Source organism: Shewanella atlantica (assembly GCF_003966265.1).
In the GTDB taxonomy this organism is placed as follows: Bacteria; Pseudomonadota; Gammaproteobacteria; order Enterobacterales; family Shewanellaceae; genus Shewanella; species Shewanella atlantica.
The window spans coordinates 1-57,671 of the sequence record NZ_RXNV01000009.1; the positions used below are offsets into that span (position 1 = coordinate 1).

General features: G+C 46.2%; 48 protein-coding genes, 1 tRNA gene and 1 riboswitch (1 of these 50 running past the window's edge). Of the genes, 26 read left to right on the top strand and 23 right to left on the bottom strand.

Annotated elements, in window-relative coordinates; all coding sequences use genetic code 11:
• Positions 1-959: 959 nt before the first annotated feature.
• On the bottom strand, positions 960-1,736 hold the full coding sequence (gene pssA, locus EKG39_RS16460) for a CDP-diacylglycerol--serine O-phosphatidyltransferase (RefSeq protein WP_126507077.1): 777 nt from the start codon (positions 1,734-1,736) through the stop codon (positions 960-962).
• A 128-nt stretch (positions 1,737-1,864) separates the two neighbouring features.
• Here pssA and EKG39_RS16465 point away from each other — a divergent pair, with 128 nt between their 5' ends.
• A complete protein-coding gene (locus EKG39_RS16465; RefSeq protein ID WP_126507078.1) occupies positions 1,865-2,299 on the top strand; it encodes a DUF4124 domain-containing protein in 435 nt (144 codons plus the stop codon).
• A 192-nt stretch (positions 2,300-2,491) separates the two neighbouring features.
• Here EKG39_RS16465 and clpB read toward each other — a convergent pair whose 3' ends face one another.
• From clpB to rluD, 3 genes are all read right to left on the bottom strand, one after another.
• Positions 2,492-5,065: an ATP-dependent chaperone ClpB gene (gene clpB, locus EKG39_RS16470; protein ID WP_126507079.1), complete on the bottom strand. Its 2,574-nt coding sequence runs from the start codon at positions 5,063-5,065 to the stop codon at positions 2,492-2,494.
• Positions 5,066-5,172: 107 nt separating this feature from the next.
• Positions 5,173-5,964: a peptidoglycan editing factor PgeF gene (gene pgeF / locus EKG39_RS16475; RefSeq protein ID WP_126507080.1), complete on the bottom strand. Its 792-nt coding sequence runs from the start codon at positions 5,962-5,964 to the stop codon at positions 5,173-5,175.
• Between the two features lie 3 nt (positions 5,965-5,967).
• Positions 5,968-6,939, bottom strand: coding sequence for a 23S rRNA pseudouridine(1911/1915/1917) synthase RluD (gene rluD, locus EKG39_RS16480; RefSeq protein WP_126507081.1), 972 nt, complete (start codon positions 6,937-6,939; stop codon positions 5,968-5,970).
• A gap of 122 nt (positions 6,940-7,061) precedes the next feature.
• Here rluD and EKG39_RS16485 point away from each other — a divergent pair, with 122 nt between their 5' ends.
• Both EKG39_RS16485 and EKG39_RS16490 read left to right on the top strand, forming a co-directional pair.
• Entirely contained in the window at positions 7,062-7,823 is a 762-nt protein-coding gene (locus EKG39_RS16485; RefSeq protein ID WP_126507082.1) for an outer membrane protein assembly factor BamD, read from the top strand.
• A gap of 221 nt (positions 7,824-8,044) precedes the next feature.
• A tRNA-Phe gene (locus tag EKG39_RS16490) sits at positions 8,045-8,120 on the top strand.
• 103 nt (positions 8,121-8,223) lie between these two features.
• Here the strand turns inward: EKG39_RS16490 and EKG39_RS16495 are convergent.
• Positions 8,224-9,804, bottom strand: coding sequence for a sensor domain-containing diguanylate cyclase (locus EKG39_RS16495; RefSeq protein WP_126507083.1), 1,581 nt, complete (start codon positions 9,802-9,804; stop codon positions 8,224-8,226).
• 53 nt (positions 9,805-9,857) lie between these two features.
• On the bottom strand, positions 9,858-11,720 hold the full coding sequence (locus tag EKG39_RS16500) for a methyl-accepting chemotaxis protein (protein ID WP_126507084.1): 1,863 nt from the start codon (positions 11,718-11,720) through the stop codon (positions 9,858-9,860).
• Positions 11,721-12,000: 280 nt separating this feature from the next.
• Here EKG39_RS16500 and lhpI point away from each other — a divergent pair, with 280 nt between their 5' ends.
• The 4 genes from lhpI to EKG39_RS16520 all read left to right on the top strand — a co-directional run bounded on the left by lhpI (position 12,001) and on the right by EKG39_RS16520 (position 15,198).
• Positions 12,001-12,954 carry a bifunctional Delta(1)-pyrroline-2-carboxylate/Delta(1)-piperideine-2-carboxylate reductase gene (lhpI, locus tag EKG39_RS16505; protein WP_126507085.1) on the top strand — a complete coding sequence of 318 codons (954 nt, stop codon included), beginning with the start codon at positions 12,001-12,003 and terminating at the stop codon, positions 12,952-12,954.
• A gap of 233 nt (positions 12,955-13,187) precedes the next feature.
• Positions 13,188-13,724, top strand: coding sequence for an RNA polymerase sigma factor (locus EKG39_RS16510; RefSeq protein ID WP_126507086.1), 537 nt, complete (start codon positions 13,188-13,190; stop codon positions 13,722-13,724).
• A complete protein-coding gene (locus EKG39_RS16515) occupies positions 13,724-14,257 on the top strand; it encodes a hypothetical protein (RefSeq protein ID WP_126507087.1) in 534 nt (177 codons plus the stop codon). Before EKG39_RS16510 ends, EKG39_RS16515 begins: the two co-directional genes overlap by 1 nt.
• On the top strand, positions 14,254-15,198 hold the full coding sequence (locus tag EKG39_RS16520) for a DUF4097 family beta strand repeat-containing protein (RefSeq protein ID WP_126507088.1): 945 nt from the start codon (positions 14,254-14,256) through the stop codon (positions 15,196-15,198). Before EKG39_RS16515 ends, EKG39_RS16520 begins: the two co-directional genes overlap by 4 nt.
• An 81-nt stretch (positions 15,199-15,279) precedes the next feature.
• Here EKG39_RS16520 and rsuA read toward each other — a convergent pair whose 3' ends face one another.
• Positions 15,280-16,008, bottom strand: coding sequence for a 16S rRNA pseudouridine(516) synthase RsuA (rsuA, locus tag EKG39_RS16525; RefSeq protein WP_246028534.1), 729 nt, complete (start codon positions 16,006-16,008; stop codon positions 15,280-15,282).
• 93 nt (positions 16,009-16,101) lie between these two features.
• Here rsuA and EKG39_RS16530 point away from each other — a divergent pair, with 93 nt between their 5' ends.
• From EKG39_RS16530 to EKG39_RS16555, 5 genes are all read left to right on the top strand, one after another.
• Positions 16,102-16,647: a sugar O-acetyltransferase gene (locus EKG39_RS16530; protein ID WP_126507090.1), complete on the top strand. Its 546-nt coding sequence runs from the start codon at positions 16,102-16,104 to the stop codon at positions 16,645-16,647.
• Positions 16,648-17,300: 653 nt separating this feature from the next.
• Positions 17,301-19,385, top strand: a complete 2,085-nt coding sequence (locus EKG39_RS16540) for a M13 family metallopeptidase (RefSeq protein WP_126507091.1) — start codon at positions 17,301-17,303, stop codon at positions 19,383-19,385.
• Between the two features lie 190 nt (positions 19,386-19,575).
• A complete protein-coding gene (locus EKG39_RS16545; RefSeq protein ID WP_185817638.1) occupies positions 19,576-20,364 on the top strand; it encodes a nucleotidyltransferase family protein in 789 nt (262 codons plus the stop codon).
• 192 nt (positions 20,365-20,556) lie between these two features.
• Complete coding sequence (locus tag EKG39_RS16550; protein WP_126507093.1) at positions 20,557-20,958, top strand: SMI1/KNR4 family protein; 402 nt, start codon at positions 20,557-20,559, stop codon at positions 20,956-20,958.
• Between the two features lie 77 nt (positions 20,959-21,035).
• Positions 21,036-21,536 carry a DUF4447 family protein gene (locus tag EKG39_RS16555; protein WP_126507094.1) on the top strand — a complete coding sequence of 167 codons (501 nt, stop codon included), beginning with the start codon at positions 21,036-21,038 and terminating at the stop codon, positions 21,534-21,536.
• 109 nt (positions 21,537-21,645) lie between these two features.
• On the opposite strand, the gene EKG39_RS16560 is transcribed toward EKG39_RS16555, so the two are convergent.
• Entirely contained in the window at positions 21,646-22,269 is a 624-nt protein-coding gene (locus EKG39_RS16560; protein WP_126507095.1) for a glutathione S-transferase family protein, read from the bottom strand.
• A 254-nt stretch (positions 22,270-22,523) separates the two neighbouring features.
• Here EKG39_RS16560 and EKG39_RS16565 point away from each other — a divergent pair, with 254 nt between their 5' ends.
• The 5 genes from EKG39_RS16565 to EKG39_RS16585 all read left to right on the top strand — a co-directional run bounded on the left by EKG39_RS16565 (position 22,524) and on the right by EKG39_RS16585 (position 28,172).
• Positions 22,524-22,898, top strand: a complete 375-nt coding sequence (locus tag EKG39_RS16565) for a response regulator (RefSeq protein ID WP_126507096.1) — start codon at positions 22,524-22,526, stop codon at positions 22,896-22,898.
• A 146-nt stretch (positions 22,899-23,044) separates the two neighbouring features.
• Positions 23,045-24,271 carry an NRAMP family divalent metal transporter gene (locus EKG39_RS16570; RefSeq protein WP_126507203.1) on the top strand — a complete coding sequence of 409 codons (1,227 nt, stop codon included), beginning with the start codon at positions 23,045-23,047 and terminating at the stop codon, positions 24,269-24,271.
• A gap of 11 nt (positions 24,272-24,282) precedes the next feature.
• The gene (locus tag EKG39_RS16575) at positions 24,283-25,722 is read left to right on the top strand and encodes a serine hydrolase domain-containing protein (RefSeq protein ID WP_126507097.1); all 1,440 of its coding nucleotides are present in this window, start codon (positions 24,283-24,285) and stop codon (positions 25,720-25,722) included.
• 87 nt (positions 25,723-25,809) lie between these two features.
• Complete coding sequence (locus EKG39_RS16580) at positions 25,810-26,274, top strand: YehS family protein (protein WP_126507098.1); 465 nt, start codon at positions 25,810-25,812, stop codon at positions 26,272-26,274.
• Positions 26,275-26,483: 209 nt separating this feature from the next.
• Entirely contained in the window at positions 26,484-28,172 is a 1,689-nt protein-coding gene (locus EKG39_RS16585; protein WP_126507099.1) for an NAD-dependent malic enzyme, read from the top strand.
• 1,298 nt (positions 28,173-29,470) lie between these two features.
• Here the strand turns inward: EKG39_RS16585 and EKG39_RS16590 are convergent.
• Both EKG39_RS16590 and EKG39_RS16595 read right to left on the bottom strand, forming a co-directional pair.
• Positions 29,471-29,908, bottom strand: coding sequence for a DUF3069 domain-containing protein (locus EKG39_RS16590; RefSeq protein ID WP_126507100.1), 438 nt, complete (start codon positions 29,906-29,908; stop codon positions 29,471-29,473).
• 81 nt (positions 29,909-29,989) lie between these two features.
• Positions 29,990-30,466: a phosphatase PAP2 family protein gene (locus EKG39_RS16595; protein ID WP_246028535.1), complete on the bottom strand. Its 477-nt coding sequence runs from the start codon at positions 30,464-30,466 to the stop codon at positions 29,990-29,992.
• Positions 30,467-30,742: 276 nt separating this feature from the next.
• On the opposite strand from EKG39_RS16595, the gene EKG39_RS16600 reads away from it, so the two are divergent.
• Positions 30,743-32,653, top strand: coding sequence for a tetratricopeptide repeat-containing diguanylate cyclase (locus EKG39_RS16600; protein WP_126507102.1), 1,911 nt, complete (start codon positions 30,743-30,745; stop codon positions 32,651-32,653).
• On the opposite strand, the gene EKG39_RS16605 is transcribed toward EKG39_RS16600, so the two are convergent.
• Positions 32,654-33,460 (bottom strand): substrate-binding periplasmic protein, encoded by an 807-nt coding sequence (locus EKG39_RS16605; RefSeq protein WP_126507103.1) that lies wholly within the window; start codon positions 33,458-33,460, stop codon positions 32,654-32,656. It lies immediately after the preceding gene.
• 444 nt (positions 33,461-33,904) lie between these two features.
• Positions 33,905-34,004, top strand: a riboswitch (purine riboswitch).
• A gap of 98 nt (positions 34,005-34,102) precedes the next feature.
• Between EKG39_RS16605 and add the strand changes: the two genes are divergently transcribed.
• Positions 34,103-35,098, top strand: a complete 996-nt coding sequence (add, locus tag EKG39_RS16610; RefSeq protein WP_126507104.1) for an adenosine deaminase — start codon at positions 34,103-34,105, stop codon at positions 35,096-35,098.
• Between the two features lie 102 nt (positions 35,099-35,200).
• Here the strand turns inward: add and EKG39_RS16615 are convergent, their stop codons facing one another.
• Complete coding sequence (locus tag EKG39_RS16615) at positions 35,201-36,583, bottom strand: MFS transporter (RefSeq protein ID WP_126507105.1); 1,383 nt, start codon at positions 36,581-36,583, stop codon at positions 35,201-35,203.
• A 229-nt stretch (positions 36,584-36,812) separates the two neighbouring features.
• Between EKG39_RS16615 and queG the strand changes: the two genes are divergently transcribed.
• On the top strand, positions 36,813-38,009 hold the full coding sequence (gene queG, locus EKG39_RS16620; protein WP_126507106.1) for a tRNA epoxyqueuosine(34) reductase QueG: 1,197 nt from the start codon (positions 36,813-36,815) through the stop codon (positions 38,007-38,009).
• A gap of 155 nt (positions 38,010-38,164) precedes the next feature.
• On the opposite strand, the gene EKG39_RS16625 is transcribed toward queG, so the two are convergent.
• The 4 genes from EKG39_RS16625 to EKG39_RS16640 form a co-directional block, all read right to left on the bottom strand.
• Positions 38,165-38,377, bottom strand: a complete 213-nt coding sequence (locus EKG39_RS16625; RefSeq protein ID WP_126507107.1) for a dodecin — start codon at positions 38,375-38,377, stop codon at positions 38,165-38,167.
• Positions 38,378-38,636: 259 nt separating this feature from the next.
• Positions 38,637-40,322, bottom strand: a complete 1,686-nt coding sequence (locus tag EKG39_RS16630; RefSeq protein WP_126507108.1) for a GMC family oxidoreductase — start codon at positions 40,320-40,322, stop codon at positions 38,637-38,639.
• 38 nt (positions 40,323-40,360) lie between these two features.
• Positions 40,361-41,095, bottom strand: coding sequence for a gluconate 2-dehydrogenase subunit 3 family protein (locus EKG39_RS16635; RefSeq protein ID WP_126507109.1), 735 nt, complete (start codon positions 41,093-41,095; stop codon positions 40,361-40,363).
• Positions 41,089-41,619 (bottom strand): peroxiredoxin family protein, encoded by a 531-nt coding sequence (locus tag EKG39_RS16640; RefSeq protein WP_246028536.1) that lies wholly within the window; start codon positions 41,617-41,619, stop codon positions 41,089-41,091. The genes EKG39_RS16635 and EKG39_RS16640 overlap by 7 nt, the downstream gene beginning before the upstream one ends.
• Positions 41,620-41,948: 329 nt before the next feature.
• Between EKG39_RS16640 and EKG39_RS16645 the strand changes: the two genes are divergently transcribed.
• Positions 41,949-43,328: an NAD(P)/FAD-dependent oxidoreductase gene (locus EKG39_RS16645; protein WP_246028537.1), complete on the top strand. Its 1,380-nt coding sequence runs from the start codon at positions 41,949-41,951 to the stop codon at positions 43,326-43,328.
• Positions 43,329-43,373: 45 nt separating this feature from the next.
• The gene (locus tag EKG39_RS16650) at positions 43,374-43,739 is read left to right on the top strand and encodes a hypothetical protein (protein WP_246028538.1); all 366 of its coding nucleotides are present in this window, start codon (positions 43,374-43,376) and stop codon (positions 43,737-43,739) included.
• A 60-nt stretch (positions 43,740-43,799) separates the two neighbouring features.
• Here EKG39_RS16650 and EKG39_RS16655 read toward each other — a convergent pair whose 3' ends face one another.
• The 4 genes from EKG39_RS16655 to EKG39_RS16670 all read right to left on the bottom strand — a co-directional run bounded on the left by EKG39_RS16655 (position 43,800) and on the right by EKG39_RS16670 (position 47,988).
• On the bottom strand, positions 43,800-44,348 hold the full coding sequence (locus EKG39_RS16655) for a protein disulfide oxidoreductase (RefSeq protein WP_126507112.1): 549 nt from the start codon (positions 44,346-44,348) through the stop codon (positions 43,800-43,802).
• Between the two features lie 26 nt (positions 44,349-44,374).
• On the bottom strand, positions 44,375-45,193 hold the full coding sequence (locus tag EKG39_RS16660; protein ID WP_126507113.1) for a DsbA family protein: 819 nt from the start codon (positions 45,191-45,193) through the stop codon (positions 44,375-44,377).
• Between the two features lie 107 nt (positions 45,194-45,300).
• Positions 45,301-47,442, bottom strand: a complete 2,142-nt coding sequence (locus tag EKG39_RS16665) for a protein-disulfide reductase DsbD family protein (RefSeq protein ID WP_126507114.1) — start codon at positions 47,440-47,442, stop codon at positions 45,301-45,303.
• Positions 47,443-47,556: 114 nt separating this feature from the next.
• On the bottom strand, positions 47,557-47,988 hold the full coding sequence (locus tag EKG39_RS16670; protein ID WP_126507115.1) for a hypothetical protein: 432 nt from the start codon (positions 47,986-47,988) through the stop codon (positions 47,557-47,559).
• 376 nt (positions 47,989-48,364) lie between these two features.
• Between EKG39_RS16670 and EKG39_RS16675 the strand changes: the two genes are divergently transcribed.
• The 3 genes from EKG39_RS16675 to EKG39_RS16685 all read left to right on the top strand — a co-directional run bounded on the left by EKG39_RS16675 (position 48,365) and on the right by EKG39_RS16685 (position 52,115).
• Positions 48,365-49,915, top strand: a complete 1,551-nt coding sequence (locus tag EKG39_RS16675; RefSeq protein WP_126507116.1) for a glutamate synthase-related protein — start codon at positions 48,365-48,367, stop codon at positions 49,913-49,915.
• A 359-nt stretch (positions 49,916-50,274) separates the two neighbouring features.
• Positions 50,275-50,916 (top strand): recombinase family protein, encoded by a 642-nt coding sequence (locus EKG39_RS16680; protein ID WP_126507117.1) that lies wholly within the window; start codon positions 50,275-50,277, stop codon positions 50,914-50,916.
• Positions 50,916-52,115, top strand: coding sequence for a multidrug effflux MFS transporter (locus EKG39_RS16685; protein WP_126507118.1), 1,200 nt, complete (start codon positions 50,916-50,918; stop codon positions 52,113-52,115). Before EKG39_RS16680 ends, EKG39_RS16685 begins: the two co-directional genes overlap by 1 nt.
• Before the next feature lie 300 nt (positions 52,116-52,415).
• Here EKG39_RS16685 and metE read toward each other — a convergent pair whose 3' ends face one another.
• Positions 52,416-54,707 (bottom strand): 5-methyltetrahydropteroyltriglutamate--homocysteine S-methyltransferase, encoded by a 2,292-nt coding sequence (gene metE, locus EKG39_RS16690; RefSeq protein WP_126507205.1) that lies wholly within the window; start codon positions 54,705-54,707, stop codon positions 52,416-52,418.
• 230 nt (positions 54,708-54,937) lie between these two features.
• On the opposite strand from metE, the gene EKG39_RS16695 reads away from it, so the two are divergent.
• The gene (locus EKG39_RS16695; RefSeq protein WP_126507119.1) at positions 54,938-55,843 is read left to right on the top strand and encodes a LysR family transcriptional regulator; all 906 of its coding nucleotides are present in this window, start codon (positions 54,938-54,940) and stop codon (positions 55,841-55,843) included.
• Positions 55,844-56,054: 211 nt separating this feature from the next.
• Here EKG39_RS16695 and EKG39_RS16700 read toward each other — a convergent pair whose 3' ends face one another.
• Both EKG39_RS16700 and EKG39_RS16705 read right to left on the bottom strand, forming a co-directional pair.
• A complete protein-coding gene (locus EKG39_RS16700; RefSeq protein ID WP_126507120.1) occupies positions 56,055-56,783 on the bottom strand; it encodes an HDOD domain-containing protein in 729 nt (242 codons plus the stop codon).
• A gap of 372 nt (positions 56,784-57,155) precedes the next feature.
• Positions 57,156-57,671, bottom strand: partial view of an arylesterase gene (locus EKG39_RS16705; RefSeq protein ID WP_126507121.1) — the 3' portion only. 90 nt of this gene lie beyond the right edge of the window; the window shows 516 of its 606 coding nt (coding positions 91-606); the start codon falls outside the window, past its right edge; its stop codon occupies positions 57,156-57,158.

Here is a 57,671-nt window from a genome sequence, read left to right on the forward strand (position 1 = left end):
GAACACTCATTCATCGAGTAATATTTTGATTGCCGACATTCCGAAGAACAGAAGACAATTTCGAATAACTCAACACCTGTGAGTGTCCACACAGATTTCTTGTTTCGTATTGTTAAAGAGCTTCACACTACTGTGTGTCCGTTGACGCTAGGTCGCAGGTTTTTATCAACTTACCCAAGACGCTTCGCCTTGGTCAGGGATGCGTATTTTACACTTCCCTTGGTTGACGTCAAGTGCTTTTTTAAAAAAGATTTTTAATCGTTTAAAACGAGTTAAAAAATATTATTAAACTTAGCTAACTTGTTGCCCTGACTGGTTTCTGCCTCACTCAGCTTAACGCTTTGGAAGACTGCTGTGCCGTGTCAGTGGTTGCGCATTATAGGGATGCCAACTCATAGTGCAAGGGCTTTTTAATAAAACCCCATCGAATGAATGTTTTTCACCCATCTAAGGGGAGCCTTCAGCTTATTCCGATATTTACACCGCGATATCAGAAGTTGCAAAGCCTTCCGATATCTAGCCTATAGCCTCTCCGATTAAGATCCCGAGACTCTCATTAATCTCTGCTGAAGCTCAGCTTTGTTCAATGGATAACATGCAAATGAATATCTCAGGAAATTAAGTCTGGCACATTTTGAAATTGCTGCACGTTAATTTCAAAAAATCTTTACCAGATTATTTTTCCTAGTTAGCCAGGCGTGCTTTACCCCCAATAACCCCTCTATTTATCCAAAATGAAAGCAGCCCTTAAGAGATAGGAAATCGCAAAAATGATTTTTAGTGCGAACATTAGAGATGTGCTTTAAAAACTGGTTTCACGCTACTGGCTTTAATAATATCTCTAAAGCCTATGATAACTCGACCAACAACACCTGAACTTATCAACTCATCATAGACACAAAATAGCTATCTATATAAGTTCCCTTAATCGAATGAGCAGATATTAACTCTGAGAGTGCTTACTCCTCCCTCTCTTTTTTCACTGAAGAATCATTCTCTGTAACAGGGTGCTTAAGTTTACGAATTCGGTAGATAGTTATGATGGGTCCTGATAATGCGTAAATATAGAAAATTGCACATAAAATTAGCGCAGGTTCTATGGAGACGAAGACAAATATTCCAACAACAATAAGAATAACAATAAAATTTACTTTCCCGCGCCAGTCGAAATCTTTAAATGAGTGATAACGAAAATTACTTACCATTAGTAAACCGGAAAGTATCGTAACTAAAGCTACCAGCCAGCTAACATCTGCCCCCTCGACACCGCTTTGCACGCCAAACCAGATACTACCTGCGATAAGTGCCGCAGCGGCAGGACTTGCCAAGCCTTGAAAGTACCTTTTATCTTCAACCCCTACTTGGGTATTAAAGCGAGCCAATCTAAGAGCCGCTCCCGCACAATAGATAAAAGCTGCAAGCCAACCAATCTTACCTAAATCAGCCAGCCCCCAATTGTAGGCAATCAGGGCGGGGGCAACACCAAACGAGACCATGTCTGCCATACTGTCATACTCAGCACCAAACTCACTCTGAGTATTTGTCATCCTGGCGACACGCCCATCCAGCCCGTCACAGAGCATGGCAACGAAGACTGCAATTGCAGCAGATTCAAATTGCCCATTCATTGATGCAATTACCGCATAAAACCCTGAAAATAGCCCAGCCGTTGTAAACAGGTTGGGTAGCAGATAGATGCCTTTACTCTTAACCGATTCTTTATCAAAATTTTGCATAATGTTAAAACACTAGTATCTTGTATGAAAAAGATACCATACTTTGTGTATCCATTGCTTTATCCATTAATCCACACACTTATTGACTCTAGCTATAGCTAAGTTTTCAGTTCAAATTGGAAGGAATTATGTTCACAAAAACATTAGTACTCGTATTAGCACTGATATCGATAGGATCTGCATCCGCAACAGTCATCTATAAGTGGGTGGATAAAGACGGCGTAACTCACTACAGCCAGCAGAAGCCGGAAAATGCCTCAACAGACAAGATTCATAGTGAAGATATCGAACAGCAACCTATAGGTTTTATCGCTCCGAAGGAAAGACCCGCAGAACCACAGCCAAGCGAAGAGGAAAAAAATGCTACAAGGATAAAGGAAGAAAATAAACAGCATGCAGCCGATATTTGCGACAATGCCAAACATAGTTTGAATGTGTTAACGAGCCACTCCCGGATCAGAAGTCAAGATGAAACCACAGGAGAGATGGTCGCAATGAGAGAGGAAGACCGTCAGGCTAAAATTAAGGAGCTGGAGGAACGCATCAGGTTATTCTGTAAATAGTAACCAGTCTCTTTCCAAACAGACGGCAACCCTAAAACAAACCATCCAATGGTTGAATCATTTCAGCTTCATAGAAAAACAGGCTCTTCAGAGCCTGTTTTTCTTTAGGTGCTCAGAATCATCTTAAATACGAACTGAGGCTTAACTGTCACTCACCTCATAAATTAAAGAACATCTGCGAATCTCAGTAAGCTATTGTCCGAACGCTAATTCCGAACCCGCACAATCAACCTTGATTGGCTTACCGGGCACCAGAGAACCGCTCAGTATTTTTTGAGCTAATGGATTTTCTACCTCTTGTTGCAATGCTCTTTTCAATGGTCTTGCGCCATAGATAGGATCGAAGCCCGCTCGTGCAATAAGCGCTAACGCTTCCTCACTCAAGATAAGTTCGAACTCTTTCTCCGCAAGACGTTGTCTTAACGACTCGATCTGAATACCTGCAATATGCTTAATATGCTTCTCATCAAGAGGATGAAATACCACAGTCTCATCGATTCGGTTCAGGAACTCAGGTCTGAAGCTATGAACAACAACATCCATAACCTCTGACTTCATCTCTCCATAGGAGAGCTCAGTAAATCTATCTTGAATAATATCTGAGCCAAGATTAGAGGTCATAATGACCACTGTATTTCTAAAATCCACAGTTCTACCTTGGCCATCGGTTAAACGACCATCATCGAGCACCTGAAGTAAAACATTGAAAACATCCGGATGCGCTTTCTCAACCTCATCGAGCAAAATGACAGAGTAAGGCTTTCTTCTTACCGCTTCGGTTAAATAGCCTCCCTCTTCATAACCAACATATCCTGGAGGAGCCCCAAGTAAACGCGCAACAGAATGTTTCTCCATAAACTCCGACATATCGATACGAACCAATGCGGATTCAGTATCGAATAAGAACTTCGCCAAAGATTTACAAAGTTCAGTCTTACCTACGCCCGTTGGACCCAGAAATAGAAATGAGCCTATTGGACGGTCTGGATCTGAAAGCCCCGCACGACTTCTTCGAATAGCATTAGAAACGGCATCGACAGCTTCATTTTGCCCTATGACACGTGAATGAAGCGCTTCTTCCATATGAAGGAGCTTTTCCTTCTCACCTTCCAGCATTTTAGAGACAGGGATCCCGGTCGCTTTTGACAAAACTTCGGCGATCTCAACATCTGTGACTTTATTTCTCAATAAGGTCATGTCTTGCATCTCGGCTTGAGATGCCAAATCCAACTGTTTCTCCAACTCAGGAATTCGACCATATTGAAGTTCAGACATACGAGTCAGGTCACTGGCTCTACGAGCCACATCGAGATCTAACCTAGCCTGCTCAAGATCCGCTTTTATATGTTGAGTTCCTGCCAGAGATGCTTTTTCTGTATGCCAAATTTCATTAAGTTCTGATGCCTTTGCGTCAACGGTTCTCAACTCTTTTCGTATAGTATATAAGCGACGCAGACTCGCTTCATCGCTCTCTTTCGCTAACGCTTGCTCCTCTAACTTTAGCTGTATCGAGCGACGCTCTAGTTTGTCTAAAGGTTCAGGCTTAGAATCTATCTGTATACGTATGCTGGAAGCAGCTTCATCGATAAGGTCAATGGCTTTGTCGGGTAACTTTCGGTCGGAGACATATCGATTTGACATACTGGCCGCAGCTACGATTGCAGGATCGGTGATCTCTACATGATGATGCAGTTCATAACGTTCTTTAAGCCCACGCAATATCGCAATCGTATCTTCGACATTAGGCTCCTCGACTAGCACCTTTTGAAAGCGTCTCTCTAATGCTGCATCTTTCTCAATATATTGACGATATTCATCCAATGTCGTCGCACCAACACAGTGCAGATCACCACGGGCCAGCGCAGGCTTAAGCATATTGCCCGCATCCATTGCACCATCCCCTTTCCCGGCACCGACCATAGTATGCAGTTCATCGATAAATAGAATAACCTGACCTTCTTCCTGATAAAGCTCATTCAGAACGGCTTTCAGTCGCTCTTCAAATTCTCCACGGTATTTGGCTCCCGCCACTAATGAGCCCATGTCTAATGAAAGAACACGTTTGTTCTTAATCCCTTCGGGCACTTCACCATTGACAATTCGTTGGGCCAGCCCTTCGACAATGGCAGTCTTACCTACACCCGGCTCACCAATTAAAACAGGGTTATTCTTACTTCGACGCTGTAATACTTGAATTGTTCGACGGATTTCGTCGTCACGACCAATGACAGGATCCAGCTTTCCCTGCTCTGCGCGCTCAGTCAGATCTACTGTAAATTTTTTCAGGGCTTGGCGCTGATCTTCAGCATTGGGATCATCAACGTTCTTTCCAGCCCTAACTTGCTTTATCGTCTCTTCTAACAGCTCTTTAGTCGCACCGGATTTTTTTAAATTCTGTGCAAGGGTGTCATTTCCCTCAAGCGCCGCCAGAATAAAGAGTTCACTGGAGATGTACTTATCTTTTCGTTTCTGAGCTAATTTGTCACAAAGATTTAGGAGCCTAATCAAGGCCTGTGATAATTGAATATCACCGCCAGTCCCTTCCACTTGAGGTAAACGGTCTAATTCCAGATTGAGTTGTGAGCGAAGTGAACTGACTCGTATACCGGCTTGAGTGAGCAGAGGATGAATCGACCCATTGTCTTGATTAAGTAGAGCCATCATCAGATGTATAGGTTCAATAAACTGATGATCGCGCCCTAATGCCAACGACTGCGCATCGGAAATTGCAGTCTGAAATTTATTGGTCATACGATCGAGTCGCATACAGCCTCCACAAGCAAAAATAACTACCTTCGATAGCTAAAAGATGGGGAGTAAAAGGTCATTTTTCAAGGGCTGGTTACCTCTTTATCTCCAAATACGAGTGAGCTCTATTCCAGCCAAATAAATGAAGCCATTCGACCCGTGACTTTATCTCTGCGATAGGAGAAGTAATCATCAGAATTTTTAAAAGTACAAATATCAGCTTGATAGATCTCAGTGACCCCAGCTAGATTAAGTCTGAATCTGGCCAGTCCCTGCAAATCAGCAAGGTATTTTTGATTGCTAGGGGTGGAGTTTTCACCTTCAGAAGCTGAGGGCTCATTCTTTAGAGAAGCTGAAGGCTCTTTCTTAAGAAAGAAAATACTGCTCTGCGGATGTTGAGAGACAAACATCTCCCTGACCTCTTCACCAACTTCGAAAACGTCGGGACCAATAGCCGGCCCAAGATAAGCGATGAGATGTGCTTTATCAGACTTAAACTTATCGAGTGCGACCTCAATAACTCCATCACATAGTCCTTTCCAGCCGGCATGAACTGCGGCGACTTCAGTTCCGTTTCTGTCGCAGAGTAACACCGGCAAACAATCTGCGGTCATCACGACGCATACCTGTTTTAAACGTTCTGAATAGCTGCCGTCGGCATTATGAACCGTCTGATTATCAGCTTCTATGACTCTGGTACTATGAGTTTGCTCTAACCAAGCGGGAAAATCAGGAAGGCCAAAGCGCTCGTGAATGAGCGCTCTGTTTATCAGTACTTTCTCTTCGCTATCTCCGACATGCAGCCCCAAGTTAAGACTCTCGTACGGACATTCACTCACGCCATCTCGACGAGTAGAAAAAGCGATCCTCACTCCTTGAGGAATATTCCAATCTCTATTTTTAAAGAGTGGTGACATCGATTAAACAATCGATGGGTTTTCGAGCGTGTCCTGACGTAACGCCTTAGTCAAAATCACCATATCTTCAGGAACCGGTGCCTGCCAACTCATAATTTCACAAGTATAAGGATGTGCAAGCTCAAGCCTGATCGCGTGTAAAGCTTGACGCTTGAAGCCCATATAAATGTCAAAGAACTCAGGCGTCACCCCTTTTGGTGGTCTGGGACGGCCGCCGTATACAGGGTCACCAACCAAGGTATGCCCGATATGAGACATATGCACACGGATCTGATGGGTTCTGCCAGATTCAAGGCGCAATCTCAATCGAGTATGAGCCCTAAATTTTTCAGCAACACGGTAATGAGTCATCGCAGGCTTACCTGTATGAACCACCGCCATATGAGTACGCTTAGTTGGATGACGGTCGATAGGTTCATCGACTGTACCACCAGAGATAATAGAGCCTTGTACTATGGCTTCATATTCACGCGTGATCTCTCTTGCCTGTAAAGCCGCAACCAGATGAGTTTGCGCCTCAACGGTCTTAGCCACGACCATCAGTCCGGTTGTGTCTTTATCCAAACGGTGCACGATACCCGCGCGTGGAACAAGTTCGATATTCGGACAATGATGCAATAAAGCATTCATCAAAGTGCCATCACTATTACCTGCGCCAGGATGAACAACGAGTCCAGCCTGTTTATTAATCACAAGAATATGATCATCTTCATAAACGATATCTAAGTCTATCGCTTGTGCTTTAGCTGTAGTCTCTTCGACCAATGTAGCTTCAACTTGAATCTCTTGCCCTTCAAGCACCTTTTCTCTAGGCTTGGTAGAAACTGCGCCATCAATGTAAACCCAACCAGCCTGGATCCACTCTTTGATGCGTGTGCGTGAGTAATCAGGGAACAATTCGGCCAAAGTTTGATCCAATCTTTGACCTGTTTGTGTTGCTGTTATCTCACTTTTTAGATTAATCTCTTGTGTCATAGGAACCGTACCCGCGTTTCGGGGTCCAAAAATGTGTGCTATCTGTTACAATCGAATTGTTTCTATTTTATATTGAAATGGAAAAATTCTTAACCATAACTTTAAAAGAATCGAACTTAAGTATGCATAAATTCGCTAAAGGTGCCGTAGTAGGCCTATTTTCACTGGCCATAGCGGCCTGTAGTAGTAGCCCAGAAGAAGATCTAAAGGTAAGTAAATCCTCACCGGATGTACTTTACTCACAAGCAAGAACGTCAATGGAGCTTGGAAACTTCAGTAAAGCGGTCCGCTCATTAGAAGCATTAGACTCTCGCTATCCTTTTGGCCCGCATAAAACTCAAGTACAACTCGACCTCATCTATGCCTATTATAAACTAGATGACGCTGCATCGGGTATCGCTAATATCGATCGTTTTATCAGACTGAACCCGACTCATAAAGATATTGACTATGTTTATTACATGCGTGGACTCGTCAATATGCAATCTGATAACTACATGTTCCACGATATGTTAGATATCGACAGAACAGATAGGGATCCAAAAGTAGCACAAGATGCCTTTAAAGATTTCGACCGTTTAATCAAGTCATATCCAAATAGTAAGTACACAGCTGATGCTGCTAAGCGTATGCTCTACCTGAAAAATCGTTTAGCAAAATATTCTATCAGCGTAGCTGAATACTATATAAAGATGAATGCTTGGAGTGCAGCTTCAACGAGAGCACAATCGGTCATGGAAACTTATCCTGGCACAACATCGACTGAACGAGCATTAGAGATTATGGCTGAGGCTTATGATGAGTTAGGTCAGGAAAAGCTCAAAGAGAATGTCTTGTCTGTAATGAAAGTTAACTTCCCAAATAATAAGATGTTATCTCGCTAAACAACCTATTAGCCTGGCGAAGCCATAAAAAAGCTCCGGTACCGGAGCTTTTTTATGGGTAAACAAAAATTGCATCAATTTTTCACAGTGTTGCTTTTTCATTCAACCAGACACTCCTTCAATCGAATTAGAGCAAAAGTCATCCAAACAAACGAGGAATGGGATTAAATTGAAAAAAGTTATTGACTCAAAAGTCTAAAAGCCTTTTAATAGCGCCCGTTGCCCGAATAGCTCAGTCGGTAGAGCAGAGGATTGAAAATCCTCGTGTCCCTGGTTCGATTCCGGGTTCGGGCACCAATTTTCTCCCCTTTAGATGTATCCCCGGATTCAAAACTTCCTCAGTAAGTTAATTCTAAGCTCATAACTTAAAGGCTATTTTCATCCGCCTAATATCTATGGTTTATTCCACCAGTTTTAACGGTTCCCCCCTCTTGTACTCAAGCATCAGTTTATTACGCCCCGATAACTTTGCCTTATAGAGTTGCTCATCAGCTTGGGCGATCATACCTTCCCAGCTAACATCAGAAAATGATGGATGAAAACGTTCATAGAACACTCCACCTATGCTCACGGTGACCCTCCCATCGAAACAAGATTTAGGGTGATAGATATTTAGCTCCCTCACTTTTTCCAGCATCCTTTTCGATAACAGCTCCATTTGAGCAAAGTTATCCCCCTGAATGACGACACAAAACTCCTCACCGCCATAACGTGTGACTAACTCCCCCCTTCGCCTGCATTCAAGCAATAAGGTTTGAGCGATAGAGAGAATAGCCTTATCTCCGGCCTGATGCCCTAAGGTGTCGTTGTACTCCTTAAACAAATCAATATCTATCATCAAGAAACCTATGACACCTTTCCCCTCATTCCACTGCGTAAAGGCGCGTTGGGCGAAAACCTCCAGGCTGCGCCGATTGGCAATCCCCGTTAATGGGTCTTTATATGACAAAGACTCCAGATAATTCTGATGCCGCTCTAATTTATCAACCATCAGATTAAAGGAACTGGTTAAACGGACTATTTCATCGATGTGCCATGTGGTCCTCATCTTGTACAACATTCCACGCTCAGCCATTCTATCTAAAACCAGGCTGGCACTACGTATTGGCCTTAAAATCATGACCGACACAGGAATAACAGAACAAATCGATGCAATAATAAGAGTGACAAAGAGGAGCATTGATTCCGGAGTCAGTATTGAAGGTGTGATTCTCTCATCATGAATCACTGATATTTTCAGAGTAGGTACACCGAAGACATCATTTATCAACCATTCATGCTTAGAATCCAGCTCATCGATTTGAGGCATACTATTAAAATTGGTCAGCCCTGAATATGATTGTTCAGCGTCTAAACTCTCAATATTAAAGTTAACCAGACTCAACTGTCTGATCTGCTCTACCAGATTATTATCTATCTCCCTCACCATCAGCAGGCTTCCGGCAATCTCCCCCACTCCTTTCGTTGGTAACACGACGGCATTACTGAAATAGACCACTGTACCGTCTAAATTAATTATTCCGTTTCTTGTCGAGGGTAGTTGCTTTGTAAAGATGTTCTCATCTGGTAACACTTCTCCAACCCAGGTTGAGTTATCTTTTTGTAAGCTATGCGATGAAAAATCAGGGTTTACGAAATGCTGCCACAGTAACTTACCTTCGGTATCGAAGAGGTACGCACCATCGATATCGGCCGCTTCAAAAGTATTAACGCTTAAATTCGACTCGATGAAGGCTGGATCTCTGGAATATACAAATTTAACCATCTCATCCCAGACGGCATAATCATAACAAAGGGTTTCTAACCCCTTTTGAGCAAACTTAATGCCTCGCTGAACCGCAAGGAGTTCTTTTTCTTGCTGAGATCGTATCTGCGACTCAATAGCAGGCAAGTATACAAAATGATAAAGCACACTCGCCGCAAAAAGTGAGAATAAGAGAATCACTAGGCCAAGCAAATTTAAAAAGTGATTTAATTTCATACACCCAACTCGCACCAACCTTTTTCAGCTTAACGTACCCGCTATGTCCTGACTTATATCTTAAATAAGCTCACAGCTTGTTGAAGTGATTCGGCACGGGATTGAACCTCACTCGAAGCCAGTGCATTCTCATCAGCAGCGGTCGCCGAGTCTTGAGCGATATCCCTGATAACCACGACGTTCTTGTTAACCTCTGAGGCAACCATACTCTGCTCTTCAATTGCAGCCGCAATTTGAGTGCTCATGTCCATGATATTCGTTACATCTACGTTTATCTGCTCGAGTAGAGTACCCGCAGTTGCGGCCTGCTCTGCACTCTCTCCTCCCTGCCTCTGAGTCGCTTCCATCAACTGAACAATAGATCTGGTTCTCGCCTGCAGTGTTTGAATGATCCCTGCGATCTCCTCTGTTGACTCTTGAGTTCTCATAGCCAGGCTACGAACTTCATCGGCGACGACAGCAAAACCACGTCCCTGCTCACCGGCACGGGCCGCTTCGATAGCCGCATTGAGTGCAAGAAGATTCGTCTGCTCGGCGATTCCCCTAATCACATCCAGTACGCTACCTATCGTCTCACTGTCTTTTTCCAACTCACCGACTACTTGCGCAGAGCCATTTAACTGTTCGGCTAATGATTGAATCTTCTCGATGGTCTGCTCGACACCGATCTGTCCTTTTTGAGCATTGTCATGAGTATTTCCGGCTCTGTCGGCGGCTAACTCGGTATTTTTTGCAATCTCATCGATAGTGGCACCCATCTCGGTTATTGCAGTAGCTACCATATCGGTTTCATTGAGCTGCTGTCCCACTCCTTCGGACGCTTTCGTGGCATTTAACGAGAGCTCAGAACAGGAGTGATTCATGATTTGAACCGATTCAATAACCTCTTCAATCAGCTTCTGGAAGCTCTCAACCATAAGGTTAAAGTGTTTAGCGATCTGCCCGAGTTCATCATCTGAAGTTGCGTCACAGCGAACCGTTAAATCCTTATTCTTTTCAATATTTGAGATAGCAAGAGTGATACGTGTGACAGGATCCATAATGCTGCGAATAATTAAGAAGGTGAAAGCGCAAAGAATGATAGCAATCAGAATAAATACAACAATTCCCATCGTAAGAGCCGACTCTTCAGCAGCATGGATCGCTTCAACGGCTTGCTCTTTCAATCGCTCAGAGTCCGCCTCAGCCGTAGCAATAGCATCACGCAACTCTGCCATTCCACCGTCATTTTTAGTGAGTCCTAATGCTTGCTCCTTAGCGACTAAAGTTGCGAAATCTTTCTGGTAACTTGAGATAAGCGTCATGGTTTCATTTTTGACACTCTCAGCCAGTCCGGAATTGACTAAGCTCTGTTCAAATTTCTTAATATTGCCATCAAATTTCTCTACGTAACTCATATTCCGGCGCAGCATAAAGTCTTTTTCATTACGCCTGAGTTGCAGCATTACCACCATAAGTTCCGGCTCATCATACTTTTTAACCAGAGTCTCGACGTTACGAACGGCTTCTCGCAAAGTACCATAAAGACCTGTTTTCGGTGTTAGCCCTATCTCCTGCTGCAGTTGAACGACATTCTTGAATGACTGTTCATAGTGACTCAAACTCTTCTCAAAACTCTGCAGAGCCTCGTTTGAAATATCATAATCAGCAAAGCTTTTTCTTAGCGCTTCTACCACTATGACAATATCATCTGAGTTGGCTTGGTGCTTATCCAGATAACTTAGCTCTAAACGGGCGAAAAAATCCTTCTCGTCTTTTCTAAGGCTCAACACCTCCCTCTCTAAGTCAATAACATTTTGAGCAGTATGAGACAATTCATCCTGTATACCACCGGAATAGAGCTGCAGACCAAACATGGCAAATATTGAGAGAATAGACACTGCGGCACTGAGCAGTAATTTGTGACGAATAAGCATATTGGCACCTTTATAAATGAGAGCACTCTATTAAGGATAGTTGTAAATAAATCACAGGGCTAAGTTGGTTAGTCAACAAATACAACTGCTGAGCTACACCACCACTGGTTATCGGCAAAAAAATCAGCATTATTAGCTAATAATAGTTAAAAAACACAATAAAATCATGCAAACACACCATTATCACCTTTAATCAACATATTCCTCTTCATGTTGAGTGTCATGTTTATCTGTACGAGAATTTAGAATACAATATCCAAAACGGAACTATGGAGTATGTATGCTAGTCATCGATGCAGAACAAATTCACCAAACACTTAATTTCCCTGCACTGATTAGTGCTCTTAGAAAGACTTTCTCTAAACCCGCAGGCATGCCTCAACGACAAGTTTTCAGCCTGGATGAAACCTCCGCCCACAGCGATGCCTTTGCCGTATTGCCTTCATGGAATGAACAAACAATAGCGGTTAAAGCATTTACCTACTTTCCAAATAACCCAAGCAAGTCGGCAGATTTAGAGAGCCTTTACTCCAAGATAATGATTTTTGATCGTAAGACTGGTATTCCTCAAGCTTTAGTCGATGGTACCAGCGTGACTTACTGGCGTACGGCGGCTATCTCGGCGTTGGGAAGTGACTTTCTGTCAAGAGAAGACTCCTCAAAGTTGCTGGTGTGTGGTACCGGTCGCCTTGCCTCATTTATGGCGCTCGCACACGCAAGTGTCAGGCCTATCACCGAAATTATGATATGGGGCCGCAACCCGAAAAGCGCTTTAAAGGTAGTCGATATAGTAAAAAGTAGCCGCCCAGAAATCGACGTAAAAGTATGTGACGACTTAGAATCTGCCGTGCGTAATGCCGACATCATCAGTTGCGCAACAGGCTCTCCGAAGCCGCTGTTTGATGGAACCTGGGTACAGGAAGGCACACATACAGACTTTGTCGGTAACCATAATAATGACAGGCGTGAATGCGATACCAAGTTAATCTTGAAATCGGATGTCTATGTCGACTCAAAAATCAATGTCTTTGCCGAAGCTGGAGAGATCTTGCTACCTATCGCCGAGGGGGTCTACAGCACAGATCGAGTCAAAGGCGAACTGGCACAACTATGCGATGCCAGCCTCAAGGGGAGAACCGACGACAAGCAGATCACATTATTTAAAACGGTTGGCACCGCTTTAGCGGATCTCGTCGGGGCACAAATAGCATTTAAAGAGCTCAATGAGACTTAATCGTCCACAATATAGCCCGAAATATAGAGAGGGCTTCCCCCCTCTCATCCCTCCCCCTTCGGTAAGCCGACTGAAAGTTATTACCTCGTTTTTCCCGCCGATTTATCTTCCCCCCACATAACCGATATACCTTTGCGCAACATTTAATTAATATTAATTCAAACCTTTTTCCACTCTGCCTATGTCTAATAGGTATCAAAAAGATTTAGTACTCATAACACAGGGAATATTGAGTGAATGCACAGATAGAGTTCATTGCAAACCAAGAGGTTTCAGAACCAGAGCTGATAGAGAAAGCTAAGCAAGGAGATAAAGCAGCTTTCCAGCAGATCTATTTGCGTCATCACAAAAGAGTGTATGGCCTTTGTTTCAGGCTCTCCGGACAAACTTACTTGGCAGAGGAAGCAACACAGGAAACTTTTGTTCGCTTATGGCAAAAATTGCCTCAATTTCGGGGGGATAGTCAGTTTTCAACTTGGCTACACAGCATGACAGTCAATCAGGCATTGAGCAGTATTAAGAAACATAAAAGCTTTTGGGCTCGCTTCACACCAATGAGTGAACATACCGAAATGAGCGGCGACAAACTGGAATATGAGAAACTTGACAAGCTATTACTCAAACTTCCCGAGCGGGCACGCATCGTATTTATATTGTTCTCGATTGAAGGCTACAAACACGATGAGATCGCCGGTCTGTTGGGCATAGCCTCCGGTACCAGCAAAGCACAGTACCACAGAGCCAGAAAGCTACTACAGGAGATGCTGTAATGAATAGCAAAGATAGCAAGCTCGACAGCTTAATCGCGAACCTCCCAAAGGAACTCACACCGGAAAATGACCTGTGGGAAAAGATAGATAAACGCCTCGATGCGCCTGTTCGCAATATGACTAAGCGTGCCAGCCATAACCTCTGGCGTAGTGCAGCAGTAGCCTGCCTATTGTTAATCACTGCTTTTATCGGTCAGAAGGTTTTTAATCCGCTTTTCCCACAACCTGAGATCGACTCAGCATTAATTAACACACTCGCAGAGATAAAAACTCAACACCAGATTCAAATAGCACAACTTCAACAAACTAGTGAACTGGTTAACTGGCAAAGCAGCCCATATAGCTCTCCCGTCGAAACAGGCATAGATCAACTAAGAGAAGCTGCCAAGCAAATTTATGAATCACTGAAGCGTAATCCAACAGACAAACAACTCTGGCAATTGTGGCTATGGACCCAACACAGAGAGATAGAACTTCTAAGACAGGGGCAGAAGCTGCCTGTTTCACAAAATTCACAAGGAGCGACAATATGAAACCCACCCGTTTATTAAATTATCTCACCATCCCCCTTATATTAGTGGCAAATATGGCCATAGCAGCACAATCTATTGATAAGCAATTACCGGTAGATGAGAACCTCAAACTCAATATCAAGGTACTGAGAGGCGAGGTGAAGGTGAGTTCCTGGGACAAAGATGAGATCAGCGTGAAGGGGACGTTAGATGAACTCAGTGAAGGCTTTATATTAGATAAGCAGGGAAGCCTGGTCACTCTCGAAGATAAGATGCCCCGTCACTTCAATGGTAATAATAAGAGTGGTTCAGATTTAACTATCATGGTGCCTAAAAACTTAACTTTGGACGCAGAGGGCCTTTCCTCCAGCTATACTGTTTCCTCGCTTTCCGGAGTCATTGGGATCGACTCAGTCAGTGGCAATGTCGATGCATCCGATATCGAGAATGAAATCTTCATTCACACCGTATCCGGAAACATAAAAACATCCAAACTAACCGGAAAAATTAAACTCGACACAATATCTGGCTCGATAAAAGATAAAAACAGTGACGGAGAGATAAGCTATAAGTTGGTTAGTGGAGAGCTTACAGCAAATACCTCAGCTAAAAATGTCTCTATCGAACAGATATCGGGAGATGGCAAAGTTCAACTGAAAAAAGTGAATGAGTTAAAAGTAAAAACGATCAGCGGCGATATCACGCTCGCAATGAGCAGTCTTAAATCCAGAGCGAACTTAGATAGCGTGAGTGGCGATATAGAGCTAAAGCTCCCAAAGAATCTGGCGGCCAACTTCAATATCAATGGCGGACCGGGAGGTAAGATTAGAAACAACCTGACCGATGACGAGCCAAAGAAAGAGAAGTACTCTCCGACCTCTTACCTTAAATTTCAAACCGGCAGCGCCGACGCTGATATAAAAATATCAACCATCAGTGGCTCAATCAAGCTCTCCGATTAAGCGACCTTATACCGATAATTGATCTTATAAGCAGATAACAAAAGGCCTGCAGATGCAGGCCTTATATCGTTCGGTATTAGTTTACTTAACCGACTTCATCTCTTCATCGGTAAGATAACGCCACTCACCCAATTCAAGTTCTGAGTCTAACTCTATCGTGCCGACACATTCTCTATGCAGCTTGGTAACTCTGTTCCCCACTGCGGCGAGCATACGCTTAACCTGATGATATTTACCCTCAGTTATCGTCAACCTTGCCTCATGAGAGGCTAAGATATCCAATACGGCAGTTTTTGTCAGTCCATCTTCGTTATTGAGCTGTAACCCAGTTGCAAACTGCTCTACCAATGAATCAGCCAATGGCTCAGCCGTTTCCAATAAGTAACGCTTTCCACACTCTTTCTTAGGAGAGGTGATTTTATGGGACCACTGACCATCATTCGTTATCAACACTAATCCGGTGGTGTCCGCATCCAGACGCCCTGCAATGTGCAACTCTTCTGGTTTGATAACATCTAACAATCCCAACACAGATGGATACTCTTCATCTATGGTCGAACAGATGGTATCGACAGGCTTATTGAGCATGATAAAACGAGGGCCGATAATCGATAACTGCTCTCCATCGAGACAGATGGTATGTGCATCGGTCACTTTAAAGCCTGAGTTCTTAATGATTTCACCATCGCAAGTCACATCGCCCCTATGCATGGCCTTCTTCGCTAAAGAACGGGTTAGCGAAGTCGATTCGCAGATAAATTTGTCTAGACGCACAATAGATCTCAATGTTGAATACAGAATTGGCGACATTATGAAGCCCAAGCTCACAAAGGGCAAAGTTTTGCTTGGCATAGATGCCGGCTTCACACTAACCTGTATTCGTCAATATGAGTAGGAACACTTATGAACCAAGAACTTAGCAACTATCAAAAAATGGTCTCCGGCCAGGAGTATAACTACTTAGATGCAGAGATCATGGAGCTGAGAAAGCAGCAACAGGTGCTCAATCGCCAGGCTAACCTTTCCTTCGATTATCAACATGATGAAAAACTGCTACCGCACAAGTCAGCCGATGCCAACATAGTTTTGCCTTTTTACATCAGCTACGGTTTACACATTCACCTTGGTAGTAGGGTATACATCAACAGCAATGTCACCCTGCAAGACAATGCTCCAATCCACATCGGGGAGCACACTATGATTGGACCCAATGTACAACTTTACACCGCCAACCACCCTCTCGAAGCCGAAAAGCGCTGCCAAGGCTATGAGATCGCCAAAGCCATCAGCATAGGCAAGCGCGTCTGGATTGGCGGTGGAGCCATTATCCTTCCGGGCATAACTGTCGGGGACGAAGCGGTTATCGGTGCAGGCTCGGTAGTGACCAAAGATGTCCAGCCCAAGACGCTGGTAGCTGGAAACCCAGCGAAAATAATCAAGACGCTATAGCCTCATACTACCAAAACTCGTAGTAGAGAACCTTTACTTGTACAACTAAGACCGAGGCAGAGAAACACAGCTATGGCTATGAGGTCGACAGGGGCATAACGGTCTGAGATGGAACCCTAATCGGTACAGGTTCGGTAGTGACCAAAGATGTGCAGCCCAAGACGCTGGTAGCTGGCAACCCAGCGAGAATAATCAAGACGCTATAGCCTCATACTAGCAAAACTCGTAGTAGAGAACCTTTACTTGTACAACTAAGACCGAGGCAGAGAAACACAGCCATGGCTATGAGGTCGACAGGGGCATAACGGTCTGAGATGGAACCCTAATCGGTGCTGGCTAGATAGTGACTAAAGATGTCCCACCCAAGACACTGGTAGCTGGAAATCCTGTGAGGGTACTCAAGCAACTAGGCCGATACGGATCCGGTTTATGGTTGAAGAAACCTTTACTTACACAACTAAATGAGTAGAAACACACGTAAGTGGCCCTCAACACTTGTCTACACCCACACCATACCATTAACATATGTAGCATAATGTAAGATCCACATATACATACTTACCAAAAATCCAGTTGCCGTATCACTAAAGCAGTGGCATTGGACATAACAACAATGACCCAAAGATGGGCAACCAGCAGATAAAGGAAGCATAATGAAGAAAGTACTCGTTGGGGGACTTTGTGCCTCACTGATTGTAGGTCTTAGTGCCTGCAATAATAAAGAAGCCGAAGTTAAAGCACCTGAAACCAGTCAAACAGAGACTGCAGCAGCGGTATCAAAAGCACTGGGGTCAGGTATCGACTTTGCTAATTTTGATAAGTCAGTTCGTCCGCAAGACGACTTTTACAGCTACGTAAATGGCACCTGGATTAACAATACCGAGATCCCGAGCGACAGAACCAGCGCCGGTGCATTCTATGATCTTCGTGAAAAATCCCGTGATGATGTGAAAGCCATTATCGAAGAGGTAGCCGCAACACCTAATCTAACAGTAGGCAGTGACGAGCAAAAAGTTGCCGATCTTTATCGCTCCTTTATGGATACCGACACGCTTAACAAGCTGGGAACTGCTCCAATTAAAGGCGAGTTAGATAAGATTGCCGCACTAAAGTCGAAAGATGAATTGGTCCAGTATTTTGCTCATAGCCAACTCATCGGCGGTGGTACACCACTGGCTTTCTATATCGATGTTGATGCAAAAGATTCAAGCCGTTACGCCACACATATCTGGCAGTATGGCCTGAGCCTTCCGGAGAAAGATTACTATTTCAATGAAGGTGAGCGTTTCGTTAATATTCGTAAGGCTTACGTCGAGCATATCGAAAAGATGTTCACTTTATCAGGCCTGGCTAATCCTAAAGGCAGTGCAGAGAAGGTGTTAGCCCTCGAAACTGCAATAGCCAGCAGGCACTGGGATGTGGTTGAGACCCGAGATAGCACTAAAACTTACAACCTGATGCAAGTTAAAGACTTGCCTACATTAGCACCTGATATCGATTGGACCGGATTCTTGACGACACTCGGTGTCGAGAAACAATCTGACATTATCATCAATCAACCAAGTTTCATCGAAGGCTTCAATGAAGTGCTTAAAGCGAATGATCTGACCACATGGCAAACTTACATGCAGTGGCAACTACTCACGAGTTTTGCAGGCCAGCTAACTGCCGAGCTTGATAGAGAAAACTTCGAGTTTTTCTCCAAAACATTAAATGGTCAAGCCGAGCAGCAGCCCCGCTGGAAGCGCGGTGTCAGCACGGTGAACTCAGTGCTTGGCGAAGTCGTAGGTAAAGTCTACGTTAAGCGCCATTTCACACCTGAAGCCAAAGAACGTATGCAGGTTCTGGTTGAAAATTTGCGTGGTGCCTACGGAGACAGCATAGACAATCTGGATTGGATGGGCGCCGACACTAAAGTTGCAGCCAAAGACAAACTGGCTAAATTTGATCCTAAGATTGGTTACCCTGATAGATGGGAAGATTACGATAAACTGACGATTGAAGCTGGCGATCTCGTCGGTAATGGTATTCGTGCGAGTCTACTCGGTCATGAGAAAGAGCTTGAAAAACTGGCAGGCCCAATCCGTAAATGGGAATGGCACATGACCCCACAAACGGTCAACGCATATTACAACCCAACCATGAATGAGATCGTATTCCCGGCGGCAATCCTCCAAGCTCCATTCTTTAATATGGCAGCCGATGATGCCGTAAACTATGGCGGAATCGGTGCCGTTATTGGTCATGAAATGGGCCATGGTTTCGATGATCAGGGTGCTAAGTTTGATGGCGAAGGCAACATGCGTGACTGGTGGACAGAACAAGATCTGTCTGCATTTGCCGCAAAGGGAAGTGCTTTAGTCGCACAATATAATGGTTATGCGGTATTTGACGACCTCAACGTGAACGGTGAGTTGACCCTTGGTGAGAACATCGGCGACCTTTCTGGTGTGACTATCGCTTATAAAGCCTATAAGAAGTCACTTAACGGAAAAGAAGCTCCGGTTATCGACGGTTTAACCGGCGATGAGCGCTTCTTTATCGGATTTACTCAAATCTGGCGTGCAAAGATTAAAGAGGAATCTATGCGTAACCGTGTAGCAACCGATCCGCATTCTCCGGCTAAGTTCCGCTCATTGGGTGCCCTGTCTAACATGCCTGAATTCTATACTACTTTTGATGTTAAAGAGGGCGACGCCATGTATCTGCCCCCCGAAAAACGTGTAAAGATCTGGTAGTCAAACAAACCTGATTTATCTTTTAAAAGAGCGCGTTAAGCGCTCTTTTTTTATATCTCAATCGAATATACTCTTTCATGAACAAACATTAATCATCCATTCAGCATAGATTAAGCAACCAGAGCCTAAATTAACCTTATCGTTTAGTATTTCAGCGAGAAAAGAGGTCTACTTTATGTTTATGAATAGTATGAACAGATTGTTTCGTACATTTTTTATCTTCCTACTTCTTCTATCCACCCGGACAGGGTTCGCGGCAACTTACGAACTTCAAAACAACGTCAAAGAGAAGAGTGATAACTATGCCGTCAGGCAATCACTGACCAAAAACTTAACCGGTCTGACATCTATATCCAGTCACCAACACCAGATCCCCAGACAAACCAGCACCGATTTAGACTCTCTATATTCTCAGGCGCAACCCGCGCAAGATGAGCTAAACCACATTATGAACACCATCGCCGACAATTCTCATAGTTCACCTCTACTCCCTCCCATCAAGAGTTACGCGAGGGCACAGGAGAAAGTGACGGCTAAATTTGATGGTGACGCGAGTCAATTAACCGACCTTGCGAGAGCCACCCTGGTTAGCAACAATATTCATGATCTTATGCAAGCCTATGAATCATTGAGCACTCAAACGCAAATCGTTCAGGTAAAAAACCGTTTCGCCTCGCCTAAAGAGTCAGGCTATCGCGATCTCAATGTACTTATCAGACTCCCTGGTACACAGATGATAGCTGAGGTACAACTGCACTTAGACGAAATAGCAAAAATCAAGAGTGGTGCAGAACATCACGTATATGAAGAGGTACAAGCGATACAAGCCCTGGCTAAAAATGAAAACAGACAGCTCAATGAGATAGAAGCGGCACGAATAACAAGCCTGCGTCAGACATCACATAAGCAATACCATAAAGCCTGGCTTCAATATAAGCGCATCGATGAGGCTGGTATCATTACCGCCGCAGCAGCCTAGAACTCCACAATCGGCTCAGGAGGTCACCTACTCAGTTAACCTCCTTAGTCACTCATCCGGAGTTCTAAGACCTACCAACCCCCTTTAAACTGAGCAAGCACGCAATCTGATTATTGATACAAACCCTAGCTAACAAAATAACGTCAATCAGGATATACTTCCCCTCACTGAAACATAACCAGCGAAGAGACGATGCACGACATCATTGAGCAACTACGGGAACTGAGCGAAACGGTTCCTATCCCTTTAGAACTCCCGACCTTTGAACAAATAGTGGTCGTTGAAGAGGAGATCCTTATGCCTCTGCCTTCAGAGCTAAAGGAGTACCTTCTTTACGCCAGTGATGTCATCTACGGAACCATCGAACCGGTAACGGCCAGCGACCCATATTCGCACACCTATCTCTCTGAAGTGACTGCCTATGCGTGGTCTATTGGCATGCCTCGCGAGTATGTTGCTATCTGCCAGCAGGGTAACAACTTCTACTGTATCGATCAGGAAGGTCAGGTCATGCTCTGGAGCGAAGACGATATGGAAAGTGAAACCTGGGAATCATTCTGGCAATGGGCCGAAGAGGTCTGGATACAGAGCTAAGGTTCTAGGTTCTAACAAGTTAAGCATCTATTTTTTCGCATCAAGTTCGCGAAAATTATCTCTATTTTGGAAAAATCATGTCAAAAAATGCCGGCTTAAATGCCATCGAAATAAAATACCTACGCTTATCTGTAGGACTAACCCCTGCGCAAGTTGCTGACCTTTCGAAAGCGACCGAAGCAGATGTACTAGCCTGGGAAGCGGGTGAGAAACCGGTATCGGGTCTTGCAGAGAAAAAGCTACTGGAGATAGATGAAATCATCGAAATGCAGGTGCTTAACACCTGTGATGGTATCGAAGAACTATTTAAGAAAGAGCCTAAGCGTCGACTCAGCTTTGTGGTTTACCCAACCCAAGCCATCTATACTCAGTACAACCCGGAATTCTTAAGCTCTCTTCCCCTCACCGAGCTATATAACACCGCGGCTTGGCGTATCAAGAAAGAGTGTAAGCTTGTTCTCGAAGTCGAGGTGACTTTAGTTCCACTCGATGTTGAAGGCTACAAAGCTTATCGCGAGAAAGAGGGTCTAAAAGAGAGCCGTGAAATCCGCGCGAAATGGGCTGCGACTCAGTTATAAGTAACGAGTTGCGAGTTGCGAGTTGCGAGTTGCGAGTTGCGAGTTGCGAAGAGAGCATAAATAAAAAGCATCTAAATAGATGCTTTTTTTGTTTGCAACTAGGTTGTTTTTACTCGGCTCCGGCCATCTCTTTTTCCAGAGCCTTTGCCATTGCCGGCCTTGCTGTCACCCGGTCGCGATAGGCGGCAAGTTTGGGCGGGATATCCTGTTCGAAACGCGTCGCCCATAACAGAGTATGCGCTAATAATATATCTGCTGCAGATAAGCTGCCTCCTAACAGGTAATCACTATCTGGCAGCCAATTTTCAGCGACACCGGCCGCCTTATCAAACTCCCACTTGGCCACAGGTAAGATACTGCTCTGACGTAGGTTTTCAGGCAAGGCAAACTTATGTTTTCCCATCGTCCACAGTGGCTGCTCTAATTCGCAGATAATAAAGCTCACCCACCTATGGTGTATGGCAGAAAGATCGCTTCCGGCTTCGGGTAACAGTTTCCTGTCGCCATACTTTTCCGCTAAGTGTAAAACGATAGCTGCCGACTCGGTCAGAACCAGCTCACCATCGGTCAGAGCGGGCACTTTACCGCAAGGATTCACCGCGAGAAAGTCTGCACTTCGACTGTCTCCTTTGGCAAAGTTAATAAAGTGATACTGCCAATCTATTCCTAACTCCTCCAGCGTCCAGGACACTCGCAGTGAACGGCTACGGGGAACACCATACAACTTTATCATTACACACTCCTTTGATCTTAATATCAAAAATTGCTTCTATTAAAAGCAGCTTTTTATTTAAAGCAACTTTATATTTAAAGAAAAGAACGTCCGTTGGAAGACCCTACTAACATTCTCTTACCTTTTACTAATGAGAAACCTACTCACAATGATTAAAACCGGGACGATTAGCTACAATGGTTTTTGTTTCTTTAGATGAGTTTTTTATCGACTGAAGCTACACTAAATGTGATACCCCAACAGTTGGAAAGTTAATGACATCAGCCACAGTGCTTCTGATAGAAGATGACGAATTTATGGTAAAACAGCTCAAAACCTTGGTAAATGCTGCAGGTTTCGACACTTTTATTCATTTCGATTCATTACCCGGTAAAGAAGTAATGGAAAGCGCCGATCTCATCATCACCGATATACAATTACCTAATATGGTTGGTATTTCACATATCGATCGTATCATAGAGCTAAAAAACAATACCCCGGTCATCCTGATATCGGGCATGGATCCTTTAACCTTATCTTCCACGCTCGGTATATTAAAGATGAAACGGGTTAATATCGTAGCGAGCTTCGGCAAGCCATTTAACAGGAAGGAGTTTAAAGAGCTCCTCACCAAGTACCTCCCCCAATAAATGAGATACTCACAATGTAACCATTGGTTTAACGGTAACATCTTGTTAACCTAATTGATAATATAAACCATCGACATTAAATCAGATACTTCCCCATGGAAAAACTAGCCGACAGCCCTGTTTCACACTCAAAAAAACGACCTTTAATGTCATTAAAGACAACCTTAAGGGCATTGGGACCTGGATTGTTAATGGCCGCCGCAGCGATAGGGGCCTCACACCTGGTCGCTTCCACAAGAGCCGGCGCCGAGTTCGGTTGGCAACTAGCCTGGTTAATTCTTGCGGTCAACCTTCTAAAATATCCATTCTTTGCTGCTGGTGCTCGCTATACGGCAGCAACCAATGAAAGCCTGCTCCATGGTTACTTGAGACAAGGTAGAGGCTATCTACTCCTGTTTACCGGACTCAACACCATAGCTGCAATTGCCAGCACGGCTGGGGTGACTATGTTAACGGCTGCAATGCTGACACTTTTCATTCCGTTATCTATCGATATATTAGCGTTCATCGTATTAATCTCCAGCTTAGCCTTACTCATACTGGGTCACTATGCACTACTCGATAAACTCACTAAAGTGATCATGTTTTGTCTGACTCTCACCACCTTAATTGCCGTCGCCTTAGCGTTTAATGCCCCCTCAATTCTGAGCCCTGGCTTTATATCCCCCTCCCCTTGGCAATGGGGCCATATCGGCTTTTTAGTCGCCATGATGGGCTGGATGCCGGCACCGATAGAAGTCAGTTCATGGAACTCACTGTGGTTGTTGGAAAAACAGAAAAACCAGAGTGTCACCAAAGCGCAAGCCGTCTTCGACTTTAACTTTGGCTACCTTATTACGGCCCTGCTTGCCATAGTATTCTTAGCCTTAGGCTCTTTAGTCATGCATGGTAGCGGTGAGCATTTTTCATCATCCGGGGTGAAATTTGCCAGCCAACTTATCACCTTATATAGCCAGATATTGGGTCATGAAACCCGCTATTTGATTGGCGCCGTTGCCCTGTTATGTATATTCAGTACTACTGTGACTGTCATAGATGGTTATAGCCGAACCCTGAATATGGGCTGGCAACTGCTGACCAAAAAAAGCGACTCTCAAAAACGGCTTACAGGGGTGATGCTCACCATCTGTGCTTTCGGGCTTGCCATCGTTCTATTTTTCAAAGGTGCGTTATTGCCTCTGCTTGAATTTGTAATGATATTAGCCTTTATGACCACAGTGGTGTTCGCTTGGTTAAACTATAAATTGATGACAAGCTCAGCCCTGCCTGGAACTGACCGCTACGGTTGGAAAATGAGATCACTTTCTATTTTTGGCTTGCTCTACTTAGTCGGTTTTGCAAGCTTGTTTATTTATTGGATGGCATCGAAGTAAGGAAGTAAAAAATGAAATTAAGGATTAACTTAACTGCTTTAAGCCGGAGCGTAATACTGCTTGGTTGTTTATCAGCTCCCGTCCATGCCGATTTTCCACCGCTTCAAGATAAGGAACCATCGACAAAAAGCCAAAGTGAAGAAACCGGGCTACCAAGCGCCGAAAAAACTCAAGCAAGTTCTGTGGACACCAGAGTAAACACCACTGCGCCCCTCTCACTGGAAAGCACTCTTGAAACAGAAATTCGCACAGCTATCGATAGCTCCCTGCAACCTTTCAGCGGCAGTGTCCTCTTGACCCAAGGGGGAAAGCCCCTGCTTAACATACATAAAGGAAGAGGGATTAATCGACAGTCCAGCTTTGTCATCGCTTCTCTCTCTAAGCAGATCACTGCAACCTTGATACTTCGAGCCGTCGATGCAGGAAAGCTACAGCTTGAAAGCACTCTCAACAGCTATCGATTTCACAATGAAACGCTAATCGGTAGTGAGATGGGCGGGAATCATGAGAATGACACTGAGCAGCATACGGGTTTTGATGCTAAGTTTGAAACTCGGCCCGAACCAGAGCTTGAAGCAGAAACTGAAGCTGCAAAAACAACTAAAGCCGATGACGATGGGTCACCGGACGGCACCGTCCCGGCTCCACAGAACCAAGCCCAAACGCCCCCCCCAGAGATCCTCTATGGCACTTCGAAGCAACAAACTCACGAGCAATTGACATTCAACCCTAATCGCTTCGATGAAAGGATCACCCTACATCACCTATTGAGCCACACATCGGGTATAGATCTATTAGGTAAACCCAATCGTTTCGAACCCGGCTCAAAATTTCAATATTCAAACTATGGATACACAGTCCTGGGCGAACTGCTGGAACAAGTAAATCAACAACCCCTCTATCAACAGATAGCCGACTTTAAACTGACATTTGGATTAGGGGGCCTCTATGCCGAAATCGGTGATATCGATGATATCCGTCAACGTGCCCCAGCTCTCGCCAGAGGGCTAACAGAAACCGCAAACGGGTTAGTCCAATCAGATCTGGAGATCACCGCATCCTTGATTCCGGCTGGCGGAATAATAGCTACTACCAGAGCCTTTTCAGATTTCCAGCAAAAACTGCATTCAGGAAAGTTCATCAGCCCGAAAAGCTATCAGTCGATGACGACACCCCACACAGAGATAGAGTTCCTCTGGCCAGATATGAGTTACGGATACGGCTTGCGCTTAAACTTTGATGATAACCTCACAGAATACAGCCATACCGGATATCTATCTGGCTATATGTCAATGACACTCTACTATCCGCAATTTAACTTAAGCTTAGTGATGTTGGAAAACATCTCATTAAACCTAAACTCTCTCGACAGGGTATTTGAACTGCATAACCAGATCCGGGCAATCATCAGAAGCAACTTGATATCGACGCAGATTCAAGATGTTAAATAATTCCGGGGTTTGGTGGGGAAATTCGGCTATAATAGCCACCACAAGATCCCGCAGACGCGGAATCATCGAGATGAAGAAATAAACATCATGATTAACAACGATATTTTACGCCGCTTACGTTTCGTGTTCGATTACCAGAATGCCAAGATGATCAAGATCTTTGGTAAGGTAAACCATGAAGTAACTCAAGAGCAGTTGCTCGACATGCTTAAGAAAGAATCAGAAGAGGGTTACCAGCCGTGTAACGATAAGACCATGTGTCTTTTCCTCGATGGTTTAATTATCGAAAAGCGTGGCCTGAAAGAAGGCGCAGAGATCCCTGAGCCGGTATCGCAAATCAATAACAACCTTATCTTCAAGAAGCTAAGAGTGGCACTTGAGATGCGTGAAGATGACATCATCAACACACTAACTTTGGCAGAGTTTAACATGTCAAAATCTGAGTTAGGTGCGCTATTCAGAAAGCCGGGTCATAAACACTTCAAAGAGTGTGGCGATCAGGTATTACGTAACTTCCTGACCGGCCTATCGCTAAAACATCGCGGTAAATAAACCTGATACTTAGGTGAATTAAGGCTTAAACAGAAGCACAGCTCAGGCTGTGCTTTTTTGTGGCTGATACTTGATGCGTTTTAAACAGATAAGATAAAAAATAATCGAAAATTCGTCTGCGAAAACACAACAAAGATCACACTTTGTGTTAGTCTTTCCATGCATAGAAAACAGCATCCTAAATAACTAAAAAATCATAAAGGTTACCCATGGACGATCACAAACGCCCGCTCTACCTTCCATTCGCAGGTCCAGCAATTCTCGAAGCCCCTTTGATCAACAAGGGCAGCGCATTTACCGATGAAGAACGAGTTTTTTTCAACCTGGAAGGCCTGCTTCCCCATGTGATTGAAACCATCGAGGAGCAAGCCTCTCGAGCCTATGACCAATACACTAATTTTACCAACGACCTCGACAAACATATCTATCTGAGAAACATTCAGGACACCAACGAGACGCTTTACTATCGCCTGGTCCAGAATCATATCACCGAGATGATGCCGATCATCTATACCCCAACCGTTGGCATGGCCTGTGAGCGCTTCTCAAAAAACTATCGTCGTAACCGTGGCCTGTTTATCTCCTACCCAAATAAAGATCGCATCGATGATCTGTTAAATAATTCCACCCGTCAGAAAGTGAAAATTATTGTGGTCACCGACGGTGAACGTATCCTGGGTCTGGGTGACCAAGGTATCGGTGGCATGGGGATCCCGATTGGTAAGCTATCACTCTACACCAGTTGTGGTGGCATCAGTCCGGCCTACACCTTACCTATCACACTCGATGTCGGAACCGATAACCCGAATCTGCTCGAAGATCCTATGTACATGGGCTGGCGCCATCAGCGTATCGGTGGCGAAGAATATAACGAGTTTGTCGAAGCCTTTATGCAAGCGGTACATCGCCGCTGGCCCGATGCTTTGATTCAATTTGAAGATTTTGCGCAAAAAAATGCCATGCCACTGCTGGAGCGATACAAAGATCAATATTGTTGCTTCAACGATGATGTGCAAGGTACGGCGGCCGTAACCGTAGGTTCATTATTGGCAGCCTGTAAAGCGGCCAAAACCAAACTAAGTGAGCAGCGCGTTACCTTCCTCGGCGCTGGCTCTGCCGGTTGCGGTATTGCCGAAGCCATCGTGGCACAAATGGTCGCTGAAGGGCTCAGCGAACAGCAGGCACGCGCTCAGGTCTTCATGGTCGACCGCTGGGGCTTGCTGCAAAATAACATGCCAACCCTGTTGCCATTCCAGCAAAAGCTGGCACAGAAGTGTGATGACATTGAAGGCTGGGACAATTTCAGTGAAAATATCTCACTGCTGGATGTCGTCAACAACGCTAAACCTACGGTATTAATTGGCGTATCCGGTGCCCCAGGTGTATTCAGTGAGGAGATAATCAAGACGATGCATAGCCATTGTCCTCGTCCAATCATCTTCCCTCTATCTAATCCAACGAGCCGAGTCGAAGCCACACCGAAAGATCTGCTGCACTGGACAAAAGGTCAGGCACTCGTTGCAACGGGCAGCCCATTCGAACCGGTAGTCGTGGAAGATGAAACGTTTGAAATCGCCCAGTGTAACAACAGCTATATCTTCCCCGGCATAGGTCTGGGAGTTTTAGCCGCCGGAGCTAAACGGGTAAGCAATGAGATGCTGATGGCATCGAGTCGTGCGTTAGCCGAATGTTCACCACTAGCACTCGACGGCGAAGGCCCACTGCTACCGCCGCTGGAAGAGATCCATAAGGTCAGTAAGCATATCGCCTTTGCCGTAGGTAAGGTCGCCATCGAGCAGGGACACGCCCTTCCCTGTACCGATGAACTACTAGAGCAGGCTATCGAAGATAACTTCTGGACCGCAGAGTATCGACGTTATAAGAGAACGTCGTTCTAACTCTTTCAGGTTCGAGGTTCGAGGTTCGAGGTTCGAGGTTCGAGGTTCGAGGTTCGAGGTTCGAGAACAGCTTAAAGCTACCGGGTAATATCGGTAGCTTTTTTTATGCCTTGGAATGAAGGTTATTACATTTTCAATTAAGGATATTTGAAGTTTATTGGGTACGTTGAATGCCGTTCTTTCATTGTTATCTACCGCTTCCCAGCGGGGGATGTGCAAGTAATCTCTCGGTACGCTGTAGACCCATCCATGGGCGCTCTACGATTTCATCCCTGAAATCGAAGCCCTCGATCTCACTTACACTTGGTAATTTATCTTTTCGATTATCTAAATTCTCGGTTTCTCCGGCAAAATGGTCATTACTTCACAGAAAACATACTTATAAGTCACTAAAATCATTATGAATAAGTAGTACTCTTTTGTGTTGTCAGTTGGAAATCTACGGAGTATTTATCGGAATTAACGCTAATAAGCTTCTCATATGAAAGTCAATTTTGACGCGACAACATTAGTCGTATCTTTTGATATTCATTTCCTAACAAATTGTTTCCTGTATTGGTATAGATATGATTCAGACAAGAAGTATTAACAGTGGCTTAGCACTAGTTTTCAGTGTGTTACTGGTTGGTTGCGCTGCACCAACATTAAAACTAGTAAATCATGTAGGCCCTATTACATATGAAGGACCTGCCGAGTTTAGTTCAAAGAACACTGAACAAGGCTTAGTTGTTGTCGCTTTTCGGAGTGTTCACAGGTTCCTCCCTGATACTCAGGCTGATTATCAGGAGTGTAGTAAGGTACTAAACTTTGTAGCTAAGAAATACTCACCAATAGCGTGGAATGAAGTCACAGTAACAGCACACGAATACAACGGCGTAACAGGGATAGCAAATACAACTTGTACGTTTACGTTTGTAGGCTCTAATCAATAATATTTGCTAAGTGTTTACAATTTTCACCCACAATTAAAATAGTGGTCCCCTAATAGAGTCCAATCGAAGAGATAAACACTCAAGTGTAAACGCAGCTGCGAGCTTCCAAAACATGGATGTTTTGGCAGAGCCTACAGGGACTGTACACGCGGCGTCTCGCAGAAGTGTTTGCACATTCTGCGAGCCGCAGGCTATAGATAACTCTTAAGCTACGACACCCAATAAACTGACTTAATATAAAGTCAATTACCTGCCCAGTATCTGCTGGCGGCAGATACAAAAAAGGCTATGGTTTCCCATAGCCTCAATCAGCACCCTGTAAAAGGATTAACACCTCATACTCGGGAGGTGACTACTTTCCGTCGACTACTTACCTTCAATAACTGCACGGATGCTGTTGAGCAGGGCTCTGTCGGTACGGGATTTTTTCAGCTTCTTGCCACTCTCTTTCAGTGATTCATCTGAGATGCGGGTGAAGATACCGTTATATTCCTTCTCGTCGATGGCTTCATCGCTGTCTGCCATATCTGAGATATCTTGGGCTACACGGCTCAGCTGCAACCAGGCATTGGCAATGTAGAAACCGTGAAAGTCTTCCCTTGGTAACAAGGCTTGTGCACTATTTGGCAGCGCTTCCCAACCCTTAGAAAACTTCTCATCATTGTCTTCGAGTAATTCGTTACACAGGTTGGCGTAGGCCTCCATCAGGTTTTCAGGGATCTGATCCATAGGAATCACTGTGTTACATACGTTCAATGAAACTTGCTCTACGCGCGCTTTATACTCAGGGGTAATATCTGTCATAGTTAACTCGGTGTCGTTTAAAATTATTCGTTTATGTGCCCGGTTTTCGGGCACGGGAAATATACTTTATCTTGTCAGCGCTTAGAACTTTCCACTCACATAGAGGCCATAATTTCCATTTCCCGCAATTGGGGTAATGGTGATGCCTTTATAAGGATCTGTAAAATAGAGGCCGGATAGTACGCCGATCGCGGCGCCCACAAGTACATCCTCTACATGATGTTGATCGCTGGCAACCCGGGTATAACCAACATAAGCGGCACCGACATAAGCAGGTAATGCCCACTCCCAACCATAGCGCTGCTGTACAAATGTCGCGGCGGCGAAGGTATCGGCGGTGTGGCCAGAGGGAAATGAGTCCATATCGGATCCATCGGGACGTTCTTTGTCTACCGCATATTTCAGCCCTTCGACTGCGATACGTGAAACCACACCCGTTTTGATGAGTTGCCAGCTACCTTCAAAGTCATCTTCATAGACTAATGTCGCGCCAAAAGTGGCTGCGGGCAGAAGCAGGTGTAATATATCTCCGGACTTTTCCAGATTAGACTTTGCCATTGCCGGCCCACACATTAGCAATAATATGCCCGCAAAAAATAGTCTCACAGCGGCAACTCACTCATGTTTGTTTAATTGAGCGAGCAGTTATACCTGCAGACAACCTCAAATGCAAAAGTATACAACTGCCTATATGTAGGTGTAGTATTATCCGACATTAATCTCATTGATTAAAAACTAATTGATGGTTAATTAATACAACAAAAGCATGCGGCTATGAAAAACTGTATGCTATGTTTAAATGATGAATAATTTCAAAGGCATTAATTCAATAAGATGAATAAGCGATGGCTGAATAGAGTGTACTTTTTGCTGATGAATATCGGCCTCTGTTCTGCGCTTTTTTCTTCCCCTTTGCTCGCCGCCGATCAACCCAGTGTCGATGCTATATTTGCCGAGATAGAAAGCGGTGTTGCGATAACACCCGCCGACTTAACTCAAAAAATTGAGTACCTAAAACAGCAAATATCAGCCGATGACACTTCCCATTACTTCAGACTACAAAGTGTACTCTGCTGGAACCATGATCCAACAGATGAGAAGCAAAGAGCCAAGGCTATTGAGCTTGCCAATACTCACTTAGCCTCAGACAAAATTAATCAGGTCTCTGAGATAATGACAGACATTAAGCTTTGTCGCGCCTGGTTCTATCAACATCAGGGGCGTGTAGAACTGGCGTTAGAGGAATACAACCAGGTCGTAGGGGATGCATATCAACTCGAGTCACCTAAGCTCATTGCCGATGCACGTAGTGTCCGTGGAGCCATGTATTCGTTTCAGGGCAACTTTGCTCAGGCTTTAGAAGACTTCATCACGGCTCAACACCTTTATGACAGCCTGGAACTGGAATATTGGTCCCTCTATAATCTGGCCGAACTGGCAACCAGCTACCGCAGGTTCGGCGATCCTCTAACAGCGATAAAGTATTATCAGCAGCTTGAAGAAAAATTCATTGAACTCGGAGATATAAATTCGGCGACAGGCATATTATCTGATATGGCCATAGCACTGGAGGAGCTTGGGGAATATGAGCAGGCGCTGGAAAAATATCAAAGAGCTCATAAGTATTGGACTGAACAGGGAAGCATACTGGGGTCGAGTACGATTGCCGTCAATATGACAGGGACTCTGCTCAAACTAAACCGAATAGATGAAGCAAAGACTTATCTGGCTGAAGCGAGTCAATCTATTAAACAGGATCAGGAAGCCTTCTACAGCTTTATGAAACTGTTCGAAGCTCAAGTCCACCTGATGCAAGGGGTTCCCGCTCAAGCCTTGATTGCAATCGATGACGCTAAAGCGGCATTCTCCCGAGTCAAAAACACACGAGGCATGGCACAACTTCTTCTTTTGGAGAGCCAGACCTTTAGTACTCAGCAGGATTGGAAACAGGCCTTTTCCTCGTTAGAGCAGTACCTTGTATTGCATAATGAACTGGATGCAAAACTGCAATCTAACCGCACCACAGAGATGCGCACCCGCTTCAACACCAAACGAATTGAAACTGAAAATGAGCGCTTAGTCGAGCGCCAGCGAATTAAAGAGCATGAACTCGAGATCATGCGGCAGAACAAGCTGCTGCAATACGCGGTATTGATTTTGGCGTTCATTATTATCTTGAATATCTCCTTCTTTGCCTTCAAACAGGCTCAAAAATCAAAGCTATTGGAGGTGCTCGCCATGACAGATCACCTGACTCAGCTGCCAAACCGCAGGCATACATATGCCACAGGTGAAAAGCAATTTTTAGTTAAGCCTCCGTCGCTGGCAATCATCCTCTTCGATGCCGATAACTTTAAATCGGTCAATGATAACTACGGTCATGATATTGGCGATAAAGCCCTGATAGAACTGGCAAGAATAAGCAAAGCCCAAATGAGAAAGAGTGATTTGGTTGGCCGGGTCGGTGGAGAAGAGTTTTTGATTATTTTACCAGAGACGACACTCGAACAAGCCACCGAGATAGCCGAGCGACTCGTAAACTCTACCGCTAAATCAGACTTGAGTGATATTGCAGCTAACTTTGGTATGACCATCAGCGCAGGCGTTGCCGTACAGGAAAATGATAAGAGTTTCTCAGACCTGCTTCAACGGGCAGACAAAGCACTTTATCAGGCAAAATCAGAGGGGAGAAACCGCACCGTAAGCAACACAGGCTCAACAGAAACTGAAACACGCCAGGCCTAATCATCTCTCTCGCCAGAGAATGTCTACCCCAGCAGGCACGTTCAACTCGCCAAACCATCGATGATAAAGTTGGCTGTACTGGCCAGAGCTTTCATATGCGATAAGTGCCTCACTCCATCGAGTTATCACAGATTCATCGGTGCCAGCCGAAAATGCCAGATAGAGGTCGATTTCGGAGATGACGAATACCGGCTTGACCCGATCGGGCTTTATCCCAATCTCAGCCAGCAGACTATTCACGGCTATATCGGCCTGGCACCAGAACCGAACCCGTCCACGCATCAATTGTTTAGCATTCTGCTGGGGAAAGCTGGCGATCAACAACTGACTCACCCCTGCCCGCCTTAACACCCCTTCTCCCAAAGAACCACGATATGCACCTATTAACCCGGCCCTCTTCAGCTCCTCGATTGAATCGATCTCTATGCTATCTTCGGCTCTGGTATAGAGGGATATTTTACTAGTTAGAATCGGGCCGACAAAATCAAATTGCTTCCGACGTTCTTCATCGACAGAGGTGGCGAATAACATAACATTCGGCGTTGCGCTTGCTATAGAGAAACCTCGAGCCCAGGGGAGAACTTCTATAGGAGAATCCGTTCCCATCAATGCTTGTAATTGATTGACCAAGTCAACAGCAAAGCCTTTGGCAATGCCATCATCTTCATAAGATACTGGTGACCAAGGCTCTGTAATTAACCTTAATTGCGCTTCATCTTGTTCGGCAACTGCACTGCCCCCAACGAGATAATACCCCATAAGAGATGAGCACAGAATAACTCCAATTAAATGACCTAAACACCTCATAAGACTCCATAAGAAAAAGCTGTTCACCCCACCAAAGCCAGACAATATCAGTCGACTCACAACGAGCGGTTTGCCCCCATATCCGTTCATCACTGTAAGTTTAATCTAAACTCAAACCTAAGCGATTCCAACCAGAGGGAAAAATAACTAAAACAGAAAATAGCAGGTAACTCCTCCAATCGGCTTGCCATTGCTCATGGCAAAGATAACTTAAGCGCCAAATCAAAGTAAACCGAAGGAAGTTCCATCTTTCAGCCAGACAGAGACCAATCAGGTAACTGGATAACTATGAGGTATTAAAGTGAGAAGACGGTAATTTTCAAACCATCAACTCCGCTAATAATTCTCGGGAGCGTGATCAGAAGGCTAGTGAGAACAACAAAAGTGAAAATTTCTGAATGATTTGTAAATCTAATATATTGCGACCATTTTATCATAATGTTAATCTACGCGTTCGAATAGCTTCGTATAATCCCAATGATATGGTTTGGGAGTTTCTACCAAGAGCCACAAATTCTTGATTATGAAGTCTGTAACTTTATGCACTATCCAAAATATGTACTATCTCTATAGGTAGAATTATTTAATTCAATCCATAGACGGTGTTCCTATTTAGGTACTATCCAATAAAGGTAGAGACTCATGAATTATTTTAACCTGCCCAAGATCGATCTACATTGTCACCTAGACGGCAGCGTTCGCCCACAAACCATTATCGATCTCGCTCAAGAGCAAAACATCCCTCTTCCAAGCCAAGATATCAATGAAATCAATTCATTAATGATAGCTCCTGAGACTTGCCAAAACCTTGAAGAATACCTGATGCGTTTCGATTTGCCTCTGTCAGTTATGCAGACCGAAGCCGGGATTGAGCGGATCTCATTTGAACTTTTTGAAGATGCGGCCAAAGAGAATGTAAAATACTTCGAGGTTCGTTTCGGTCCACAACTGCATCAGCAGCAAGGGTTGAGCTTCAAGCAGATCATCAATAGTGTCGTCAAGGGCATGCAGCGCGCCGAGGCTCAGTATGATATCAAGGGCAATTACATCCTCTCTATCTTAAGAACCTTTCCAAAAGATAACATTAATGCCGTCATAGATGCCGGTGCAGATTTCTTAGGTAAAGGAGTGGCCGCTTTCGATCTTGCCGGTGCAGAGCTACCGGGCTTCTGCCAAGAGTTCATCCCCTATGCCAAGTACGCCAAAGATAAGGGCTATCACATCACCATACATGCCGGTGAACAAGGGGTTGGCCAGAACGTGTATGACGCTGTCTCACAGCTGAATGCTGAACGTGTGGGTCATGGTATCCATATCACAGGCCATCAGGGGGCTTATGACTTGGTTAAGCAGCAAAATGTTGGCTTAGAGACCTGCCCGAGCAGTAATATCCAAACCAAAGCGGTAAATAAGTTAAGTGAGCATCCGTTTAAGGCCTTCTATCAAGCTAAACTGCCCACTACAATCAATACCGATAATCGAACCGTATCGAACACCACGATGACAGATGAGGTTCGCAAGGTAATGGAAGAGTTCAGTTTGAGCCGTGAAGATTACTTCAACATCTATAAGATCAGTATCGAGCAGGCGTTCGCGTCCGATGAGGTCAAACAGCATCTTATGCAGTTCGCCGAATAGCAATTAACATCACAGCCAGCTAAACGAAATATGGGGGGTCGAAAAACGATTCCCCTTTTTTATTTCAATGCACAGATAGGCTTCAGCAATACCTAACGATCTTCATTTACTGCTAAGCACCTCTGTTGCCCGAGAGCTGTTTTGACCAGGTTTTGAAGTCGACTCTCTCGATGGAAGCGATGGGTACGCTCCCATACATAAAATGAGTGTACAACCCAGTGCCATAGTGGCCGACATGGCCCACAACACCTCGGTGTAGCGAGCTAATCGATCATAGGCTAATCCCATTATTAGTGGACCGATACTGGCACCTAATTTAAAACCAGTGTAACTATAACCGTAGATAACACCGAAAGAGCGCTTTCCGAAATACTTAGTGGTGAAATAGGCCATGGCATCAAATTCTGCACCGATAGCAATACCGATAAGACCAGTCGAGATAGCCGCCATCTCTCCGGTAGCTCCCATCGAAAAGGCCGCTAATCCCAGGATAGGTCCAAGCATGAAGATCGCCACCACGTAGGGAGCGAAGAACTTATCCATCAAGTAACCCGCAACCAAACGTCCACCGATAACCGATATTCCCAAGTAAGCGAACGTCTCCACGGCTTCTTGCAGGCTGGCACCTCTATCCATCATCATAGGAACGAGATGAACCAGCAGGGTCGAAGTCGTTAACCCCGTGATAAAAAATGAGCCTAACATCAACCAAAAAGCCTTGCTCTTCATCGCTTCTTTAGCAGTGTAACCAAGCTTAATATTTGTCTGTCCCACTCGTGTTTGAGCCTTGGCACTCGCTTCGTCACTCAATAGGCCCCCATCGGCGAGCAACCCTTTATCCCTGGGTTTATCGGCTAATACAAACCTGGCCATCGGCCACACCAACAAAATAATTAAGCCGCCGATAGCAAGATAAGCCTGGCGCCAGCTGTAGTGTTCAATAAAATAAGACGCGATAAACGGCACTATAGCCGTCCCTAAACCCACACCACTTAACCCTATGCCCAGAGCTAGCCCACGTTTCTTATCGAACCAGCTCACGATAAGACGAGAATAGGCCATAGGCGCAGTACCGGCACCAAGAAGTGGAATAAGAATACACATGGCATAAAAATGCCATATCGATGGGGTGAGCAGTGACATCGAGGCCATGACCAGACCGAAGAGAAAAGTAGAGGGTAACAGGATATTTTTCACCCCATACCTATCGACCAGCATACCGGCATAAGGGAAGAAGAAGATCGCTGTGATGCCGATTACGGTGGAACCGAAAGATATCTGACCTCGAGTCCAACCAAAGGTCTCCTCAAACTCCTTGATAAACGTGCCGAAAGACATGGCAATGACACTGTAACCAAGCGATAGACCGATAACTGAGGCTAAGACAATCCACCAGCCATAAAAGACCTTCCCCACAGGTAGCGCTCCACTGAGACTCGAAGCTTTGCTCGCGCTTCTATCACTGTTTTTATTAATGCCTTTCAAGCCACAACCTTTTCTCTGGGAAAGAGAGCCATATGTCCGAAAAATTGCCTCACAGGGAGCCTTAGCCGGAACGCTGATGTAATAAAGAGCATTAAGAATATATGATTTACAATCACATTACATGGGTTATCTCTTAGAGCTGAAACTGGAAGAGATTTATTCGATAGCATAAATACTGCTATCATGTACCTGTATCCCTTAGCCCTTAACCTTAGCCCTAATGTTACCTATGTCAAACACTCCCGTTAGCCAATCTAGTTTCTATACTCTCTCGTCTGGTGATCTCACCAGGCTCGCACAGCAGATCAAACAATGGGGCCAGGAGCTGGGCTTTGCCCAAATAGGGATATGCGACACCGACTTAACGCAGCAAGAGCCTCAACTGCAGCAGTGGCTTGATAGTGGCTATCATGGTGATATGGGCTATATGGAGAGTCATGGCATGATGCGGGCTCGCCCCCATGAACTTCATCCGGGGACAAAAAGGGTGATCTCCGCGCGCATGGATTATCTGCCTCCGGAAGCTGGATTTGCCACAAACTTAAGCGATCCCAACCTGGCTTATATCTCTCGCTATGCCGGCGGCCGCGATTACCACAAGATGATCCGTAACAGGCTTAAAAAATTGGGCCAGATGATAGAGTCGGAGTTGGTCAACCTCGGAGCCTGCAAGCCCGGTTTCAGGCCATTTGTCGACTCGGCTCCGGTTCTCGAACGCCCACTTGCCGACAAAGCTGGTCTGGGCTGGACCGGAAAACACAGCCTGTTACTCAATGAAGATGCCGGCAGCTGGTTTTTCCTGGGCGAGCTCTTCATCGACCTGCCTCTGCCTGTCGATATTCCTGTGGTGGAGGGATGCAATACCTGTGTAGCCTGCATCAAATCATGCCCGACGAATGCCATAATCGAACCCTATGTCGTCGATGGCAGACGTTGTATCTCCTACCTGACAATTGAACTTCAAGGTGCGATCCCAGAAGAGTTTCGGCCTCTTATCGGTAATCGAATCTACGGTTGTGATGACTGTCAACTCGTGTGTCCGGTAAACAGCAAGGCACCACTGACGAATGAGCATGATTTCCATACCCGAGAGCCCTTGATACAACCACAACTACTTAACCTGTTCAGCTGGAGCGAAGCCGAGTTTCTCAAGATCACAGAAGGCAGTCCAATACGCCGTATAGGTCATAAGCGTTGGCTGAGAAATATTGCGGTAGCTCTGGGAAATGCTCCCGGCTCAGAAGATATCATCACAGCTCTCGAACAGAGAAAAGCATCAGAGGAAGTGGATGAGATGGTTATCGAGCATATCGACTGGGCGCTCGCTCAACAGCAAGAAAAGCAGGTACAGGAGCCAGCCTCCCCCAACAGAAAAACCCAGCGAGTGATCCGCAGCGTCGAAAAAGGCCTGCCAAGGGATGCGTAAAGAAGTGTTAAGTTCAAGACAAAGCAAAGACAGTGGTAAGGTATAAGTTCAAACGCAACAACTGTAATCAACTCAGCGACTAGGCGAGCAGCTTAATCGTTTGCTGTTGCTTATAACTTATCACTTAAAACTTATCACTTAAAACTCAAGGCTTCTTAGTCTTCCGGCTCTAATGTAAAACCTATCTTAAGCGTCACCTGCCAATGGGCAATTAACCCTGCCTCCAGATGCCCGCGAGTCTCGACCACTTGAAACCATCTAAGGTGCTGCAATGTCTGACCCGCAGTCTTAACGGCATTCTTTATCGCCTCATCGGAACTGATTGGCGAGGTTCCAACTATCTCAATTATTTTATAGGTATGGCTCATATTGAATCCCGGGATTAGAGTGTATATTCAGTACATTAAGTATAGAAGGGATATCTCAACCTGCTCGCCATAAAGACTAAATTTGTCTCAGATTTCAGCTAATTTTCTAAGAGAGGGTATTGGGAGGGGATCTTGGTGCTAGGTGCTAGATTTGAGATTCCAGCTACAAAAAGCTTCGCGGCTAAAGCCGCTCCTACAGGTCTGCGCCGTCCACAAAGCGGTAGACCATCATCTCACCTTTTGACTTACCGCTTAAAACTTATGACTTATTGGCTTTCATCCGTTCCAATATCTTATCCGCAACCCGAAATGCGTTGGCGTAGATGGTCAGTGTCGGCGTAACAGAACCTCCATTAGGCATAAAACTTCCATCCGTGACATAGAGGTTATCGCAGTCATGCACCCGGCAGTTTCTGTCCAGCACCGAGGTGTCAGGGTCATTACCGAAACGGCAGCCTCCTGCGACCAGGTTGGATGTCGGTGAGGTAAACACATTGCCCCAGGCCTCATCGGCTCCCATGGCTTTCATCACCTCGACGCCACGATCCACCAGATACTGAGCGACCTTCTCATCGTGGGGATGAAAACCGGCGCGCACCTTAGCGACAGCCTGGCCCCATTTATCTTTCTCATCAGGGTCTAAGCTGACATAACACTCGTCGTTAGTGAGCCAATCACAGAACACCTCAAACTTAAAATCTTTCGATTGGGTAAAGTGCGCCTTAATCTTTTGCTTTAATGGCGTGCCCCATAAGAGGTTATCACCCTGCCACTTAAGGCCTGACGTCTCGGCGGTGGGTGAAGGCGGATCGAACACAAAATCTAAGGTGCCACCCTTTATCGGCTTATCCGATACCGACCTGTCATCTATGACGTACCAATCCTGCAAGGCACGATTGAAAAATGGTCCCCTGATCTTAAGCTGCTTAGCCTCAAACTCTTTTAGCTTATCGAGTTTAAACACACCATGACCGGTTCCACCTGCGCAGCAGTGCAGGTTCTTACCTACCTGCCCCTTGCTGTTACCTATGCCGTTGGGATGTTTGTGACCGTTCGAACTTAATAACAGACGCGCACTCTCGATGGAGTAACAGGCCACCACGAAAATCTTGGCGGTGACACCTTGTGAGTGCCCATCCTTATCAAAGTAATCGAGGGAGCTCACGTTACCCGTATCGTCGGTGTTAAGCCGATACACTTTCGCTTGGGTGATAACCTCGCAATTGCCCCCCGCAACGGCGTCATCCAACAAGGCCGCCCGAGAGCTGGCCTTAGCGCCGGAGTGGCAGCCATAACTGCCACAATAGCCTGAATATTCACAGCTCAGACGGCCATTAAAGGGCACCGACAGGATCCCACGCGCCATTGGCAGCGGGTGAAGTTTGAGTGTTTTGCAGGCTAAGTCGAACCTTTGGGCGACCGGGTGTTCGGCAGTGGGAGGAAAGGGAAAGTCGTTGGTTGAACGCGGCTCCAGATGAGGGTGCTTAACTACCTTGCCGGAAACACCCACAAGCTGCTCGACCTTAGTGTAGTAAGGCTCTAATTCGTCATAGTCGATTGGCCAGTCGACGGTATTGGCCCCTTCTATTTCACCAAACTCACTGACTAATCGGAAATCCTGCGGCTTGAGCCGATGAAAATAGCCACTCATAAAATTAGAGGCGCCACCGACAATATTACCGCCCCAAAACTGTGCGGTAGTCTCTCTCGACCAAGTGCCGTCTGTGTTGGGCTCCTCTAAGGTATGACGCTCATCCTTAAATTGAGATCTAAATACCCTATGACGTCCAAGCTGCTCATCTTTGAAGAAGTCCGTTTCTTTAAACCACTTCCCCTTCTCGAGCACGCCAACCCTGTAACCCGCCTTGGCCAGTTCATGGGCCACAGGACCAGCCCCCACACCACTGCCTACTATGCAGATATCAAATTCTCTAGTATTTTTCATATCTTGTGTGCCTAACCTAAAATAAAGACGGAGTACTTTTAGCTAAAATCTAAATAGGTTTTTCCCTTAACGGGCTGAGGAAAACCCGGCTGATGCTCCAGCCACTTCCAGCCGATGCCATCGGGATTGCCACCATAGACAGGGTCCAGGGTCAGTGACTCGAGCAGATAATAGAGCAGCAGGGATAACCAGTTTTCACCGGCCCGGGTCTGTGAAATTTGCTTCATCACAATATCTTGTTGGGTGAGGGTTAACTTAATGAAGCTCTCCCCCTGTGTGGCCTCCGACTGCTCCTCTAACCAGCCAACCCCTTTGAGAATAAACGCCTTATCGCCATCGGCTGCATTTTCAGGGTCCTCTAATGCCCAACTCAGATACTGAAATCCATTTAGCTGTGTCGCCGAAGGGCCATCACCATCATCGGGAAATAGTTGCAACTGCACCGCCTCGACAACCGCACGGCTATGGGCATTGAAGTCAGAAAAGACTTTGTCGCCCTCTATTTTATCCTGAGCTTCTTCAGCTATTCCGATGCTGGGTTTAGCCCCCAGCAGACCGAGCAAAACTGCGGCGGCTCCCGTCTGTCTTAAAAAAGCACGCCGGTTGAGCCCGGAATCATAAGCGCTGACAAACTCAGGTTTAATTGAGCCATTCTCACGCTTACCAGATCTGGCAGAGATGAGCCCCTTGTCGTGATCACTTGAGCAAGCGGTTTGCTTTCCTAACAGGCTCTTTTCTAAACTACTTTTCCCTAAGGTACTTTTTTCTAACATACGCTGTCCTTGTCGCACACCGCCCCCGCCAGCTTCACAGGCTTATATTCACTGTCGGACACTTGATTCCACTGTTCAATGTTGGCAGCCAGCGTATGGGGGATGCCATCGACCTGTCTTATCACCCCATTGATATCGATAAGAAAACCGGTAGGTGTTCCCATCACCCCATATCTATGGGTAATGTCGGCATCATCATCGAAAGCGATGGCATAATTAGCCTCGAATCGGATCTGAAATTGAGATATCTCGGCTAATGAATCACTCCAACTGGTATTGATGGCGAGTAACTTAACCTGCTCACCGAACTCACGCTCGATGGACATCAGCTGAGGCACCTTCTTCATACAGTGGCCACACCAGGTATTCCAAAAGACCAGATAGACCGACTGTTTCCCCTTAAACTCGCTCAGCTTGAAAGAGGTATTATCGATTTGATTGATTGTAAAATCTGGCGCTATCTCGCCTACTTTTAACGGCTCTGCGCTGACCGAGGCAATACTCAAGCCAAACACTAAAGTCATTACTAAAGCCCTTACTGAAGCCCTTACTGAAACCCTTACTGAAACCAGAGTCCTGATAATCCAAAAATTCAAAATCGAAAACAGTGAAACATCTCTTCTCATGCTGTTCTTCCCCACTCTAATCACGAAAGCTGCCTAGATGCATTAGCTTATCACTATAGGATAAACGCCAAAACTGACAACCTTACAGTCACATTGAATTAACAGACCGGATTCATCTACAAAATAATTCATGTTAAATCACTTTCTGGTTAAAACTTGATACAGAACAAGTTTTAACCGCCCACCCAAGGTAGTTTGTCTACCATTGACTCCCTCGGACACTGATGATGAATCCAGAATCTAATCGAAATAAAAACAAAGAGGTGGCAGTGATAGGCGGAGGAATTATCGGACTCTGTAGCGCCTATTACCTACACAAGGCTGGTAAGTCAGTGGTCGTCATAGATAAAGGAGAGATTGGCAAGGCCTGCTCTTTCGGTAATGCCGGTTATATCACCCCCAGCCACTTCGTGCCTTTGGCGGCGCCGGGTATGATACAAAAAGGCTTAAAGTGGATGTTAAACCCTCAGAGCCCCTTCTTCGTACGTCCTAGCCTCAATCTCGACTTTTTACACTGGCTCTGGTCCTTCTCTAAGAGATGCACTCAGCAGCACACCGTCAATACCCAAGAGGCTATCTTAGATATCAACCTTAAATCTTTAGCCCTCTATGAAGAGCTCCACGCTGAAGATGCCCTCGAGTTTCAGTTCTATCAAAAGGGTCTGTTAATGCTCTATAAGACAGAGAAAGGGTTAAAGGAGGAGGCCAAAACCGTGAAACAGGCCAACAGACTAGGCCTCAATGCAAAGTTGCTCAGCCCGAATGAGCTTAAACGTTTAGAGCCCAATATCGATTTCGATGTCATCGGCGCCGCCCATTACCCGGAAGATGCACACATTGCCCCCTATGAGTTACTCAGCAGCTTAAGAATCTATCTTGAAACAGTGGGGGTGGAGTTTATCGAGCAAGCAGAGGTTACGAACTTTAATACCGGCTCTCTTCAGGGCGATGATATCCCTGCCAACAGATCCGGACCAATCAAGATAGTCTCGGCGCACTATAGCAAGGGGGCTGAAAAGGGCCTCATTAGCGCCGATGAATTTATTCTTGCCAATGGTGCCTGGTCGGGAGAAACGGGCAAGCGATTGGGCTTGAAACTCCCCGTTCAGGCGGGGAAAGGGATCAGCATCACCATAAGTAACGATCCGAACAACAAGTGTTCCCCCACCACCTTTGACTGTAAAACCCCCTTTATCCTGAGTGAAGCTAAGGTTGCCGTCACGCCATTTAACAATGAGATCCGCTTCGGCGGCACGATGGAGTTAGGCGTACTGGCTGATCAGGAGCGAAGAGGCATCAGTCCAAACCGGATCAAGGGGCTATTGAAATCGGCCGGTCGTTACCTGCCCGCATTCAGGGCTGATAATATCGACCAAAGCCAGTTCTGGTCAGGCTTCAGACCCTGCTCTCCCGATGGATTACCTATCATAGGCCGCTGTCAACCATACACCAATCTAACGGTATCGACGGGGCATGCGATGATGGGGCTGAGTCTGGGGCCTATCTCCGGCAAGCTGGTGAGTGAAATAATCACAGGCTCAACAGTCAGCGTCAATCTCGGTCCTTTCGATCCCAATAGATTTCACAGCGAGGAGAAAATAGCTTAATCTGGAGATGTCATCATCACAGCGACTCATCGCAGCGAAATAGGTATGAAGAGAAGAATCGCGTTCGGCCTCTGTTTATTCATCATGATAAGCGCCATCGCTTATCATTTCCTGTCTCCCAAAGTCGTGGTCGATAACCAGTCTGATAAAAGCTACTCGGCTTTAAATTTCTCTTTTCCATCGAATGAGCTCTCCTTCTCGGCCATCAAGCCGAGAAGCCGCCAAACTATCTACTTCTCCCCACAAAAGCAGATTGGGCTGATCACATACCAACTCCTCTCCGACTCAGGTAACACGGTGGCGCAGGGCCAATTGAGTTATATCGGTGACGAGAGTCCATTGGCAGAGCTGGGGACGACACTCACCTTCACCATCAAAGAAAACTATGAGATCAGTTTTAACACCGATTAATAAATAGAGGTAGAGGTCGATGCGGTTATCGATATTGACCACCGCATCGATTAGCTCAATTTATGCAAATAGCATTCGCCACCACATACCCGGTAGACTGGTAAACCCTGTAGTGTAATGTTTAAGTTCACCACCCTTGAATACCATGATGGTCGGAGTCAGTTGTACCGACCAGTCTCTGGCAATATCATTGCTCGAGTCATTAAGCACCTCAAAATCATACTCCTTATGCTTAAGGTATCTGACCAGCTTGTCATCGGCTCCCGAGTTCATCGCCACCGTAACCACAGGGTAGGTCTTCGCCAGGATATCGACAGCGGGACTAACGAGATTACATACAGGGCACCAGGTGCCCCAGAAATACACCAATACGGCCTGGTCTTTACTCAGCGCGGCGATATCCAGACTCTCCCCTTGCAGGCTAATGCCCGAAATATCGGGAAGGTTATCTTTAGGAAGATCTTTACCACGCCACATATCCAGACCAGCACTGAATACCATTGAGAACAGTATCAACAGAGCAAGTTGCCTCCCCCAGCCCAGGACGCGCCTGAAAAAAGTGGGCTTAAGTTCAGTACTGGTGTTATCGGCATTACGCATATCGCTCATAGCCACTCTCCCTTTGTCCTTAATCCTTAGCCCTTAGCCTGGATCACTTCTTCAAGCTGCTCTTTTAACACCTCATAAGTGACCAACCCCGGAATAACCGTGTCACCAAATATCATGCTCGGCGTACCACTTAACCCTAAGTCTCTCATCAAGGAGACATTATCACGCACAACTTTAACAACGCGGTCATCATCCTTGCTAAGCCACTGCTCGGTATCCGTTAGCTTAGCCACCTTAGCGATGGCATCGCCGTCTAGTCTGCGCGGGCTGGACATCAACATATCCTTTAACTTGTGATATTTTTCCGGCTCGTTAAGCCATACTTTCTGCGCCAGCACGACCGCTTTCTGAGACCCCTCTCCCTGTAATGGCACCATCTTGGTGATGACTCTCAACTTTGGATATTCTTCGATTAACTTATCCAAAGTTGGCTCGAGTTTCTTACAGTAAGGACAGTTAAAGTCGGTAAAATAGACCATAGTGATCTCTGGGTTTTCGGCGCCTTTCCATGGGTCGGTTTGGGTATCAAATAAGCCCGCGTGATTCTGTTCTACCAGACTTTCTCTTACCTGGCCCATCTGGTCCTCTTCACGCATCTGCAGCGCAATAATGGCCTCTTTTAACAACTCAGGATCATTGACCAAAGCATCTTCAACAATCTCCCTGATCTCCACTCTTTGCTCTTCGGTGAATCCACTATGATCGGCATGAGCAAGCTGACTGGTCATCAGCTGTGATGAGAGTAAAAATACAGAACCGGCAACGGTAGCCAGCATGGCAAACTTTGCCTTACGGGATTGAAGCAGCGTATCGGTGACGCTTAAAAAACGTGATAAAACTTTCATGATTTTCCTTCGGTGTGCAGGCCTGATTAAACAGCCCTGCGCACACAATTGTTCAATTTAACGATTGAAGGCAGATTTAAAAGATCTAAGACCTTCAAATTGCAGGGCTAGTCATAACTGCGCTGTTCGGGAGTCTCACCACCTGCACGGTTCGCCGCTATTGCCCCTGAAGAGGCCCGCTCAATCGCCGACAATACCTCAGCGGTACTCAAAATTTCCGGCAAGGCTATCCCCTCAGGTGCATTGGGACCATAGACCACATTAAAAGGCACACCAAAGCGATTATGGCTCTGCAGATATTGAGTGATAGGGGCCGATGGTTTAGTCCAATCCCCCTTCATAATCACCATATTTTCTTGCTTGAGTGAGCTATACACAGGGTCTTGCAATATCACCCCGGCCTTATTGGCCTTACAGGTAATGCACCAATCCGCCGTCACATCGACAAACACTGTCTTGCCGCTTGCGACCTGTTGAGCGATTTCGGCTTCATTTAACGGCGTCCAGACTAAATCTGTGGGTAAAGGTCTGGCCCACTGCTCGGAGGTCATAAAGGCCGTCACGGCGCTGAATAAAATCGCCAGGCTCACGCTAGCAACCACGGCGGGAGCGCCATGCTTCTTCGCCATAAAGACAAAAAATATCAATACCAATAATCCGGCGAATACCCACAGAATGCCTGGATTAACGAAATTGCTGAGCAGAGTGATTAACCACAGGCTGGTTATCAACAACATCACCGAGAAGAACACCTTAACGATATTCATCCAACGACCGGGTTTAGGGAAGTAATTCGCCACCTGAGGAAACAGAGCAACCAGCAGCCAGGGCAACGCCATCCCGACGGCGAGTGCAGTGAAGACAACAAACAAGGTTAACAGATCGGCACCTAAGGCAAATGCCACCGCAGTTCCTAAGAAAGGTGCACTACAGGGTGTCGCCAACAGGGTCGCAAACATCCCCTGCAGGAAATGCCCCCGGTTATTGTTACCGCCGGTGGTTGCCAGCTTGGTCTGCAAACTCGAAGGCAGGTTTATCTCAAATGTGCCGAGCATATTGAGGGCAAAGATGGAGGTCACAATAGCCATGAAGCCGATAAACCAAGGGTTCTGGAACTGAACGCCCCAGCCAATTGCCTGTCCGGTTAATTTCAGCATTAAGATAAATCCGGCAAGTAGCCAGAACGAGACTAAGATACCCAGTGCCGATGCGATAAACTGCTGACGGATCTCGTTGCGTTTAAGCTCAGGAGCCGCGATAACCGTACTTAACTTCATACCCAATACCGGGAGAACACAGGGCATAACATTCAGGATAAGGCCACCAAGAAGCGCAATAAATAACACCTTCAGGAGAGACAGATCATCCTCGATAACCTGAGTCGGTATCACTTCACTTGAATACTCCAGCGCCTGATTACTGTCCACGATAGTGACATTAAGGGTTTTCCCAAGCACCTCTGGGGCACCCAGCCAACTGGAACCATCGAAGATTGCAATGAGCTTAGTCGGCCCTTTGTTACTGTTACTATCGCTGTCTTTTTCTTTAAGTGACTTAAGGGTAAATACCGTATCAGGCTCACCATCGATCAAGAGTTGAGGCTGTCGCCACTGACCCGCATCGATCTCAACCATCAACTTACTCTTAGCGCTGTCCCAACCTATAATAATCGGTGAGTCGACACCATTTTCGACCTTCTGAGGCACCTTAGACACGGCTTTGTTATAAGTGAACATCGCCTCGCTATCGGCCCTCAAGTTAGTCGGAGTCACATCCAGTGACACCTCATAATCGGTAAGCACACAGATGGTAGTACACGATGACAGGGTGACCTTGCCCCTTAGGTTAGTGACAGCATCGCTATCATCCACACTAAGTAGCAGAGGAAAGCTGACATGATGCTTGTAACCCCAGGTTTGCAGCCCCATCAAGGAGAAGTGCTCGGGTACCGGCCATGACCAGTCGACACTCTTTAAGTTGGTCGACTTATCCCACTTTATGCCGGGGGCAATTCCGCCCTCTCCCGGGCTACGCCAATAGGTTTTCCAATCATCCTCTAGTTTGACCTCCAGTACGGCAGGCATGGTTTTAGTGACAGGATCAAACTCACCAGTCAGCATAAACCTGAGCTTCACCGGCGGGTGATTAGGATTTTCAATCCAGGGAGTGGATTGCGCAAACGCCGTGCTCGATAACAGAATCAAACAGAGCGCGAATAGATTTTTTAGATACTTCAAGTTCATCTCCATTGCGTATCACATACACAACAAACAGAGTTAATCCAATCGATAATGATCGGTTTTGAAAAGCATACACTCAAAAAAGTGCTTAATGACAATCTCTAAATAGACGCTGGCAGCGTTCTACTCCTGAAAGCGGCAGAAGGTAAGATGAATTCGCCGATATCTTACGAATGAGGCCTTCTTAGGTACCCGACTTAACACCCTGGCAAACGAAGGTGAGAGAGGAAGAAGAAACAGCAGGACTAACAGGGCGACAACACTGGTGTCTTCCAGACATAAACGCATCGACTTTTCAGAGAGCTCACAGCGCTTAAATTCGAAGCTTCCTGCCTCAGAGGCGCGGACATCGGATAAGGAGGTCTCCGATGTGCCGATGGCTAACTTATTATCGCCTTCGATAGCACTGGAGTTAATAGCACCGGACTTAAGGGCTGAACTATACAAAACAGATAACGGCTCAGCCGCAGCCCCTTGTGATCTTTCTAAATTAAGAACCAAGTTGAATAATCCACTATTTTGAGCCAGACAAAACAGCGTTAAGATAGTGACCACTATCGCCGTCCATCGAGTTCCGTGGCGCTTAGCAAATGCCTTAGTGATTATCAGCTCCTGAAAAATAAATAGGGATTATTTTGTGCATGAGTATATGACCGGAGTTAGTCGAAATTAGTTCATCTAAAACGACATTTTTTTCCAGTCTGAGACCATGACTGAATAAAAAACAATCTATTGCAGAAAAATCCCCCATCGCTTAAGTTATCCTTAAAAGAGCATAAAAAATCAACAACCCTGTAATCTCCTGACTATTTATGCTCCTTTGTCTCTAAGTGGTCGTTAATCGACTAAAATCTATAGAAAAAGGAACCGCTGACTCACTTGAACATGCCACGGGTCATGGCACCGGGTAAAACTTCATCAAGGAGATGGTATGAGCAATCCTATCGTTGCAGATAATAAACCTAAAAAAGTCGAGCTCACCAAAGGAAAAGAGTATTACTTCTGCGCCTGCGGCAGATCCGCCAAACAACCCTTTTGCGATGGCTCTCACGCGGGTACCTCATTCAAGCCCAAAGCCTTTACCGCAGAACAAGACGGCGATGCATATCTATGTGCCTGTAAACACACGAGCGACGCTCCATTTTGCGATGGCAGTCATAAACAGTTCACCGCTAAACAGGTCGGCAGTGAAGGTCCCGGGCCGAACATTACTGCCGATAAAGATAATGCTCCCACAGCCAAGGCTACTACCGAAGAGCCTACTGTCGAGTTTATCCACCAGCTTGCCAGAGACGGATTAACCAAATTGGGTCATCACGGCCCCATGACCTCCATGGGCGTTCCCCGCCATGAGCTGCCCCACTGGGATGATATTCAGATCATGACGGCGCAGATGGCGACTAAACCTCTGCAGGAAGATGAAACCGTCTCCACCGAACTAATTATCGGGCCCCAGGCAAGAAAACCACTGAAACTGAAGATCCCGCTGTTTGTCTCCGACATGAGTTTCGGCTCCTTGTCAGAAGAGGCCAAGACTGCCCTTGCCAGAGGCGCTGAGCTGGCAGGCACCGGGATCTGCTCGGGTGAGGGTGGCATGTTACCCGAAGAGCAGGCCGCCAACTCCAGATATTTTTACGAACTGGCCAGTGCTAAATTTGGCTATAAAGAGGAGCTACTGCATTCGATACAGGCTTTTCACTTTAAAGGCGGACAAGGCGCTAAAACAGGCACCGGAGGACACCTTCCCGGCATAAAAAACCATGGTAAGATTTCACAGGTCAGAGACATTCCCGAGGGAGAATCCGCCATATCTCCTCCTACTTTCAGGGAGTTGAAAAGTGCATGCGACTTTAAGCGCTTCGCGGATCGGGTGCGCGAGGTCAGCGGCGGTGTACCCGTCGGCTTTAAACTCAGTGCCAACCATATTGAGCGGGATATCCAGTTTGCCCTCGATGCCACCGCCGATTACATCATACTCGACGGCCGTGGTGGTGGAACCGGCGCCGCCCCCGAGATGTTTAGAGACCATATCAGTGTCCCCACCATTCCAGCACTGGCAAGAGCCAGACGCTACCTCGATGAGCAAGGTGCCACCGGCAGAGTCACCCTGATCGTTACCGGCGGCCTGCGAGTGCCTATGGACTTTGTTAAAGCCATGGCCTTAGGCGCCGATGGGGTGGCAATCTCCAACAGTGCAATGCAATCAATCGGCTGCGTCGCGGCGCGCATATGCAACACCAACAACTGCCCTGCGGGCATCGCCACCCAAGATGCCGACCTGCGTCAACGACTGAACGTAGACAAGTCATCACAACAACTGGCCAACTTTTTCAACGCTTCGATAGAGCTGATGCAGGTGATGGCCAGAGCCTGCGGACATAGTAACCTGAGTGACTTCAACAAGGACGACCTGGCTACATGGCACAGAGAGATGGCGCTGTTATCCGGGATCAACTACGCTGGATTCACCCGCTTGGATTAACGCCTTTAGGAATAAGTTGTAAGTATTCTGCTGTAAGTAACTGCCAGAGCGAGCGAGAACCTGACTCCTCGCTCAGCCCTTAAATCGTAACTCTAACCTCGTCGCTTCCTTGCCTTAGCTTGAACTTACCGCTTACATCTGTCTCAGCTCTTTCTTGAACTCAGGGCTCGTACTTACCACCCGTTTCAACCTAAGCCAATTAAAAATATATTCATCAATTTTTTCATATGTAATTCAAACTAATGCGCTCACAAACCAGAAATTCAGATTGCTCACGGTTCACTTGGGCTTGAATGGGGTGAAGAATTAACATACAATTATGAACCATAACACCATGTGACCCACTAAAGGAAGACATAATGGCGACCTATCTTTACACTCGATTTTCACCTAAGAATAAAGCGTATCCGGAGCAACTAGCTGCAATGACATCGTTAGCTCCTGGGGCTGAGCACTTTCAAGACAAAGTGCGTGGTGATGTTCCTCCAATGGAGCGAACGGCGTTTAGCCAACTATTTAAGTCTCTGGGATCTGGTGATACGGTGCTCATTTGGTGGCTAACTGAATTTGGTCATGATTTCAGTCAAACGCTGCAAGTCATTACCGATTTGTTAGAAAAAGGGGTGATCTTGCAGACCTTGTGTGAGCCACTGGTATTTGAACCGGATTCTCCTCATCGTCATGCCTTACTAGCTCTATTATCGGGTTACGGAAAGGTACAAACCCAGCGCCGCCTATTCGCCGCAGAACAAGGGCGAAAAGCACTCAAAGACAAACCTGAGCAGTGGAAACAAAAATTCTGCGGCAGACCCGCAGATAAAGAAAAACATCAGCAGATCGCCACATTGTTACTTGAGGGACAGACTCTACAAAGTGTTGCAGAACAATGTGACGTCAGCTTGTCTACGGTGAAACGGGTCAAAGCTAAGTTGAATACATTTGATGATGAAGGCAGCTTGAGACGCAGAGCCAAAACGCACTCACCTTCGGGTGATGCATAGTGAGTAGACCGATTAAATTTAAAACAATTCTACTGGCATGTTTGATCATCAGTGTCGGGCAACTGAGCATGGGGCTAGTATTTCCATCACTACCCTGGATAGCCAAAGACTTTGCCGTTTCCCACGAGCAGGTTCAAATATTAATCAGTATTTACTTGCTTGGATTTGGCCCATCTCAATTTATTTACGGCCCGGTTTCCGATGCGCTAGGACGTAAGAAAGTACTGTTGATAGGGCTTATGATCGCCATGATGGGCCTATTGATGATCATTTTTCTCAGCCATTCATTTACCGGAATGGTGGTAGGCCGTTTCCTGCAAGGTTTAGGGACAGGATGTTGTGCGGTACTGGCACGTGCCTCCACACGAGATCGATTCAGTGGTGCAGAACTTCCGGTTGCAATGTCCTACATTGCAATGGCTGCATCGGTTACCCCTCTGATAGCTCCCGTGATCGGTGGCTTCATCAACTTCCACTTTGGCTGGACTATGGTGTTCACCTCCTTAATGGGCTATCTCTGTCTCGTTTGGGCTATCATTGCATTGCGATTCCAGGAGACTATAGGCCAAACCACTCCCCTTCCATCTCCAAAGAGGGTGTTACTACAGTATCGTGAGCTGCTGAGCTCACGTTACTTCATGAGCTTTGCCAGCATAGGTTGGCTGAACTTCAGTTTGATGATCACCACGATTTCGGTGATGCCATTCATCATGCAAAACCAAATTGGTATGACGTCTGATAAATATGCGATGTGGGCGTTGATCCCTGCACTGGGGATGCTAGCTGGTGCCAGCATCTGTAATCGTGTGCGCCCTATTATCGGCAGTAAGAAACTTCTGTTATATACCCCTGTATTGCATGTGGCCGCAGCACTGTGGTTATTCTTCTGCCCACTCGAACCTCTGTATTTAATGCTGGGACAGCTATTGATGATTCTGGGTAACAGCATCTCTTTACCTTGCGTTCAAGCCATGGTGATGCAGCCATACAAGAAACAAGCGGGGGCCGCTGCGGCCATGTCCGGAGGCGGACAAATGGTGGTTTCCTCCATCGTCAGCATGATGTTGGTCAACTTAGGGTTGAGCCAAGCGTGGCACCTTTCTTTGATCATTGTGGTCTTTGCCGCGATCACCCTCAGTAATATTCTGCGTGGCTTTGCCACCCCAGAAGCCCTGCAGCAAACGGCACCGACTCAATAAACTCACCTATCAGAGATTAAACAGCCAGAAACAGACAGAGCGGGGACCTGACTCCTCGCTCTGTCTTGAACTCGCAACTCGAAGCTCGTCACTTCTTTGTTTTAGCTTGTACTTACCGCTTACAGCTATCTCAGCTCTTTCTTTAACTCGAAACTCGAACCTTCTTGGCTTCTGCTCTGTCTTGAACTCGCGACTCGAAGCTCGTCATTTCTTTGTCTTAGCTTGTACTTACCGCTTACAGCTATCTTTGCTCTTTCTTGAACTCGCGACTCGATGCTCGAACCTCGTAACTTCTCAACTTTACCCCAGCCTACGTCTCAGCACCTTAGTCGCCTCCACCAGGTTCTGAAGTGCCGGCTCCACTTCATCCCAGGTGCGGGTCTTGAGTCCGCAATCCGGGTTGACCCAGAGCTGACGAACCGGGATCTTATGGGCCGCCTTCTCGATGAGGGTCACCATCTCATCAACCGTCGGGGTGTTCGGCGTATGGATATCGTAGACTCCCGGGCCAATTTCGTTGGGGTACTCGAAATCCTCGAAGGCGGTGAGCAGCTCCATTCGTGAACGCGAGGTCTCAATCGTTATCACATCCGCATCCATGGCGGCGATAGCTTCGATGGTTTCATTAAACTCGCTGTAACACATGTGCGTGTGGATCTGAGTCTCATCGCTCACGCCGGCGGCGCTGAGTTTAAAGGCATCCACCGCCCACTTAAGGTAAGCATCCCAGTCGCTTCTCTTCAGCGGCAGCCCCTCACGAAACGCCGGCTCGTCGATCTGAATGATACCGATCCCCACATTTTGAAGATCCACCACCTCATCCCGAATAGCCAAGCCGATCTGTGTAGCTATCTGCTCACGGCTGATATCTTCGCGGGCAAAGGACCAGTGCAAAATGGTCACCGGGCCGGTCAGCATTCCCTTCATCGGCTTATCGGTCAGGCTCTGAGCGTAAGTAGCCCAATCGACCGTCATAGGCTTAGGGCGCGATACATCACCATAGATAAGCGGCGGTTTCACGCAGCGGGAACCATAACTCTGTACCCAGCCAAACTGAGTAAAGCCAACGCCCTGTAGCTGCTCGCCAAAGTATTCAACCATGTCGTTACGTTCGGCCTCGCCGTGCACCAACACATCTATACCCAATTTAAGTTGACGATCCACCGTATCTTTAGTCACCTGACGTAGCTGGTCATTATAAAACGTTTCGGTGATCTCGCCCTTACGCCAGCGACTGCGTAACCCTCTAATCGCCGGTGTTTGCGGAAATGAACCTATGGTCGTGGTCGGTAGCAATGGCAGCTGATACTTCTGCTGCTGCAGGGTCTGTCTGGCGGAAAACACGCTATCACGCTCGTAATTATCACAGCTCAGCGCTGCGACTCTCTCGTTCACTTGATTGTCGGCGGCCTCCGCCCGAGCGTTTCGACGTGCGGCGCAGCTGGCCTTAATCGCCTCAACTTCGGCTTTAACACTACTGCTTTCGGGAGTGATGAGTAAGGTTTTTAACTGAGCCAGCTCAGACAGTTTCTGCTTCGCGAAAGAGAGCTGCAGCCTGAGCGCCGGGGCTAACTCGGTTTCGATATCCAGATCCACCGGGCTATGGAGCAGTGAGCAGGAGGGGGCTATCCACACCCGTCCCTTAAGATCGTTCACCACAGGGTTGATGCACTGCGCAATCGAGTCGATATCTGCCGCCCATACGTTACGGCCATTGATCACCCCCAATGATAAAACCTGTTCATCTCGAAGGTTAGCGGCAAACAGAGCGAGTTGCTCGGGGGCAGTAACCAGATCGAGGTGAAGACCCGACACTGGCAGGGCCGAGACGAGCGTCTGGTGATGAGCAATGGTGCCGTAATAAGTGGCAAGTAATACTTTGATATCGGCCTGTTGCAGAGCTACATACGCAGAAGTGATAGCCTCTTGCCAATCGCTATCGAGTTCCAGAGCTAAAATCGGCTCCTCCAGTTGAACCCATTCGACGCCTTGAGCTGCGAAGCGCGCTAAGATAGCCCCGTAAGCCTTAAGCAATTCGGCTAGCAGAGATAACTTATCAAATTCACTTCCCACCGCCTTAGCCAGATAGAGGTAAGAGACAGGCCCTAACAAGACGGGCTTGGCCTTATAACCCAACGCCTGAGCCTCGCTGACTTCATCAAATATCTGTTCATAGGCGACAGTGAAGCTTTGATCTGCTTCCAGCTCAGGGACGATATAGTGATAGTTAGTATTGAAATATTTGGTCATCTCGGCGGCAGTCGCATCGCCCCCCGTTGGCGCACGACCACGAGCGACCCGAAAAAGGGTATCTAAGTCGACTCTATCGGCCTGCCCTTCGCTTCGATGACGGGTGGGAATCGCATTCAGTGTGGCGCTGAGTGTCAGCACCTGATCGTAATAGGCGAAGTCACCAACCGGCAGGAGTTCCACTCCGGCCTTCGCTTGCCATTCCCAATGAGTGCTGCGTAGCGATTTAGCAACTCGCTCCAATTCGGCCTGGGTTATTTCACCACGCCAATATCGCTCCTGAGCAAACTTAAGCTCACGCTGACGACCAATTCGTGGAAAACCCAGATTCGATATCTGTATCGATTTCGATGTTTGCATATTGTATACCTTTTTGTTTTAATGTGAGCAGAATTCAGAGTAAACGCGCCAAGAGCCTTATTTTGCTCATGGTGATTTAGCATCTGACGATGCAAAACACACTTGGGCGTCTGGACGTCTAGAAGTTTATTGTGATAGTCTCTCTGCTGACAAACGAATTGACTTCAAGTGCAACATGAACAATATTCATGTGGGGATAAACGGGTATATATATGATAGAGCTTAGACACTTACGAACATTAGTCGCCCTGAAGGAGAGTGGAAGCCTTGCTGGTGCCGCCAAGAAACGCTTCGTCACCCAGTCGGCTCTTTCCCATCAGATTAAGGAGCTCGAGACCCGAATTAACTCCTCTATTTTTGTCAGAAAGAGTAAACCGCTGTCATTCACCCAAGAGGGAGCCCGGCTACTGAATCTTGCCGAGGAGATCCTGCCTAAGGTGATTGAGACTGAATCAGATCTGAAGCAGGGGCTCAACGAAAAGGATAATAATTTAGGGGTCGGCATCGAGTGTCACAGCTGTTTTCGCTGGTTGATGCCGGTGATGGAGGAGTTCAGAAGCCGCTACCCTCAAGCCAACTTAGATCTCTCCAGTCGTCACCTGTTTGACTCTCTCAATGCGCTCGAAACGAGCGAACTGGACGTGGTGCTCACCTCTGACCCGGTTCCCGGTCAATCCCTTGCCTATCAGCACCTATTCGATTTCGAGGTGAAACTTGTGGTCGCCAACGATCATCCTCTGGCATCACAGGAATATGTCACCCCAAAGCAACTGGAGAAGCTGACCATCATCAGCTACCCGGTTCCCTTAGCGCGCTTAGATCTATACCGACACTTTCTTGAACCCGCTGGCGTCGAGGCGGGTGAACAGCTTAGCTGCGATCTGACCATGATGCTGCTGCAACGCATCGCCTGCAAAGACGGTGTCGCCGCCCTGCCGACCTGGTCTATCAGCGAGTCTCACGGCTTGAACCTCACCGCAGTTAAGCTGGGCCCTGAGGGACTTAAACGTCCGCTGTTCGGGGCCTACAGAAAAGACGGAACCAATGCATTACTCGCTCAGAAATGGCTAGAATTAGTCGCCAAAGAGGGAGTAGCGAAACAACATAGGTTGAATTAAGAAGAAGTGATAAGTGATAAGTGGTAAGTGGTAAGTGGTAAGTGGTAAGTGGTAAGTGGTAAGTGGTAAGTGGTAAGTGGTAAGTGGTAAGTGGTAAGTGGTAAGTGGTAAGTGGTAAGTGGTAGGCAGATTAGCAAAAAAGCGAGAATCTGAAATCAGACGCTCGCTTTTCTTTAAATTACCGCTATAAACTTACAGCTTATAACTTTATCTACAAAGGTTTAAGCAGCTGATTTCTCATCGATAATACACGGCGAAGTACCAGGCCTGGAGAGTTAGGGTCGCGAGTCTGTCGTAAATTATGCGCGATCATAAATTCATCTTTAAGCTCTTCATCTAACCCCAGAGATTCGAACGCTTCTATGGTTAATGTCTGCTTTTGGTTGTCGATGAGTGACTTGATGATACTCAAGGGGAAAGACTCTTCCGATTCGGCATTCAGGTAAGCAAATGCAGTCAGAGCAATAATCTCGCCGAATACGCTGAACAAGGCTAAGGTTTGCACTTCATCAGGGTTAATATCCACCCCTTCCATCAAATGCAGGCTATCGACGGCATCGGTAGCGATACTCTCGGTCAGCGCCCAATATCCAAACACCAGCTTCTTATATGGCTGAGGTAACTCGTCGAGACGCTCTTTAAGATAAAAAGTGAATGCATAGCGGTAGATATTGACCTGACCTAACCTTACGAGCGCATCTTTGAGAGAACGGTTCTTCGATGTATTGCCACTGACACAAGCGGCCGACTGGCTACGCCATAGCATATGGGCAGCTAAAGCGGGATCTGATGACACGATATCGATGACATTACGAATATCGCCATCGGCAATAATGGCTTTCTTTAACGGGATCAAAATCCCCCGGCGACCAATTACCTGCTCTTCGTTACTAATAATTGCACGTACTTGAGTGAATACTTGATGCTCAAGATCTGTCATGAGAACTTTTTTACCTACTTTTTATGATGGTACGACACCATTTGTTATCGGGGAATTTACCCATAAAAGGGCTACCATGGTCAAGTTGATTTCGCCCAAATGAATACTTTAACTCGATTTATCTGCCTTATGTCTGATAACGAGGATAATATCCCACCATTCGGCGGATAAAAAAGGGCAGTTAAGCCTCGAGTGAACCCCCACCTCCTAAAGTATGGTCATTTTATCGCCATAATCATAGGTTCGATTAATAATAACCCTAGAAACAGTTCTCACCGATACGTAGCAGGCACAGTACACAAGCAGATGGAGAGATTTGAGTGCATCTATTTTATCTCCATCCATCTGACTATCAAATATAAGTTAATGAATTTAAAGCGCTTCAACCTGAATAAGGCGACGGTGTATAGCTTCAGCTAAAGCACTGTACCCCTTAGCGTTAAGGTGAATAGCATCTGACTTCATTGTTGCCGTTTTCAGTAGATCCGTTAATTCATCTTCTATCAGGATCACACCGTAGGTTTCAGCCAGCTCGCTGTAGATCTCTGCCGGAGAGAGAAAGATACCTTTCTCTGGAACGGCCACCAGCACGACAGGAATAGACCGTCTCTGAGCCAGCTCTATCATCTGTGCCAGATTAGCCTTAGTCAGACCAATATCATGATTACGCAGAAAATCGTTACCGCCTTCCATCAAGATCAGCAGCTCAGGTGAGTCGTACTCTAACAACTGCTGTAACCTATCCAGCCCCTGTGTGGTGGTCTCGCCGGAGACCCCGGCATTGATCACCCGCTTTTGTGAAAGGTCAGCCAACACCGCCGGATAATCTTGCCCGCTCGCCGCCCCCTTGCCATAGGTAAGACTATCTCCAAAGGCCCAGATCTCGGC

What these genes read in the sequence shown, in the direction of transcription:
- pssA (WP_126507077.1), bottom strand. Translation starts at nt 1,736, where the DNA reads ATGCAAAATTTTGATAAAGAATCGGTTAAGAGTAAAGGCATCTATCTG.
- EKG39_RS16465 (WP_126507078.1), top strand. Translation starts at nt 1,865, where the DNA reads ATGTTCACAAAAACATTAGTACTCGTATTAGCACTGATATCGATAGGA.
- clpB (WP_126507079.1), bottom strand. Translation starts at nt 5,065, where the DNA reads ATGCGACTCGATCGTATGACCAATAAATTTCAGACTGCAATTTCCGAT.
- pgeF (WP_126507080.1), bottom strand. Translation starts at nt 5,964, where the DNA reads ATGTCACCACTCTTTAAAAATAGAGATTGGAATATTCCTCAAGGAGTG.
- rluD (WP_126507081.1), bottom strand. Translation starts at nt 6,939, where the DNA reads ATGACACAAGAGATTAATCTAAAAAGTGAGATAACAGCAACACAAACA.
- EKG39_RS16485 (WP_126507082.1), top strand. Translation starts at nt 7,062, where the DNA reads ATGCATAAATTCGCTAAAGGTGCCGTAGTAGGCCTATTTTCACTGGCC.
- EKG39_RS16495 (WP_126507083.1), bottom strand. Translation starts at nt 9,804, where the DNA reads ATGAAATTAAATCACTTTTTAAATTTGCTTGGCCTAGTGATTCTCTTA.
- EKG39_RS16500 (WP_126507084.1), bottom strand. Translation starts at nt 11,720, where the DNA reads ATGCTTATTCGTCACAAATTACTGCTCAGTGCCGCAGTGTCTATTCTC.
- lhpI (WP_126507085.1), top strand. Translation starts at nt 12,001, where the DNA reads ATGCTAGTCATCGATGCAGAACAAATTCACCAAACACTTAATTTCCCT.
- EKG39_RS16515 (WP_126507087.1), top strand. Translation starts at nt 13,724, where the DNA reads ATGAATAGCAAAGATAGCAAGCTCGACAGCTTAATCGCGAACCTCCCA.
- EKG39_RS16520 (WP_126507088.1), top strand. Translation starts at nt 14,254, where the DNA reads ATGAAACCCACCCGTTTATTAAATTATCTCACCATCCCCCTTATATTA.
- rsuA (WP_246028534.1), bottom strand. Translation starts at nt 16,008, where the DNA reads ATGTCGCCAATTCTGTATTCAACATTGAGATCTATTGTGCGTCTAGAC.
- EKG39_RS16530 (WP_126507090.1), top strand. Translation starts at nt 16,102, where the DNA reads ATGAACCAAGAACTTAGCAACTATCAAAAAATGGTCTCCGGCCAGGAG.
- EKG39_RS16540 (WP_126507091.1), top strand. Translation starts at nt 17,301, where the DNA reads ATGAAGAAAGTACTCGTTGGGGGACTTTGTGCCTCACTGATTGTAGGT.
- EKG39_RS16545 (WP_185817638.1), top strand. Translation starts at nt 19,576, where the DNA reads ATGAACAGATTGTTTCGTACATTTTTTATCTTCCTACTTCTTCTATCC.
- EKG39_RS16550 (WP_126507093.1), top strand. Translation starts at nt 20,557, where the DNA reads ATGCACGACATCATTGAGCAACTACGGGAACTGAGCGAAACGGTTCCT.
- EKG39_RS16555 (WP_126507094.1), top strand. Translation starts at nt 21,036, where the DNA reads ATGTCAAAAAATGCCGGCTTAAATGCCATCGAAATAAAATACCTACGC.
- EKG39_RS16560 (WP_126507095.1), bottom strand. Translation starts at nt 22,269, where the DNA reads ATGATAAAGTTGTATGGTGTTCCCCGTAGCCGTTCACTGCGAGTGTCC.
- EKG39_RS16565 (WP_126507096.1), top strand. Translation starts at nt 22,524, where the DNA reads ATGACATCAGCCACAGTGCTTCTGATAGAAGATGACGAATTTATGGTA.
- EKG39_RS16570 (WP_126507203.1), top strand. Translation starts at nt 23,045, where the DNA reads ATGTCATTAAAGACAACCTTAAGGGCATTGGGACCTGGATTGTTAATG.
- EKG39_RS16575 (WP_126507097.1), top strand. Translation starts at nt 24,283, where the DNA reads ATGAAATTAAGGATTAACTTAACTGCTTTAAGCCGGAGCGTAATACTG.
- EKG39_RS16580 (WP_126507098.1), top strand. Translation starts at nt 25,810, where the DNA reads ATGATTAACAACGATATTTTACGCCGCTTACGTTTCGTGTTCGATTAC.
- EKG39_RS16585 (WP_126507099.1), top strand. Translation starts at nt 26,484, where the DNA reads ATGGACGATCACAAACGCCCGCTCTACCTTCCATTCGCAGGTCCAGCA.
- EKG39_RS16590 (WP_126507100.1), bottom strand. Translation starts at nt 29,908, where the DNA reads ATGACAGATATTACCCCTGAGTATAAAGCGCGCGTAGAGCAAGTTTCA.
- EKG39_RS16595 (WP_246028535.1), bottom strand. Translation starts at nt 30,466, where the DNA reads ATGGCAAAGTCTAATCTGGAAAAGTCCGGAGATATATTACACCTGCTT.
- EKG39_RS16600 (WP_126507102.1), top strand. Translation starts at nt 30,743, where the DNA reads ATGAATAAGCGATGGCTGAATAGAGTGTACTTTTTGCTGATGAATATC.
- EKG39_RS16605 (WP_126507103.1), bottom strand. Translation starts at nt 33,460, where the DNA reads ATGAGGTGTTTAGGTCATTTAATTGGAGTTATTCTGTGCTCATCTCTT.
- add (WP_126507104.1), top strand. Translation starts at nt 34,103, where the DNA reads ATGAATTATTTTAACCTGCCCAAGATCGATCTACATTGTCACCTAGAC.
- queG (WP_126507106.1), top strand. Translation starts at nt 36,813, where the DNA reads ATGTCAAACACTCCCGTTAGCCAATCTAGTTTCTATACTCTCTCGTCT.
- EKG39_RS16625 (WP_126507107.1), bottom strand. Translation starts at nt 38,377, where the DNA reads ATGAGCCATACCTATAAAATAATTGAGATAGTTGGAACCTCGCCAATC.
- EKG39_RS16630 (WP_126507108.1), bottom strand. Translation starts at nt 40,322, where the DNA reads ATGAAAAATACTAGAGAATTTGATATCTGCATAGTAGGCAGTGGTGTG.
- EKG39_RS16635 (WP_126507109.1), bottom strand. Translation starts at nt 41,095, where the DNA reads ATGTTAGAAAAAAGTACCTTAGGGAAAAGTAGTTTAGAAAAGAGCCTG.
- EKG39_RS16640 (WP_246028536.1), bottom strand. Translation starts at nt 41,619, where the DNA reads ATGACTTTAGTGTTTGGCTTGAGTATTGCCTCGGTCAGCGCAGAGCCG.
- EKG39_RS16645 (WP_246028537.1), top strand. Translation starts at nt 41,949, where the DNA reads ATGAATCCAGAATCTAATCGAAATAAAAACAAAGAGGTGGCAGTGATA.
- EKG39_RS16650 (WP_246028538.1), top strand. Translation starts at nt 43,374, where the DNA reads ATGAAGAGAAGAATCGCGTTCGGCCTCTGTTTATTCATCATGATAAGC.
- EKG39_RS16655 (WP_126507112.1), bottom strand. Translation starts at nt 44,348, where the DNA reads ATGAGCGATATGCGTAATGCCGATAACACCAGTACTGAACTTAAGCCC.
- EKG39_RS16660 (WP_126507113.1), bottom strand. Translation starts at nt 45,193, where the DNA reads ATGAAAGTTTTATCACGTTTTTTAAGCGTCACCGATACGCTGCTTCAA.
- EKG39_RS16665 (WP_126507114.1), bottom strand. Translation starts at nt 47,442, where the DNA reads ATGGAGATGAACTTGAAGTATCTAAAAAATCTATTCGCGCTCTGTTTG.
- EKG39_RS16675 (WP_126507116.1), top strand. Translation starts at nt 48,365, where the DNA reads ATGAGCAATCCTATCGTTGCAGATAATAAACCTAAAAAAGTCGAGCTC.
- EKG39_RS16680 (WP_126507117.1), top strand. Translation starts at nt 50,275, where the DNA reads ATGGCGACCTATCTTTACACTCGATTTTCACCTAAGAATAAAGCGTAT.
- EKG39_RS16695 (WP_126507119.1), top strand. Translation starts at nt 54,938, where the DNA reads ATGATAGAGCTTAGACACTTACGAACATTAGTCGCCCTGAAGGAGAGT.
- EKG39_RS16700 (WP_126507120.1), bottom strand. Translation starts at nt 56,783, where the DNA reads ATGACAGATCTTGAGCATCAAGTATTCACTCAAGTACGTGCAATTATT.